Source organism: Bradyrhizobium sp. USDA 4341 (assembly GCF_054063755.1).
This window is the reverse complement of record NZ_JBSSGO010000002.1, coordinates 6,354,398-6,409,896: the sequence shown is the minus strand read 5'-3', so window position 1 is coordinate 6,409,896 and position 55,499 is coordinate 6,354,398. Positions and strand designations below refer to the sequence as shown.

The window sequence follows — 55,499 nt, the reverse complement described above, 5'->3', positions numbered from 1 at the left end:
AAGTGCCGGATCTGGGCCGGATTGACCACCACCAGCGGCAACTGGGCGCCGGCCAGCGCCGCGGCGACAATGGTCTCGAAGCCGCCTGTCGCTTCCACCGCTACCAGCGTCGGCGAGCAAGTCTGAAGACGGGCAACAAGTTCTTCCAGGCCTTTGCCGTCACGCGCCACGGCAAAGGCTTCCCCGCTCGGATGCAAATGCACATCCAGCCGGTCTTTCGATACATCAATGCCAACATAGATCGCGTCCATCTGCACCCATCCTTGCGCAACCGGGCTCGCCAGGCGGCCCTCGCGACTGTTCGGGTTCAATGGAACAACGGACGGGGCGCCGCGCTGAGGCACGGGCTTCAAAGCCCTGGGGTGAAGCGGTCTTCCGTCCGTTACCGCACCGGACACTCTATTCGATCCAGCGCCTCCTGACTTACAAGGGTGACGGGAAACTAGCTTCGCATCACTCGGCTTCGACACAGGCTTCCATGATCGCATCGATCTCGGCCCGCGACAGAGCGCCCATCTCGGCGATGAACACGATTCGCGTGCGCGGCACGCCGGGCGCCGGCACGCCGCCCGCGGCCAGTGTCGCGCGTCCGCCGGCGAGTTGAAACACCGTCAGCCGGCCGGGCTGCTCCACCGTCTCGAACAATCCTTTCGCCCGCGCCAGCTTCGGCGCCAGTCTACCGATCGCCTGCTGCAAGCGCGGCAACCGCACCGGCCGTTCCGAGGTCCAGCTCAGCGTTTCGAACCGGTCGGATGTCGGCCGGCGCGGCGCGGTCTCGCGCGGCGCCGGCAAATGATCGAGGTCCGCGGGAAACAGCAACGCGGCCGGCACCTCGCCATGCAGCGCATCGACGACCACGGCCGCCGGACGCACTGCCCGCACCGCATCGCGGATCGCGGCGCACGCGGCTGCATCGGCCAGATCGACCTTGCTCAGCGCCACCACATCCGCCGCCCGCAGCTGCGAGCGCAGCAGCGCATCGTTCACCATCGCCGTAGGCTGGGTCGCGTCGACCACGCACAGCACGGTCTCCAGCGGCGCTTCCTTCCAGATCACGGGATCCATCAGGTTGCGGACGATGTCGGCGGGATCGGCGATCCCGCTGGTCTCGATCACGATGAATTCGGGACGCGGATCACGCCGCAGCAAGGTTGCGAGCGTGCGCAGCAGATCGCCCTCCAGCGTGCAACATATGCAGCCATTGCTCAGGCTGACCACGCCGTCGCTGGCGCCGGCGATCAACTCCGCGTCGATGTTGATCGCGCCGAAATCATTGACCACGGCGGCGATGCGGCGGCCTTGCGCATGCGCCAGCAGATGGTTCACGACCGTGGTCTTGCCCGCCCCGAGAAAACCCGCGACCAGCAGGATCGGGACCGCCACATCAGCCCCCAGTGACGGGCCGGCGCACCGGCCGGCCGGGCCGTGCCGCGACATCGAGCACGCCATCATTGATCAGCGGCTGGCCGCTGACCACGAGATGCCGCACACCTTCCGCCGGGCGGTTCATCGCGGAGAAGGTCGCGCGATCGCTGATCGTCTCGAAGTCGAACACCACGACGTCAGCGTCCGCGCCCGCCTGCAGCCTGCCCTTGGCGCGCATCGCCGGCGTGCTCGCCGACAGGATCTCGGCCGGGATCAGCGCACATTTGCGGATACCCTCGAGCAGCGACACCTTCCTGCGCTCGCGCACCCATTCGCGGATGAAGCGGGTGAAGCAGCCGGCCGAACGCGGATGCGAGGTGGCATCGTCAGGCAGCGGCCAGGCGTCGCCGGTGTAGGGGCGGCCGTCCGACAGCGTCCACGGCATCGCGTCGGACGCGATCGCACCGCCCGGATACAGCACCGCCATGTCGAGCAGATCGCGATGATGCGCGTTGTTCTCGATATCGAGCACATGCCACAGCACCAGCGTCGAGGGTTCCGCCGCCTGCGCCGCCAGCAGCTCCTCACGGCTGCCGAAGCGGTGACCGTCGGTCACGCGCTGCACCGAGTCATAGCCGAGGCCGTTGCGCTCCTCGAATTTGGGATCGCTGAAGAAGGTCGCCGCCAGCACGGTCGAGCCGGTGCCGTACGGATAGGCCTCCACCGTGATCGGCAGGCCCTGCGCCTGCGCTTTCGCGATCAGCGCGACACAGCGCTCGATATCCGTCTTGCTCGACGAGTTGAAGTGACAGATGTGCATGTGCGCGCCGGTGGCGCCGGCATAGCCGATCAGGCGGATATAGGCCTCGGCCGCGCTCTCGGGATCGATGCGTGACATGTAGGCGACATGGGTGAAGGTCGGCACCGCATGATCAGCGGCGAGCTGGCACACCGCAGTCAATTCCTGCACGCCGGCGCCGGGCGCATAGGCGTTGAGAATGCCGATGCCGATGCCGCCCTCATTCAGTCCGTTGGCAAGGCGCGCGAGGATGCCGCCGACCTCGCCCTCGGTCGCCACGTTCTCGATCCAGCGGCGATCGCGCATCGCTGCGCCGAATGATTCCAGCGAGCTTTCCGCATTCGAGCCGGTCATCGCGCCGATCCGCGCGAACGCCCAGTTGGCCGCGGCGCCGTAGTTCAGCACCCGCCCCTTCTCGGCCTGGCGCTTGTACCAGGATGCCACCGGCAGCACGCCGGCCTCGAGGTCGAGCGATGTCGTCACCCCGTCGAAGGCTTGCATGCGATCGGCCGGAATGGTCTGGCCATGCGCGTGCAGGTCGATGAAGCCGGGCGCCACCACGAGGCCGGTGGCGTCGATCTGCCGCTCGGCGCCGCCAAGGCCGGTGCCGACCGCGGCGATCTTGCCGTCGACGACGGCGACGTCGCCGATCGCGTCCATCCCGCTGGCCGGATCCACCACCCGGCCGCCGCTGATCACCAAACCACCCATCTCGCCACTCCCCGCATTGTCCGAAACCGACCGGTCTCTTTTCGAGCACAGAGAAGCGCATCGCACTCATCGCAGCAACCCGGCAAGGGGTCGTGGCGACATGTTCTGGCGGAATATCCGCCGCGCCGTGATGGCGATTGCAGAGAGCCCCTCCCTACGTTCCGGTTGCACGCCGCAACGGCAGGCCCCGCCAGAGATCTGTGCCGGGCTTCATGCGGCTCGCCACGAGTTTGGGCGGCGTGCGGTCCTTGGCGATCGCCGCTTCGACCGCGCGCTTGAGCCTGACATCGTCGATCTGTGCCAGAAATCGCCGGATGACGGCATCCTGATCCACGCCCCAACCGGAGATCGCCGCGCACAGCTCCGCGGTCGTCCTGCGGAAGAAGTGGAAGGCGTCATCGGCCGCGCCGCCCAGCCGGTCGACCTCGCCGGCCACACCGAGCGCGTGCATCCGATCGTCGTCGTCGAGCGTCACCGCGAAGCGCAGGACGGCAAGCTGCCAGGCACGAAACAGCTTGCTCTCCGGTTCGGTCGCGTCCTCGCGCATCAGTCGAACACCCCGCGCGCCGATACTCCTTCGGCTGTCGAGGGAGGTCAGGCGCGGCGCGACTATCCTTGCGCGGGAATAGGTTTTCGAGGGGAGCACGCGCTCGATCACATAGGAATCGCATAGGCGGAGCGCGCACAGCCCCAATTCGCTCAAATCCCCTCGAATTGCAGCCGTGCCAGCCGCGCATAGAGGCCGTTGGCCGCCACCAGCTCGGCGTGGGTTCCCTGCTCGACGATCCTGCCCTGATCCATCACCAGAATGCGGTCGCAGGACAGCACGGTCGCCAGGCGATGCGCGATGACCAGCGTGGTGCGATGGCGCATCAATTCCTCCAGCGCGGTCTGCACCAGCGTCTCGCTCTCGGCGTCGAGCGCCGAGGTCGCCTCGTCGAGCAGCAGCAGCGGCGCATCGCGCAGGATCGCGCGCGCGATCGCGATGCGCTGGCGCTGGCCGCCGGACAGCGTCACGCCGCGCTCGCCGAGCTGGGCGTCGAAGCCGCCGGGCAGCCGGCGCAGGAATTCGGTGGCATGGGCGAGGTCGGCGGCCCGCTCCACCTCGGCGTCGGTGGCATCGGGCCGGCCGAACCGGATGTTGTCGCGGGCGCTGGCTGCGAACACCACGGAATCCTGCGGCACCAGTGCGATCCGCGCGCGCACGTCGGCCGGATCGGCCTGCCGGATCGGCACGCCGTCGAGCGAGATGGTGCCCAATTTCGGATCGTAGAAGCGCAACAGCAGGTGGAACAGCGTGCTCTTGCCGGCGCCGGACGGACCGACGATCGCGACCTTCTCGCCGGAGCGTACCTCCAGCGATACGCCGTCGACGGCCAGCGCGTTCGGCCTAGTCGGATAGGCGAAGCTGACATTGTCGAAGCCGACATCGCCGCGCGCCGGCTGCGGCAGCGCGCGCGGCGATGCGGGAGCTGCGATCTGCGGCCTGACGCGCAAAATCTCGAACAGCCGTTCGGCGGCGCCCGATGCGGCCGAGACCTCGCCCCAGACCTCGCTGAGCTGACCGAGGCCGCTCGCTGCGAAGGCCGTATAGAGAATGAACTGGCCGAGCCGGCCGGGGCTGATGGCGCCGATCAGCACGTCGTGCGAGCCGACCCAGAGGATCACGACGACGCTGGCGAACACGATGAAGATGACGATCAGCGTCAGCACCGCGCGCGCCTTGGTCGAGCTGCGCGCGGCGTCATAGGCCTGCTCGACCTCGCGGGCAAAGCGCGCCCTGGCGAGCCGTTCGCCGGTATAGGCCTGCACGGTGCGGATCGCATTGACCAGCTCGGAGGCATAGGCGCTGGCATCGGCCAGCGTGTCCTGGGCGTTGCGCGACAATCGCCGCACCCAGCGGCCGAACGCGACCAGCGGAATCACGATCATCGGAATAGCGAGCAGCACGAAGCCCGAGAGCCGCGGGCTCGTGATCACCATCATCGCGGCGGCGCCGAAGAACAGCATCAGATTGCGCAGCGCGATCGACACCGAGGCGCCGACCGCGGACTTGATCTGCGTGGTGTCGGCGGTGAGCCGCGACACCAGCTCGCCGCTTCGTGCGGAATCGAAGAACGAGGGCGACAGCGAAATCAGATGCGCGAACACGTCGCGCCGGAGATCGGCGACGATGCGTTCGCCGATCGTCATGACGAGGTAGTAGCGCGAGGCGCTGGCACAGGCGAGCACCGCGACGACGGCGATCATCACGCTGAAATAGCTGTTGATCATCGCGATGCCTTCGGGTGTGAAGCCGAGGTCGATCATCCGCCGCACCGCGACCGGCACGATCAGCGTGGTGATCGCCGCGATCGTCAGCGAGATCAGCGCGAGGATCGCCCGCCCCTTGTAGCGCGCCACATAGGGCGCGAGCGCAAGCAGCGGTCGCAAGCGGGCACGGCTCTTCGCCGGCTCCATGATCTGGCTCTCGATGAAGGCCTCCTCATCGAGCAACGCGTCGCGCGGCGCCTCGGGGGTGCCGCGAGAGGGCTCAAGCTGTTCGGCTACACTCATTATCTAGACCGGTTCTATCGCCCCCCACATAGGCCCGCCGACCCCCGGCTGGCAAATCCGGTAAAGTCCCAATCCGGTGATGGGCTTAAGCCCTTTCTTGGCTTGTTTTGGCGGGCACCATGGGTTATAGAGCCGCCCAAATCCCGTACCTAGATGTCTTGAGACGGGCGCTGGCGCGCCGAAGGAACTGTCATGAAAGCCGATATTCATCCGAATTATCATACGATTAAGGTCGTCATGACCGACGGCACCGAGTACCTGACCCGCTCCACCTGGGGCAAGGAAGGCGACACGCTGAACCTCGACATCGACCCCAAGTCGCACCCGGCCTGGACCGGCGGTACCCAACAGCTGATGGACCGCGGCGGCCGTGTGTCGCGCTTCCAGAAGAAGTTTTCGGGCTTCCTCAAGAAGGACTAAAGTCCGCTTCGGGATCGCCCTCGCGATCAAACGCAAAACGCCTCCGTTTCGGGGGCGTTTTTGTTTTGGGCTGCTCCGGATCGGCCGGACGGACGAGCGCGCAGCTCGCTCCATGCGTCGTCCCTGCGAAAGCCAGGACCCATAATCACAGCATTCGGTGATGGACGGGATCGTGGCCACAGCGCGCGCAACAACTAAGAATTGGGGTAATGGGTCCTAGCCTTCGCCAGGACGACACTGAGTATGTGGCACGGCCAGCATCCACAATCGTCGTCCCCGCGAAAGCAGGGACCCATAACCACAGGGTCGTGTTGTTGAAGAGGGCTGTGGCCCCGGCGTCGCGCAACAACGAGCATTCGGGGTAATGGGTCCTGGCTTTCGCCAGGACGACACCGAAGGTGTGGCGCGATCTACATCCACAATCGTCGTCCCTGCGAAAGTGTTTGGTCCCTGCTGATTGGTTGGATGGAATCGGTGTAGAACGAGGCGTGGCCTTTGTCAGGGAGCACCTCGTGTCATGGAACTGAACCTGCACGCGAACGCCACCACGACACCCAAGACGCGCGCCTACATCCAGCGCAGCAAGAAGTCGGTTGCCCAGTTGGCGGCTGAACTGGGGGTCAGCGAGACCACGATCTACCGCTGGCGCGGCCGCACCACGGTTGGAGACCGTTCGCACCGGCCGAACAACCTCACGACCAGCCTGTCGGCCGTCGAAGAGCGAGCGGTTTGCGAGTTGCGGACGTCGCTGCAGTTGCCGCTGGACGACATCGTCGAGGTGATGCAGCGATGCATCAATGCCAAGCTGTCCCGCAGCGCCATTCACCGCTGCCTGCAGCGCAATGGCATCAGCCGGCTTGCCAAGCCTGACAAGCCCAAGCCCGGTATCTTCGAGACCGCCAGCATCGGCTTTATCCATATCGACGTGAAGTATCTGCCGGCTCTGCAACGCCGCACCAGCTATGCTTTCGTCGCCATCGACCGCGCCACCCGCTACGTCTTTGTCGAGATCCATTCCAGGCGGGACGGAGCCACCGCGACCGGCTTCCTCAAACGCTTCCTGGCCGACTTCCCGCACGAGGTTCACACCATCCTGACCGACAACGGCGCCGAGTTCACCGACCGCTTTGCTGTCGACAAGAAGAACAAGCCGGTCGGGAAACCGTCCGGCGACCACCCCTTTGATCAGGTCTGCAAGCAGCGCGGCATCCAGCATCGCCTGACCAAGCCCTACCACCCGCAGACCAACGGTCTCGTTGAACGCTTCAACCGCCGTATCGCCGAAGCCATTGGCCGCGAACAAAAGCGCGGCAGTGCAAGGCGCACCTTCATCGACCATGCCGATCGGGACGCCTTCATCGCCAAGTTCGTCCACGACTACAACCGAACTCGCCTCAAATGCCTCGGCTACCTGGCCCCAATGCAGGCCCTCGCCAATCACACGGGACCAAACACGAAAGCAGGGACCCATAACCACAGGGTTGTGTTGTTGAAGAGGGCTGTGGCCCCAGCGTCGCGCAACAGCGAGCATTCGGGGTTGTGGGTCCCGGCTTTCGCCAGGACGACACTGAGTGTGTGGCACGGCCTGCATCCACAATCGTCGTCCCTGCGAAAGCAGGGACCCATAGCCACAGGGTTGTGTTGTTGAAGAGGGCTGTAGCCCCCACGTCGCGCAACAACTGCCAATTGTGGTTATGGGTCCCGGGTCAAGCCCGGGACGACACTGAGTTTGTTGCGCCACTTGTGAGCCACACATCCGCATTCTCGCGACATGAATCGCCCGAGTTCTGCACGCGAGGGGCTTACGTCGTCGGGCAACTCAGTGGCACGCGCGCGAGGCGGACACCGGCAGATGGATCGCCGTGACCCTAACGATCCTGAAACGCCAGCCGCGCGCCGAGCGCGACCAGGATGCTGCCGCCGATCCGCTGCATGATCCGCTGCGACCTCCTGGAGCGCTGCAGCTTCGTCATCACGGCGCTGGCGAAGAGCACGCAGACGATATCGACTGCCGAGAACGTCAGGTTGACGATGGTGCCGAGCAGGAACAGTTGGGCCCAGACCGGCAGGCTTGCCGACGCATCGACGAACTGCGGCAGGAATGCCAGGAAGAAGATCGCGGTTTTCGGATTGAGCACCTCGACGACGATGCTCTGCGCGAACGCGCGCTCCGCGGAAAGCGGCGCCAACTCGGGACGCTTTGCATTGTCGCGATCGCGAAACAGCGACAGCCCGAGCCAGACCAGATAGGCCGCACCGGCAAGCTTCATCGCTGTAAATAGCGGCGGCACCGCATGAAATAAAAGCGCGAGGCCGGCGGCCGCGGCGATGACATGGACGTAGCCGCCGAGATGCAGGCCGAGCGAGGCCATCAGCCCCGCACGCCGGCCGCCCGCCAGGGTGCGGGCCGCGGCGTACAGCATGGCTGGACCGGGAATCAGCGCGAAGGTCGTGGTCGTGACCGCAAAGGCAAGGTACAATTCCATCGAAGGCTTTCGTCAATTCGCCGGGATCATCGCCGCGACTTCGTGATCAACGGGATTGTCGCTGGCGCCTAGGCCCGCGATGACACCGGCGCGATCCTCGAGCTTGCGGTTCTGGCTCATCTTCTTCTTGGCGTCGATCCGTGTGATCGGCATCCGGAAGCCGACGATGCCGCGCAGCTGCGCCTTGATGAAATCATCGGGCGCATCGCTGACCTGCCAGACTTCCTTGCGCGTACTCTCGTGCAATCGGGTCAGTCGCGTTACAACATCGAGCAGCCGGTCCGCATCCTCGAAGAACTCGGCCGCGCCGTAAGCGTGGACGGCGAGGTAATTCCAGGTCGGCACCACCTTGCCGTGCTCGGCCTTGGTCACATACCAGGACGGCGTCACATAGGCGTCGGGCCCCATGAAGATCGCCATCGCCTCACCCACGGCGGGCAGCTTCCATTGCGGATTGGGCCGCGCGACGTGACCGTACAGCGTGCCGTAGTCGCCCTCGTTCTCATTGAGGATCAGCGGCAGCGGCGTTCCGATCAGCCCGTCCACGGTCGCGGTAACCAGTGTCGCGAGCTTTGAGGCCCGCATCGCGGCGTGGATCGGGCCAAGCTCATCCATCTTGAAATGCGGCGGCAGGTACATGGCAGGCCTCTTGGCAAACCTCATCGAATTGTTGCTCGCACAATAACGCCGAAGTGGCCTATGATAAGAGCCACTTTCGATCATCATGACTGGTCCACTATGCCCCGTCTGCGCGCCACCATCAGCATCCCCTCGCTGCGGGCGGTCGACCGCGCCGCCGGACAGGTCGGACGCCAGATCGCGCGGGCGCTGCGCGCCGCCATCGCCAATGGCGAACTGAAGGCCGGCGAATATCTGCCGTCGACACGCGCGCTGTCGGCCTCGCTTGGCGTCGCGCGCGGCACGGTGACGGAAGCCTTCGAACAATTGCAGGCCGAGGGCTATCTGGAATCGCAGGTCGGCGCCGGCACCCGTGTCGCGGCGACGCTCGCCGAGCAAGCACGGCCGGTCCGCCCACCGGCTGGCCGCAGCCCGAACAAGACTGCGCCGATCGAGTTGCCGCCGCGCGCGGTGCGACTTGCCAAGGTGGTGACGGCCTTCACGCCGATGCCCGAAGTCCCGTTCGCGATTGCGGTCCCCGGAGACGCCGTCGCGCCCGACGACAATTGGCGTCGCCTTGGCAACCGCGTGCGCGCATCGCGCGCGGCAGCGCCGGCAAGCTATGGCGATCCACGCGGCCTGATGGCGCTGCGGCAGGCGATCGCCGACTATGTGCGCAAATCCCGCGCGGTGCATTGCGAGCCCGAGCAGGTCGTGATCACGGCCGGCACGCAGCAGGGCCTCTATCTCGCCGGCCGCGTGCTGCTGTCGGCGGGCGATCGGGTGTGGACCGAGGATCCGGCCTATCCCGGCATAACCGCCGTGCTCGACGATCTCGATCTCGTCACCACGCGCGTTGCCGTCGATGCGCAAGGCATCGACGTCGATGCAGCAATTGCCGCGTGCCCGGATGCGCGCGCGGCTTTCGTGACGCCTTCGCATCAGTACCCGCTGGGCATGCCGATGAGCATGGCCCGCCGCAACGCCCTGGTGGCGTGGGCGCAGCGAAGCAATGCATGGATCGTCGAGGACGACTATGACAGCGAGCTGCGCTATGCCGGTCATCCCTTCCCGTCGATGCAAGGCCTCGCGCCGTCGCGCGTGATTTATCTCGGCACGCTGAGCAAGGTGCTGTTTCCTTCGCTGCGGCTCGGCTACGTCGTGGCGCCGCTGCCGCTGATCGACGCCTTCGCCGGCGCGCGGGCGCTGCTCGACCGGCATTCACCGACCACCGACCAGCATGTGCTGGCGGCCTACATGCGCGAGGGACTGTTCGAAGCGCATATCCGGCGCATTCGCGGCGTCTACGCCGCGCGGCGCGCGACACTGATCGCATCGCTTACGCGTCACATGCCTGATGACGTGACGCTGCAGCCGAGCGACCAGGGCATGCATCTGTTGCTATGGCTGCCGCAAGGCTTCGACGACGTGCAACTGGCGAAGGCAGCACTGGCCGACGGCATCGTCGTGCGGCCGATTTCACCGATGTACCAGGCAGCGGCACGGCCCGGGTTGATGCTCGGCTTCGGCGGCTTCGAACCGGAAGAACTGGAGGCGGCGGCGATGCGGCTGCGACGCGTGATCGATCAGCACACGTCACAGCGGCGGGCCAAGCCACGCCGCACTGAGGCTTCACACTGAGTGTTCGTATCTTACTGCTCGAACGCAGCCTTGAGCCGGTTGAGCTGCGGCACCAGCGGGTTGCCGATCGACGAACGATCCGGCGCCGGCGCATGGATCGTGGTGTCGAGGCGGCGGACGCGCGCCTGCAGATCCATCGAGCGGGCGATCAGCTGCTGCAATTGCTCCGGCAGCTTGGTCACCATGTCGACCGGGCCGGGATCGGCGGCCGACAGCTTCACCTTGGTCTTCTCGCGATTGGCCTGGGTCAGCGTCATTTCGCCTTCCTTGACCGCGCGATGCAGCAGCAGCCACGAGGCAAGCTGCATCAGCCGCGTGGTCAGGCGCATGCTCTCGGTGGCATAGGTCAGGCTGACGGAGCGTTCCAGCGCCTTGGCCTCGGCACGGCCGTCGCCGTCGAGATAGGCGGCGGTCTGCTCGACCAGATCCATGCCTTCCCGGAACAGCACGCCAAATGCCGCAGAATTGGTCAGCCGTTCACTGAACAGCACAAGCCCGGCTTCGTTCTGGGAACGATCCGCCATGGTTAACGCCCTCACACCATCGTAACGCCCGCTGGCATCTGACGCGCCAGCTTATGATGAACAAATCATTGCGCGGGCGCGCCGAAGAGTCCAGCCGCAACCGGATTTATGGTTTCCAACGGATAGGACGCACAAAAAAGAGCCGCCGTTTCCGGCGGCTTTTGAAGTTGATAACAGGGAGGCGTCAAACAGAGTGGACAGGAGCCACTCGGTGTCCAAACGAGGACAATGCAGTCATAATCGAGAAAGCTTAACCGATCGTAAATGAACGGATTTCTTCAGGCTTTGTTTGCCATGTCGGCCATTGACCTAGTTTGGGACAGGTCCGCGTTGATCCCCGTGAGTCGTCCCGGCGAACGCCGGGTCCCATAGCCCCCAATGCCCGCTTTGCGCGGCAGCTGTGGCCCAGCCGAACGCGACAAGAAACAGCTGTGGTTACGGATCCCGGATCGCGCTCGCTTTGCTCGCTTGTCCGGGACGACGCTTGTGTTGTCGCTGGCTACGACTTGAAGAACGCGTTCGCTGCGTCCTTCGACGCGCGCTTCTTCGTCATCGCTTCTTTCAGGCGATCGACTTCGGCAGTGAGCAGCGCGATGCGCTCGGTCAATTCCTCGACCGACAGCAGCGAGAGATCCTGTCCGATCTCGTGGGTGATCTTCTTCCGCGGCCGGTCCTCATCCTCAATCGGCATGTGTCCTCCCCGCGATGATGATCTGGCGCCGTGCGTCCAGAGCTGGTATGTCCTTGTGCAGGAGAATTTTGCAGTGACTTTCGTGTGCGCGCAACATCTGACGCGAATGCCCCGGCCCGACCGCAAGGAGTCTGACCGGACGGGATAGTGCGCCTGCGCGCCAGGCATGAGCCGACCCAAGCCCTTCCGATCATGCGGGAGGGCTTTTTGATTTTCGATTTGATTTCGTCGGAATTTTTCTTGGGGGTCGGCATCACCGAACGCGAAAGACCCTGACCCATGACCAAAATTCTCATCACCAGCGCGCTTCCTTATGTGAACGGCGTCAAGCATCTCGGCAATCTAATCGGCTCGCTGCTGCCCGCCGACGTCCACGCCCGCTTCCGGCGGCAGACCGGTGACGACGTGCTCTTCATCTGCGCGACCGACGAGCACGGCACGCCGGCCGAGCTCGGCGCCATCGAGGCCGGAGAAGATATCAGGGAGTTCTGCGACGCGCAGCACGCCATCCAGGCCGACATCTACCGGCGCTCGGTCTGTCCTTCGATCATTTCGGCCGCACCAGCTCGCCGCACAATCATGCGTTGACGCAGCACTTCTATCGCCGGCTGGACACAGCCGGGCTGATCGAGGCGCGCTCGTCGCGGCAGGTGTGGTCGCCGGCCGACCGGCGCTTCCTGCCCGACCGCTACATACTCGGCACCTGCCCGCATTGCGGCGATCGATCGGCGCGCGGCGATCAGTGCGACCAGTGCGGCACGCTGCTTGACCCGCCCGAGTTGATTGATCCGCGCTCGGCGCTATCAGGCGACCGCGCGCTCGAGATCCGCGAGAGCCGTCATTTGTTCCTGCGCCAGTCGCAACTGGTCGACAGCATCGGTGCATGGATCGACAGCCGCACCGGCTGGCCGCCCTTTGTGGTGTCGACCGCAAAGAGCTGGCTCAATGCCGAGCTGCGCGATCGCTGCATCACGCGCGACCTCGCCTGGGGCATCGCCGTCCCGCGCGAGGGTTTTGACGGCAAGGTGTTCTACGTCTGGTTCGATGCGCCGATCGGCTACATCGCGGCGACGCAGGAATGGGCCGCGGCAGCGCCCGGCCGCGACTGGCGGGAATGGTGGTGGCAGGCCAATGACATCAGCTACATCCAGTTTCTCGGCAAGGACAACATTCCGTTCCACACCGTGAGCTTTCCGGCGACGCTGATCGGCTCCGGCGAGCCGTGGAAGACCGCCGATGTGATCAAGGGATTCCACTGGCTCAACTACGAGGGCGGCAAGTTCTCGACCAGCAGGAAGCGCGGCATCTTCACCGATGCGGCGCTGGAGGAATTGCCGGCCGATCTCTGGCGCTGGTGGCTGATCGCCAACGCGCCCGAAAGTGCCGACACCGATTTCAGCGTCGCGAGATTCGTTGCCGACGTGAACAAGGATCTCGCCGACATCTCCGGTAATCTCGCCAACCGCATCATCAGCTTTGCGCATCGTGCCTTCGACTGCCGTATCCCGGATGGTGGTGCACCCGGTGAGGCCGAGCGGCAGCTCGCGGATGATCTGGAGCAGCGCATCGCAGCGCTCCACCGCCATCACACGGCGCTGGAGTTTCGCTCCGCGGCGGCTGTGACCCGCGCGATCTGGGATACCGCGAACGCTTACCTGCAACACACCGCGCCATGGACGGCGATCAAGTCCGATCCGGCGCGCGCAGCGATCATCACCCGCACAGGCCTCAATCTTGTCGCGCTCTGCGCCGTGCTGGCGTGGAGCATCGTGCCTGATCTCGCGGAGCGCGTGCTCGGCGCACTCGGTCGCAACGATGCCGTGCCGCGCTGGCCCAATGGCCCACTGATCCCGCTGCTGGATCAAGGCGCGGGCACGCCTGTCGCAAGGCTTGGCCCGCTGGTCGAGAAAATCAGCCCCGAAAAAGCCGACCATCTGACGAGGCGGTTCGGGACTTAATGGCGTTTCGCTTCGTTGGAAAAGGCGGTATGCCACAAGCCAATCCTCTTCACTGACCAGGGACCAACCATGCCAAACCTGCCCGCGCAAATGACCGTCGTTGCCATCAGCAAGCCAGGTGGCCCGGAGGTGCTGGTGCCGGAGACCCGCGCGCTGCCGGTGCCGGGTCCCGGTGAAATCCTGGTCAAGGTCGCGGCCGCCGGCGTCAATCGCCCTGACGTCGCGCAGCGCTCCGGCTCCTATCCGCCGCCGCCCGGCGCGAGCGACCTGCCCGGCCTCGAGATCGCAGGCGAAGTGGTCGCGCTCGGCGAAGGCGCAAAGCATGAGATCGGCGACAAGGTGATGTCGCTCGTCGCCGGCGGCGGCTACGCGCAATATTGCATCGCGCAGGACGCGCAGGCGATGACCGTACCGCCCTCGTTGTCGATGCAGGAAGCAGGCGCGATTCCGGAAACGCTGATGACGGTGTGGCACAACGTGTTCGAGCGCGGCGCGCTGCAAGCCGGTGAGACGCTGCTGATCCATGGCGGCTCGTCGGGCATCGGCACGATGGCGATCCAGCTTGCCAAGGCCTTCGGCGCCAAGGTGATCGTCACCGTCGGCTCGCAGGACAAGGCCGACGCCTGCCTCAAGCTCGGCGCCGATCACGCGGTCAACTACAAGACCGAGGATTTCGTCGAGGCGGTGAAGAAGGCCACCGGCGGCAACGGCGCCGATGTCATCCTCGACATGGTGGGCGGCGACTATATCGACCGGAACTATGACGCCGCCGCCGTCGAGGGCCGCATCGTCCAGATCGCGTTCCTGTCGGGAACACCGAAGGCCACAGCCAATTTTGCCAAGCTGATGATCAAGCGGCTGCACCACACCGGCTCGACCCTACGTCCCCGTAGTAATGCGGACAAGGCGGCAATGGTTGCGGCGATCGAGGCCAAGGTGCTGCCGCTGTTGCGCGAAGGCCGCGTCAAACCGCTAATGGACAGCACATTCCCGCTGGAAAAGGCCGCCGATGCGCATCGGCGCATGGAGACCAGCGAACATATTGGCAAAATTGTGTTGGTGGTTTAACTCTCGCAGCGGAAGCAGGGGCGGAAACCCTTTGATTCCCTTCGCTTTCGTGTCATTTATCGCGCCACCTCCGGGCCGGTCGCCGGGCCCGGGCAGTTTGTCGATCGCGGAGTACTGACATTGCGTCTGATCAGGTGCCTTGCGCTGCTGGCGCTGGGCCTCATGATGTTTGCCGCTGCGCCTGACGCGTATGCGATCGACGCGGTCAGCGTGCGCAGCGATGCGCCGGCGATCGACCTCACCGCGGTTCTCGACCATCAGCGCAGCGAAACCGACCGCATCCAGGTTTCCACTGCGCCTGGAACCGACGGCATCGTGCGCCGCATCGAAGTTCGCGCCCGCGAAGGCGGCCAGAACTGGGTGGTGTTCGCGCTCGCCAACAACACCGACGACCAGCTCGACCGCCTGATCGTCGCGCCGCACTACCGCATCGTGTCATCAGGCCTGTTGTGGCCCGACCTCGGCCTGTCGCGCATCGCCACCATCACGCCGTCGGTCGGCGATCGTCCGGAGCGGCAGGAAAGCCCGACCGCCGACGTGTTTCGCATCACGCTCGATCCCGGCGCCGTCGTCACCTATGTCGCGGAACTGCGCACCGACAAGCTGCCGCAGCTCTATCTGTGGGAACCCGACGCCTACAAGGACAAGGTCAACTCGTTCACGTTGTACCAGGGCATCGTAATCGGCATCTCGGGCCTGCTCGCGCTCGTGCTCACGATTTTGTTTGTGGTCAAGGGCAGCATCATGTTCCCGGCCGCCGCGGCGCTGGCCTGGGCGGTGCTGGTCTATATCGGCGTCGACTTCGGCTTCTGGGGCAAGGTGCTCGACATGTCGAACAACGCCGAGCGCGTCTGGCGCGCGGCGGGCGAGGCAATCCTCGCGGCGACGCTGCTCGTGTTCCTGTTCGCGTATCTGAATTTGAGTCGCTGGCACGTCCGCTACTCGCACATCACGATCGGCTGGCTCGTCTTCCTCGGCTCGCTGGTGGCGCTGGCGCTGTTCGATCCCGCGGTCGCCTCCGGCATCGCGCGCATGTCGCTGGTCATGATCGCCTTCGCCGGCTTCGCGCTGATCGTCTACCTCTCCACCCACGGCTTCGACCGCGCGGTGCTGCTGATCCCGACCTGGTTCCTGCTGGTGGTCTGGGTGGTCGCGGCCGGCATGACGGTCGCGGGTTCCGTCACCAACGACATCGTCGGTCCGGCGCTGCTCGGCGGCCTGGTGCTGATCGTGATGCTGATCGGCTTCACGGTGATGCAGCACGCCTTCGCGGGCGGCGGCGCCACCACTGGCGTCGTCTCCGATGTCGAGCGCCGCGCCTTGGCGCTGACCGGCTCCGGCGATCTGATCTGGGACTGGGATGTCTCCGCCGACAAGGTGTTCACCAGCCCGGAGACCGAGGCGCTGCTCGGCCTGAAACGCGGCACGCTGGAAGGCCCGGCGGCGAAATGGCTCGAAGTGCTGCACCCGCTCGACCAGGACCGCTTCCGCGCCGCGCTCGACAGCGTGCTCGACCAGCGTCGCGGCCGCCTGGTGCAGGACTTCCGGCTGCGCACGCCCGACGGCCATTTCATGTGGTTCGCGCTGAAGGCGCGGCCCGTGGTCGGCTCCGACGGCGAGGTCTCGCGCGTGGTCGGCACCCTCACCGACGTCACCGAGTTCAAGAACTCCGAAGAGCGGATGTTGCACGACTCCGTGCATGACAATCTGACCGGGCTGCCGAACCGCCGGCTGTTCATGGACCGCCTCGGCGCGGTGGCGAACCTCGCCAAGACGATGCCGAACCTGCGGCCGACCTTGATGGTGATCGACCTCGACCGCTTCAAGCAGGTCAACGATTCCGTCGGGATCGCGGTCGGCGACTCGATCCTGCTGACGCTGGCGCGCCGTCTGACCCGCATCCTCAAGCCGCAGGACACGCTGGCGCGCATGGCCGGCGATCAGTTCGGCCTGATCCTGCTGTCCGAGCAGGACCCTGCGCGGATCACCAATTTCGCCGAGACCATCCGCAAGACCATCCGTGCGCCGATCGCGTTCAACGACCGCGAGATCTTCCTGACCGCCTCGATCGGCCTTGCGCTGTCCGACCCGGCGGCGCCGCTGACCGACGAGATCATCAAGGACGCCGAGCTTGCGATGTATCATTCGAAGCGGATCGGCGGCGACCGCATCGACGTCTACAAGCCGGCGATGCGGGCGCGGAAGACCGATCGCCTGACCTTGGAGAGCGACCTGCGCCGCGCCATCGAGCGCCAGGAGCTCACGATCCTGTACCAGCCGATCGTGCGGCTGGAGGATCGCGCGATCGCGGGCTTCGAGGCGCTGGTGCGCTGGGACCATCCCAAGCTCGGCCGGATGTCGCCGTCGGAGTTCATCAACGTCGCCGAGGAGACCGGCCTGATCGTCGATCTCGGCATGTTCGTGATGGACCAGACCGCGCGCCAGCTCGCAGTGTGGCAGCGCGCGATGCGCGCGCGCGAGCCGATCTTCGCGTCGGTCAACGTGTCGTCGCGGCAATTGCTGCGCCACGACTTGATCCACGACATCAGAACCGTACTGTCGCGCTCCTCGGTGGCGCGGGGCACGCTGAAGCTGGAGCTGACGGAATCGCTTGTCATGGAGAACCCGGAGCACGCCGCCCAGATGCTGGCGCGGATCCGCGAGCTCGGCACCGGGCTGTCGCTCGACGATTTCGGTACCGGACATTCCTCGCTGTCTTATCTGCAGCGCTTCCCGTTCGACACCATCAAGATCGACCAGTCCTTCGTCCGCACCACCAGCCGCGGCACCCGCCCGGTGATCCTGAAATCGATCATCGCGCTGGCGCACGATCTCGGCATGGAAGTGGTCGCGGAGGGCGCCGAGACGGATTCGGACGCCGTCGAGCTCTACCAGCTCGGCTGCGAATACGCGCAGGGCTTTGCCTTCGGCGAGCCGATGGACGCCGACGCCGCCACGCGCCTCCTCACCGAGGAACGGCTGGAAGCCGCGAGCTAAAGCGCTATCAAGTAAGTTAGCATCGGTCCTGCCGCGGACTCACTGTACCTCTCCCGCTTGCGGGGGAGGTCGCATCGCATCGAAGATGCGTTGCGGGTGGGGGCTCTCTCCGCGATGCGACTCGTGGAGAGATCCCCCACCCCAGCCCTCCCCCGCAAGCGGGAGAGGGAGCGCACCTTCTTCGCGGTTACTGTCCGACCTCTCAGGATTGCGCCTTAGCGCGGCTTCGGCATTCGCTTGAACCTGACGCTCCTGCCGTCGGCCTGACGCGTGGCGATGTAGCCGGCGTCGAGGCAGGCTTCGCGCTGCGGCATCTTCTCCTGCGGGCTGCGCAGGGTTTCCCACCACGACGCCCGGTGCGCGGCGCGCGGCAGCGCCGCATCGATGATCGCCTCGATCTCGTCGAAGGTCAGCACGAATTCGGGCAAATGCTGCTTCTTCAGATAGTCGCGCAGCGCGTCGTAGTCGTTCACAACATCCTCGATGACAAAAAGCCAGGGTCCGGCAACCACCCGTTAACCCATTCGGCGGCCGCTGTCGCCATTTAAGGCGACAACAAGATTTCCCGTTGCATGACGGCGCTTTGGAGCGGGACATGCCATTTCGACGGGGAAACGACGCAAGGCGGCGCTGGCGGCTATCGGCCAAGCTGCTGATCGCAGCGTCCGTTGCGACCGTCCTCGGCTTTTCCGCGATCTGCGCCGGCGTGATGTTCGACATGCGCCGCGGCGAGGAACAGCTGGCCCGCCGGACCCTGGAGAATTTGGCGTCAGGCATCGAGGCCGACATCAGCCGTAACGTCGAGCTCTACGACCTGTCGCTGCGCGCGGTCGCCAGCAATCTGGAAATGCCGGAGATCCGCGGCGTCAGCAAGGAATTGCGCCAGCTGATCCTGTTCGATCACGCCGCGACCGCAAAGCATTTCGGCGCGATCCAGGTGTTCGACACCAAGGGCAATCTGACCATCGACGCGGCGAGCCTCGATCCGCAGCCGGAGAACCGCAGCGACGAGGAGTATTTCGCCATCCAGCGCGACCATCCCGACACCGGGCTGTATGTCAGCCGGCCGATGCTGCATCGCGGCGCCTACGCCATCGTGCTGAGCCGGCGCATCACCGGCGAGGACGGCCGCTTTCTCGGCGTCGTGGTCGGCTCGATCCGCTTCAGCTACTTCCACGATCTGTTCGGGCGGCTGAACCTCACGCCGGGCGACACCATCACCGTGCTGCGCAACGACCGCACCATCATCATGCGGACGCCGTTCGATCTCGACGTGATCGGCAAGAACCTCGCCGAGCAGCTGGACTGGAGATCCGAGAACCTGAAGGTGGGCGGCGCGTTCTCCGGCAAGGGCCCGGTCGACGACACGCCGCGGCTCTATGTCAGGCGCAGCAGCAGCGGGCCGCTTTACGTCGTGGTCGGCAAGCCGCTCGAAGCCGTCTTCAATCTGTGGCGCACCGAGGCGGTCAGGATCGGCGCGATCATGGCCTTTCTGGTGCTGTTCGTGCTCAGCGCGACGCTGGTGCTCGCCCGCGAGATCGTGCGCCGCGCCGACGCCGAGGACAAGCTCGAGGAACTCGCGACCACCGACGCCCTCACCGGCCTGAAGAACCGGCGCAAGTTCGACGCCGAGATCGACCGCGAATGGCGCCGTGCCGGCCGGTACGGCCAGCCGGTCGCGCTGTTGATGATCGATGCCGATCACTTCAAGGCCTATAACGACACCTATGGGCATCAGGCCGGCGATCAGGTGCTGGTGGGAATCGCGATCTGCATTTCGGATGCGGTGCGCCGCGCCGGCGATTGCCCGGCACGCTTCGGCGGCGAGGAATTCGCCGTGCTGCTGCCCAACACGACCGCGCTCGAGGCCTTCAACCTGGCCGAGACCATCCGCGGCAAGGTCCAGCAATGGTGCGAGGGTGAGCTGATCACGACGGTGAGCATCGGCGTCGCCAGCATGCGGCCGCTCGCAGGCCAGCAATGGTCCGACCTAATCGAAGCCGCCGACAAGGCGCTCTACGCCGCCAAGGCCAACGGCCGCAACCAGTCGGTGCTCGCCGCCGTGCCGAAGATCGCGCTGGTGGCGTAGGGGCGGAGTGGGCCGCGGCAAGACACCGGGCTGCACACACAGTCAAGTTAGTCGCGCAATCTCTCCACATCGTCGTCCCGGCCTAGTGCGCAATTGCGCACTGGGGCCGGGACCCATAACCACAGGCCTTCGTTGTTGAAGCGAGCTGCGGCCCGAGCACTATGCAACAACGAGCATCGGTGGTTATGGGTCCCGGGTCGCGCTGCGCTTGCCCGGGACGACACTGAACTTGTTGCAGCGCTGGAGACCCATACATCGGCATTCTGAACGCCGCAGCGGCGCTGCCGACGCCAACTCAACCGCGATGCTTCTTCTTTGGCTTCTTGCCGAACTTCGGCTTCGCCGCCGACACGTCTGGCCAGTGTCCGGCCTGGCCGGTTTTGTTCCGATGCTGCTTTTTCTTTCCGAACCTTGGCTCATCGCCAGATTTCGGCTTCGCGCCTTTGCCGTCCCGGTCGAACCGGAATGCAGCTCTCGGTTCCTGCCTTGGCGCGTGGTCTTCACGCGAACGGCTCGCGCCTTCGCTCGAAAACGCTCGCGCCTCGCGATCCGGCTTGCCGCGTCGCTTTGCTGCTACGTCGTCACGCGGCTCGTCGCGGCGCGGTGCGCTGTGGCCGCCGTCATCCTTGTCACGCCAAGAATCGTGCCTGGGCTTGCGCGCTGGCTTGTCCGAGGGCGCCTGCCGATGCGGAGCGTCCGCCAGCGGCTCGATGCGGATGGTGTCTTCCTTGTCCGGACGCTTGATCTTGACGGCGAAGGAATCCGCGACCCGCGCGGCGATCTCGAACTCGGTGGTCGTATCCAGGATCTTGATGGCGCCGATGTCGTGCTTATCGATGCCGCCGCGACGACAGATCATCGGCAACAGCCAGCGGGCTTCGGCATTCTTTCTGCGTCCGATCGAGGCGCGGAACCAGACGCTGGCCTCCTCCATGCCGTGACGCGGGGAGGCCTTGCCGGCCTTCGATCGCGGCCCGGCAGGACGATCATCGCGGCGCGAGGTGCGCTCGCCGCGGCGCTCGTCGCGATCGCGGCTCCGGCCCTCGCCGGGATCGAGAATGTCTTCGGGCGCAGGCAGCCGCGCACGATAAAACCGGGCAAGCGCCGCGGCGATCGCCTCGGGCGACCGCTCGGCAAGCAAGGCTTGTGCGAGCACCTGATCGTCGGAGCTCATCTCCTCGGAGAACACCGCATCCTGCAGCAGGCGGTCATGGTCGAGCTTGCGGATCTCGTCCGCCTGCGGCGCAGAACCCCAGACCACATCGATGCCGGCGAGATCCAGCAGCAGCTCGGCGCGGCGCCGCCGTGCCGGCGCGGCACCAGCAGGATGCTGACACCCTTGCGGCCAGCGCGGCCGGTGCGGCCCGAGCGATGCTGCATGACCTCCGGGTCTTTCGGCAGATCGGCATGAATGACGAGGTCGAGGCTCGGCAGGTCGATGCCGCGCGCCGCCACGTCGGTCGCGACACAGACCCTGGACCGTCCGTCACGCAACGCCTGCAGCGCCTGGGTGCGCTCGTTCTGGGTCATTTCGCCTGACAGCGAGGCCACGGAGAACCCGCGCTCCAGCAGCGCCGCCTGCAAATGCCTGACGGCTTCTCGCGTGTTGCAAAACACCAGCGCGCTCGGCGCCTCATGGAAGCGCAGCACGTTGACGACCGCGTGCTCGACATCGTCGGCGGCCACCCGGATGGCACGGTACTCGATATCGGCGTGGCCGCCCTCGTCGCCCGCGACCTCGATCCGGAACGCCTGTTGCTGATACTGCTTGGCCAGCGCGACGATGCCGCGCGGAAACGTCGCCGAGAACAGCAAAGTGCGGCGCGTGTCCGGCGTGGTCTCGAGGATGAATTCCATGTCCTCGCGGAAGCCGAGATTGAGCATCTCATCCGCCTCGTCGAGAACGACGACCCGCAATCCCGAAATGTCGAGGCGGCCGCGCCGCAAATGGTCGCACAACCGGCCGGGCGTGCCGACCACGATGTGGGCGCCTGCGGCAAGCTCGCGCTGCTCGCGGCGCGGGTCCATGCCGCCGACGCAGGAGACGACGCGACCGCCCGCATGCTCATAGAGCCATGCGAGCTCGCGCTGAACCTGCAAGGCGAGCTCGCGCGTCGGCGCGACGATCAGCGCCAGCGGTGCGGCGGCCGGCTCGAACCGCTCGGCGCCGTCGAGCAGATCCTTTGCCATGGCCAATCCGTAGGCAACGGTCTTGCCCGAACCGGTTTGGGCCGAAACGAGAAGATCACGGTCGACGGCGTCGTCCGCGAGCACGGCGAGCTGGACAGGGGTCGGCTGTTCGTAGTTGCGCTCAGCCAAGGCGCGGGCGAGCGGCGAACTTGTGGTCGGGAAGGGCACGGGATGGAAAACCTTGATTGGTCCGGGTGCAGAACGTCGAGCAGGACGACCTGAGGCTGCGTACCCGGCAGGCGGCACAGCCGCATGACGATTTGGGTTGCTTTACGCCAAGAACAACCAAACCGCCATGCCCCCAAGGCCCCCCAAGCCGGAAAAGGTGCCGGATCAGGCCGGCTGTCCGAGCGGGGCCTGGCTGCCGGCGATCCTGTCCACCAATCCGGACAGCCGCGATGGCGGCGGGCTGGCTGCGGCAATCAGGCCGCCCGCCCCGCGCAACGCGCCCGGCATCAGCTCGCAGGCCAGCAGCCGATCGCGCTCATATGGACCGGGCATGCGGAGCGCGGCGGTCTTCTCGGCCGAGAAGCCGAAGCGGCGGTAATAGGCGGCGTCGCCGACGAGGATGACGGCGCGGTGACCGAGCCGATGCGCCCGCTGCAAGGCCTGCCGCATCAGCGCGGCGCCAATGCCGAGACATCGCGCATCCTCCGCCACCGCGAGCGGGCCGAGCAGCAGGCAGGCGTGACCGGTGCCGGTCACGACCGGCCACAGCCTCAATGTGCCGACCAGCCGGCCGCCGCGCCGGGCGACCAGGGCAAGGCCGCGCGCCGGCTTGCGCCCTTCGCGCAGCCGCTCCGAGGTCTTGGCGAAGCGGCCCGGGCCGAACGCGGCATCGAGCAGGGCTTCGCGCGCCGCCACGTCGGAACGGCGCTCCTGGCGGATCGCGATCCGTTCGCGGCTCGGGGAACCAAGCAGCGGCATCACGCGACCCTCGCCAGATAGATGAAGACCTCGTCGAGGTCCCGGCACTTGAAGCGCTCGGCGAGCTCGCCCGGACGTCCCATCGCGACGACGCGGCCGTGGCTCATGATGACGACGAAGTCGCAGAGCTGCTCGACCTCGGTCATGTTGTGCGAGGACAGCAGGATGGTGGCGCCGCGGCGCTTTTGATAGGCCCGCAGCCGGCTGCGCACCCACTCGGCACGGTCAGGATCGAGCGATGCGGTCGGCTCGTCGAGCAGCAGCACGTCCGGGTCGTTGATCAGCGCCTTGGCGACGGCGACGCGGGTCTTCTGCCCGGCCGAGAGCCGCCCGGTGACGCGGTCGAGCACGTCGCCGAGCTCGAAATCCTCGATCAATTCCTCGATCCGCGCCTTGAGATTGGCGACGCCATAGAGCCGGCCGAACACCGTCAGGTTCTGCCGCACGGTGAGCCGTCCCGGCAACGCGACATAGGGGCTTTCGAAATTCATCCGACTGAGCACCTTGTGACGCTCGGTCGCCATGTCGTGGCCGAGCACCATGGCGCGGCCGAAGCTTGGCACCACCAGGCCCATGATCATGGCGATGGTGGTGGTCTTGCCGGCGCCGTTGCCGCCGAGCAGGCCGACGGTCCAGCCCTTCGGCACGTTGAAGTTCACGTCGTCGACGGCCCAATGGGTGCGGTACTTCTTGCAGAGGTCCTCGACCGCGATGGCTGGCACCTCATCGATACCGAGGCTGTCAGGCGCATTGTCCTGCGCGGGCGTGGCGTTTGGCGACACCGGTGTCAGATGTCTGCGGGGCAAAAAGCGTTCGATGCGGCTCATGGATGTCTCCCCTTACTCGCCCATGGTGAGCAGGCCGCCCTTGTGGCGGGCGCTCTGCAACAGGGCAACGAATGTGGCGAAGCCCAAGCCGAGATAGACGGCATTGAGCGCGAGGCATTCGATCATCAGGTCGGTGCGGAAGGTGCCGTCGAGCAGCACGGCGCGCATGCCCTCGAACACATAGGTCGGCGTCAGCGACCAGGCGACCGGGTGCAGCCAGGCCGGCAGCGCCTCGACCGGGTAGTAGACGCAGCACAGCGGCAGCAGCACGATCATGATCGAGTAGGCTAGGCTTTCGGCGCCGAGGCCCTGGCGGATCACGAGGCCGGCGACGACGAGCCCGATCGCCCAGCTGGTCAGCACGAGGTTGAAGAAGAACGCGATCAACCCCGGCCCCATCGCATAGACGTTGAAGCCGAACAGCAGCAACGTCAGCAATGTCACCGGCAACGTGCCGATCACCAGCCGGATCAGACTCATCAGCATCAGCGAGGCCGCGAGCTCGAAAGGCTGCAACGGGCTCATCATCAGGTTGGCGAGATTGCGCGACCAGATCTCCTCCAGGAAGGTGAAGGTGAAGCCGAGCTGGCCGCGAAACAGCACGTCCCAGAGCAAGACGGCGCCGAGCAGCAGGCCGGCGGTCGAGGCCATCGCCGACTTGCTCTGATAGAGGTAGGTGTAGAGGAATCCCCACACCAGCATCTGCATCGCCGGCCAGTAGATGATCTCGAGCAGCCGCAGCCATGACGAGCGCAGGATGTAGTAGTAGCGCGCCGTCATGGCGGCGATGCGGTTCAATGACTGTGTCATGGCATCCACCCGTGCGGCTGGCATTAGTCGATCTCGCGGCGGATCGGGCGGCGCTTGCCGACCTTGGGCGGAAACGCCAGCAGCGCGTTGGCCTGCACCCGGACCGGATGCTCGAGGCAGGCTGCGAGCAGATCCTCGAGATGCGCGACCGAACCATGCAGCCGCGACATTGGCGTATCCTGGCCGAGCACGACCCGCGCCTCGACGAGGTCGACGCCGCGCTGCACGATCTCGAACTGCGCCAGATGCAGATTGCAGTCGAACATCCAGCGATAGGTCGCATCCAGGATGCTGCCGGCCGGCACCTTGCGGCCGTCGCGATTGACGAAGGCGTCGTTGAGCCGGCCATCGATGCTGGCGATCTGCGACCAGTTGATATCAGACGGCGCAGGATTGGCCGGCTGGGTGATGTAGTCGCCCTGCACGTAGCGGATGAACGGCATCGCCTCGTTAAGCAAATTGGTGATCACGGCGATACCGGACTGGCCGGCAGCCTGCGGCGCCATCGTGACGGGGTCGAGCACGTCGAGATGCACGGTGTCCTCACAGACGTGATACTGGCCGTCGGGCATCTCGAGTGCGATCCGCGTCGCCTCCTCGGAGGAATACTCGTCGAGCACGGGCACGCCGAGCTGGCGCGACCATTCCGCACGGGCAGTGCGCGAGGAGTATTCCGAATGCGTCACCGCGAGATTGAGCGAGGAGCGGAACTCGTCGACATGCGGCATCAGCGCGTCGAGGCTCGACGGATAGAGCGAGAGGATCTTCGGCCCGAGATAGCGCAGATGCTGGGCGACGCGCGCCGGCGGGATCAGGTTCGAGATGAAGGCGGTCGGATAGTCGCCGCCGATCGAATCGAACCACCACGGCACGGTGTAGACATGGGCGAGCAAATCCTCGGCGCGGTAGTTGCCGCCGCTCTGCATCGCGAACTGGCGGACGCCCTGGATGGTGTCGGTGATGACGGCGTCATAATCGACGCGGATCAGCAACGTCTGGCCGGACGAGCCGGATGAGCGCGTCGGAAACAGGGTTTCCGGCTTGTACTTCTTGTTGACGCACTGCTCCGGGAAGGCCGCGACCAGCTCGGGCTTGGTGATGACCGGGATCTTCTGGATGTCGTCATAGTCGCGCAGGTGCTCCGGCTTGAAGCCGGCCGCATCATACTTGGCGCGGTAGACCGGAATGTCGCGGTAGGCGAGCTCGACCAGCTCCTTGATCCGGGCGAACTGCCGCGCGCGGATTTCCGATACCGGCAGATAGGGATGCCGCATGCATTCGCCGAGATAGTTCGCGGTGGCCGCGACCAGCTCGGGTGCTGCCTCGTTGGAAGGCTGAAAGTCCGGGCGGGTGTGCTCGGTCTCCCAGAACTGGCGCTGCGGCGCGCCGGCCGCATCGGCGGGAACGAGGGACGCGGCGGCTTGATCATGCTCCGGCACCAGAGCAAGGCCGTCATCGGAAACGCTGATCGCAAGGGAAGACGTCATCTTCAGCTCCATGATTGACGGGAGGACCGCCCGTTCATGGCGCTATCAATGGCTCGCGGCGCTGGCTCCCGCCGTGACGCGCGTCACACGCGGTCGCACCCGCGATCACCGCAGCTACGTAGGGCGGGTTAGGCGAAGCCGTAACCCGCCATCGCTCCAGCGCATCGCGTTGCGGCGGGTTACGCGGAGCCTGTCATCGGGCCGCCCTGCGGGCGGACCCGTTGGCTAACCGCCTTACAGGACTGATTGCTTCAGTCGGCTACTTGCCCCAGGTCGCCTTCCTGATTCGCCCCTTGCCGCCGCATTTCTTGCAGGGCTCGGGATAGATCTTCCGTCCCGGCTCGCCCGGCTGCTTCACCTCTGGAAAGCCGGTCCCGTTGCACGCGTCACACTTTTCTTCATCGGAAACAAGGTGCTTCACCATCTACCGCCTTGGATTGAAGAATCCGGAAGCCCGCGGGCGCGGACTTCTGCCACCCGTTGGTTTACGAACGGCGGCGGGTTATGGTTTCAGGCGCATGGCTGCTCTGCGCAGCAACGCAATTGAGAGATCGGGGGAACGACAACGGCACGATCGCCGTTGTCAGCTTCTCGTTGACGCGACCTCACTTCGCCTTGAGCGCCTTGTCGTGGCTCTCGAGTGCGGATGCCATCAGCTTCGGCAATTGCGCGGCATAGACCTCGATGAAGGTGGCATCGCCACAGGCCTCAGGATCGCGCGCGGCCTGCTCGGCGACGCGCGCGGCCTTGGCCTCGCATTTCGCGAACACGTGCCAGAACCAATCCGGGCTCTTGCCGAGCGCCGGCTTGTGCTTCTTGATGACGGCGGCGCCGACTGCGCTCATCGCGTTGACGACGCCGGCGCCCAGCGTGCTGATGGCCCGCGCGTTCAGGATATCCTCGCGCGATTGCGCGGTGGTATTGGTCGCGGTCGCTCGTCCTTTGGCCGGCATGCTCAAGCTCCTTGTCGATCCCTGCTCCGTCCTGTGCGGCAGGCGAAGCATCGGCCGGGGAAGTTGAGGAAGGCTCAAGGGGCATGGTTGAAAACCGCTATGGATTTCATTCCGGTTTTATGCGCTTCCGAGCGATCGGGCCTGGAGGGATTTTTGAGTTCCCGTCAGGCGCGCGATCCGTCAGGAGCCATTACCCTTTCGCGGCGGCTACAAGAGCAATGTCGCGCTCTATCCGGCTACTGCGGCCCCTGCGCGGCGCGCGCCGCGAACATCGCCAGCAGCCGCCCCCAATCGCCTTCGGTATCGAACACGCGGCGCATCTCGGCGGCGCGGGCGCCGTAACGGTCGAGCTTGCGATGCTCCAGCTCGACGCGGGTGGCGTCCTTGCCGTCGGCGATGAAGCGCACCTCGATCTCGGTCTTCAGGTTTGGATCGTACTGCCAGTCCGCCGTGATGTCCCACGACAGCACGAGGCGCGACGGCGGCTCCCAGAGCAGCACGCTGCCCCAGTCGCAGGTGCTGCCGTCGTCGCCGCGCTCGTACCAGCGGCCGCCGACGCGCGGCTCGATGATCGCATCGACCGCGTTGGTCTTGCCGATCTTGTAATGCGCGAGCGGCCACCACGTACCCATCTGCGCGGTGAAGACGCGCCAGGCCACCGCTGGCGGCGCCTCGACATTCATCACCTTGCGGACGCTGTAGGGATCGCAATTGTCGGAGGTCGCTTGCGTCGTCATCGGGATCTCCTCTGTTTTGCGGCTTCGCGTTCGGCCGCTTGCTTGAACGAAGTGAGTGTCTTGTCCCAAAATCCGTCGAGCCAGCCGCGCAGGCTCTCGAGCCCGCGGGTGTCGATGGCGTAGAGCCGCCGCGTGCCTTTGATCCGCACCACGGCGAGGCCCGCGTCCTTCAGCACCCGAAGATGCTGCGAGACCGCCGGGCGGCTGACCTTGAGGCCGTCGGCGATCTCCTGCACCGATCGATTGCCCTCGCGCAGCCGCTTGAACACCAGGCGGCGGGTCGGGTCTCCCAGCGCGTCGAGCGCGCGTTCTGCGCTGATCATGATCGTATCGTCCGTTGTCGAAATTATCGTAAGTCTATGCTTACGGTAAGTCAAGGCTAACGGATCGCTGCAAATGAAACGGCGCGGCTCCGATCGAAGCCGCGCCGTTCAAGGAGTTTTGGCGGTAGTGTGTGGGGGCGCCTACGCCCCCGTGACGCGCCAGATCACGTTGCCGACATCGTCGGCCACCAGCAAGGAGCCGGCCTGGACCGACGCGCTGCCGGAAGCGGACCGCGATTTCATGCAGTCGATCGCCAGGCGGCGCTGAAGCGCCTGCGGCCATCGCCAGCCCGTGGGCGAGACGATACGCAAGACGGGAGCAACCGGGCGTACGCCTAGTGGGGCCGGATCGCACTTTACAGCCAGACTGGAAAGTCCATCCAGTCTTGGCCAGCTTATCTTCCCCAGTTCGTCAAACTAGCTCCTCGGTCAAGGGTGCGTTCACGCGGCGCGACGCCGTTTCAGGCCTTGAGAGGAGTCCCATGAGAGCACTACCAGCATTGGCGATGGGCGCAGTTCTGATTGGACATGCCCTCGCCGCCAACGCAACGGCGGTCGCCCCTGTCGACCCACTCTGGAGCACCGAGCGGATCGAACGGTTGCCTGCCGAAGTTCAACATGCTGTCCAGGCGAGATGCGCCGCGGGACCCGAGGCCGGTCACTATTTCGCGACCTTCGCCAACAGTGCCACCGTCATCCACCTCGACTATTCAGCCCTGCAATGCCGCAACCAACCAAGGCTCTGCACCGCGTCCGGATGTCTTCACCAGACCTTCGCGAAGGTGCGCGGCAGATACGTCCTGACCCGGTCAGACTACGAGTGACCGATCGACGCCCATTGAGTCCCGCAGACTCGACTTGTAGGCTGCCAGCCCTGCGCCGACAGCGCGGGCAGCTTGCATCGCTAAGACGTCTTGGGGAGACGAGATGAGCTTTCGGGTTCTGGCCGGGATCGCCGCTGCCGTCGCGGCGACATGCACGGCGATTCCGCTGCTGCTCGCGGGAAACGGCGCAGGCCCATTGTCGCCGGCCACGCTTGCCGAGATCGCCCGCGTCGAAGCGGAGATCGAACGGATCGAAGGCGATACGTTGACTCGTCTGACAGCCGTTCCCGACAATCAGGTGCAGCAGATCGAGTTGCTCGGCAAGTTGCTGCTCTTCGACAAGCAGCTGTCGGTGAATCGCAACGAAGCCTGTGCCTTCTGCCATACGCCGGAGACCGGATTCACTGGACCGATCTCGGAGATCAACCGGACCACGGGCTCTTATCCCGGCTCGGTCCGCACCCGCTTCAGCGAACGCAAGCCACAGACCCACACCTACGCGCCGCTGGCACCGGTCCTGCACTACAACGAAGGTCAGGGTGATCTGGTCGGCGGCAATTTCTGGGACATGCGCGCGACCGGACGGCGCCTCGGTAATCCCGCCGCCGAGCAGGCCGAAGGCCCGCCGACCAATCCGGTCGAGATGGGCCTGCCCGACATCGCCTGCGCGGTGTATCGCGCCTCGCAGCGCCCCTATCGCGGCTTGTTCGAGGCCATTTGGGGCGCACAGGCGTTCGCGATCGACTGGCCGGCCGACGTTGAGACAGTCTGCGACACGCCCGGACCACCATCCGCCAACGATCCGCTTCCGGTGCATCTCGGCAATCTGGATCGCGGCCGCGCGGCAAGCACCTTCGACCAGATGGCGCAGTCGATCGCAGGCTACGAAGCGTCGCATGAGGTCACGGCGTTTTCCTCGAAATACGATGCGGTGCAGGCCGGAAAAGCTACCTTCACTCCGCTGGAGCAGCAGGGATACGAGGTCTTCCGCGGCAAGGGCCGGTGCAACGAATGTCATCGCGACGGCGGCCCCGGAGAAGATCCACTGTTTACCGACTTCACCGCCAGCAACATCGGGACGCCGGCGAACCCGGAGCTGCCATATTACGCGGAAAACACGCCTGATGATCGCGGCTATGTCGCGAACAAGGATGGCGCTGCGTTCGTCGATGGCGGGGTCGGCGCCTTTCTGGCGAGCGGCCATCCGCTCAGTCAGCCCTCCGCAGTCGACGCGCGCTGGAAACCGCTGGCGCCGCAGACCCGCGGCCGATTCCAAGTGCCGACACTGCGCAACGTCGACAAGCGGCCGTCGCCCGATTTCGTCAAGGCCTACGGCCATAACGGCTACTTCAAGAGCCTGAAAGAGATCGTCCATTTCTACAACACGCGCGACGTGCTGCCGCGTTGCGCCGTGCACGATCCGCGCGAAGGCACCGGCTGCTGGCCTGTGCCGGAGACCACCGACAACATGAACACCAGCAAGACCGGCCATCTCGGCCTCACCGACCAGGAGGAAAATGCGCTGGTCGCGTTCATGCAGGCGCTGACGGACGGGTACACGCAGCCGAAGAACTAGCTCGCTTGCCACTACGCCCCCGTGACGCGCCAGATCACGTTGCCGACATCGTCGGCCACCAGCAGCGAGCCGTCGGGGCCGAGCGCGACGCCGACCGGGCGGCCGTACGACACCTTCTCGTCGGGCGCGAGGAAGCCTGACAGGATGTCGCGCGCCGGCCCCGAGGGACGGCCGTTCGTAAACGGCACGAACACCACCTTGTAGCCAGACAGCGTCGAGCGATTCCACGAGCCGTGCTGGCCGATCGCCATGCCATCGGGGAAACCGGGCAGCGTGCCCTGGGGCATCCAGCACAGGCCGAGCGAGGCGGTGTGGCCACCGAGCGCGTAGTCCGGCTGGATCGCCTTGGCGACCATCGCCGGATCCTGCGGCACGCGATCGTCCACCGTCTTGCCCCAGTAGCAATAGGGCCAGCCATAGAAGCCGCCGTCGCGCACCGAGGTCAGATAGTCCGGCGGCGTCTCGTCGCCGATGCCGTCGCGCTCATTGACGACGGTCCACAACACATTGGTGGTCGGCTCCCATGCGAGCCCGACCGGGTTGCGCAGGCCGCCGGCGAAGATGCGGCTGGTGCCGGCGGCGAGATCGAGCTCGTAGATCGCGGCACGGCCTTCCTCGACCCTCATGCCGTTCTCGGCGATGTTGCTGAGCGAGCCGACGCCGGCGTAGAGCTTCTTGCCGTCGCCGCTCGGCAGCAGGCTGCGCGTCCAGTGCCCGTCGGGCTTGAAGGTGACGAGCTTGCGTCCCTCCGCCGTGATGCGATCGGCGCCCGCGGTGTAGGGAAACGCGACCACGCCGTCGGTGTTGCCGACATAGAAGGTGTCGCCGATCAGCGCCATGCCGAACGGCTGGCGCAACCCTTCCATGAAGGCACCGCGGCTTTCGGCGACGCCGTCGCCATCGCGGTCGCGCAGCAGCGTGATGCGGTTGGCGCTGACGCCGAGTGCGGCGGCGCGGCGCATCGTCGCCTGCATCGCATAGTGGAAGACGCTGCGCGGTGTGCCTGCGATTTGCGTCGCCTCCGCGATCAGGACGTCGCCGTTCGGCAGCACGTTGATCCAGCGCGGATGATCGAGCCCGGCGGCAAAGGCGTTAACCTTGAGCCCTGGCGCAGCGGTCGGAAGCTGGCCCTTATCCCAACCCCGTGCGGTCGGCATCTTCAGCGTCGGGATCGCGCCCTGCGACTTCGCCGCCGGAATTTGCGGCGCGCTGCCCCAGGCCGGTGCGGGCTCGGCGCCCTGCATCCGCCGCCACGCCACGGCGCCGGCCCCGATCGCCGCGACGACGCGGGCAAAAACTCCAGACGTGCTCATGAACTTCCCCTGTTAGATTTGCGCCTTGCCCGCCGGCCTCGGGCCGCAGCAGCATTCGCATAATGCCGGCCCTGATGACAGTAGTTATACGATCTTCGCATCCGCCATCGAATCGACGAGACTGGCCGTACGCTCCCTTGTCAGAGCGTTTTCCTCCCTGAGACCTTGCCCGCCCCGGTCGGCGGGCTTCCTTTTACGAAGCGCCCGGTTCTTTCAAAGCGCCGCGTGCGCGGTTCGGGCCGCGAGCCGTTATAGCTGGAAAAGCATAGCGGGCCAACGCCGGGTGCATTTGACCGGGCAGAGCGACGGCGCCGGCCGTTCAGGGTGCAAACCTCTCTCACCAAAACATGATCACGAGGCGCGTGTGCACGCCACGGAGTTGATCGGAAAACCGGGAACGCTGCTCCACCAACGACCGCTTGGCTGGTCAGAACACAGCAAGGAGCAAGCGAATGCAACGGAAGATCAAGATCCTCGCCCTGGCCGCTTCTGCGCTGATCGCAACCACCGCCGGCGCGTTCGCGCAGGGCTTCTACGACGATCCGCATCGAAACGCTGACTATGCCTGGGATTACAACGGCCCGAACTTCGATCGCGTCCGGCCGCACGTGACGTACTATCCGGCGCAGCCCGGCTGGTACGGGCCTCATCGCTACCATCATGGCAGCAACCATCCGACGCCGAGTTCGACCCAGGGCGACGTCGGCCCTGAAGGGAACAACAACGGCACGCTGACCGGCGTTTATCGTCGGTGGTACCCCACGCAAATTTGAAGGCCCATCGCTCGGCTTGAGCGACGGGCCTTCTTGCCGTATCTCGCTCGCCTCACTCGGCCGCCTGGACGTGCACCGCTGCCCGAGCCTCCAGCGCACGGACCAGCGGAATGACGCGGCGGCCGAAATATTCGACCTCTTCCTGGAAGTGCAGGAAGCCGAGCAGCACGAGATCGACGCCGACCTGCTTCAGCGCGACGATGCGCTCGGCGATCTGCTCGGGCGTGCCGATCAGATTGGTCTTGAAGCCGTCATTGTACTGGACGAGGTCCTCGAAGCTCGATTTCGCCCAATTGCCCTGGCCTTCCGGCGAGGCCTTGCCGGCATTCTTCACCTCATGCGCGAAGGCACTGACCGCCTCCGGATCGGCCTTGACGATGATCTCGTCGAGCACGGCGCGCGCCTCGGCCTCGCTGTCGCGCGCGATCGCAAACGCGTTGACGCCGATCTTGACGGAATGATTGTTGGCGCGTGCCTTGGCGCGGATGTCCTCGACCTGCCTCCTGATCTCCTCGACCGAATTGCCGTTGGTGAAGTACCAGTCCGATACCCGCGCAGCCATGTCGCGCGCCGCACGCGAGCTGCCGCCCTGGAAGATCTCGGGCAACGGCTGCGTCGGCTTCGGCTTCAGCGTGTAATCCGAGAAGCGGTAGAAGTCGCCGCGGAACGTGAAATTGTCCTGCATCCAGATCCCGCGCAGCGCGCGGATGAATTCTTCCGAGCGGCGGTAGCGCTCGTCGTGGTCGAGCCAGGGCTCGCCGATCGCGGTGAACTCGCCGCGGAACCAGCCGCTGACGATGTTGACGGCGACACGGCCTTCGGTGAGCTGACTGATGGTTGCGATCTGCTTGGCCGCCACCGCCGGATTCCATGGCCCCGGCAGCAGCGCTGCGATCACCTTCAATTTCTTCGTCGCTGCGAGCAGCGCGTGGCTGAAGGCCACCGGCTCATGCTGGAACTCGGCGCCGTAGCCGGCGGTGAAGCGGATCTGGCTCAGCGCATAGTCGAAGCCGCTGTCCTCCGCGATCTGCGCCAGCCGGCGGTTGTAGTCGATGTCCCATCCGGTCCGCTGCTCGATCTTGCTGATGACGAGCCCGCCGGAAACGTTGGGCACCCAATAGGCGAACTTGATCGGATCATTGCTGGCGGTCATTCGGGTTACCTCACGGAGTTGGCATGTGGTGAAAGGACGTTGCGCGAGCAACACGATGCATCCAAGCTGCACGGGGTCAGCGAGCTGCAACGCGGCTGGTTGAAGCCGGCGTCAGGCTTGAGTTTTCACAGGATTGGAGCGGTCAGAATTCCGCGGCGCGCCGCAGCTTCGTCAGCAGCAGACGATGCGACACGGCTCTCTCAGCGCGACGCGGATATTCATTTCATCGAAGAGGCTATTGCAGGTCATCAACATTCCTCTCGCAAGCACTATCGAGACGCCGCCAATAGTCTCAGACAAACCGCGAGGGAGCGAGTCCAGCCCAAACTCTTTTTCATCGAGTCCGGGAAAGCCGCATTCTGTTGTTTGCAAGAAATGCGTCGTTTGTTGCTTTGTGGCGGATTTGGTCCCACGACGAACGGCGAAATAAGCAGCCCGGAACCGTTAGGCTCCACGCGCGGTCCGCTACGGCAAGGCGGCTCACTTCACGATCGCTCCATAGACGACGTCCAGGGCGTTCTCGCAGCAATACTTGCGGAGTTCACCGGATACGCCGTTCCGATCATGACGACGAGGTGATCCTGCGGACCGCGGAAGAACTGCGTGCTGTAGGCGCCGTTCAAGCGCGCCACGGTTAGTCCTTCCGGCCTATCTCGGGTTTGTCGCGCAGAACGGCGTTTAGAAGCGAGCTGTGAACTTCGATCTTTCCGTTGTAGCTGATGAAGCCGAGTTTGCGGAACTTGTTCATGAAGAAGCTAACCCTTGAACGGGTCGCACCAATCATTTCGGCGAGCGTTTCCTGGCTGATTTCGACGTCAATGGGTTGCGCGCTGGTTTCCTTGCCGAAGTTTGCCAGCAGGAGCAGCAGGCGCGCCAAGCGTTTCTCGCTCGAATTGAAAAGTTGGTCGATCAGGTCTTCTTCCATTCGGCTATTGCGCGCGAGCAGATAGGTCATGAACAATTGAGAGAACATCGGCTTGGCTTCGAGCGTTGCAATCATCGCCGTCTTCGATATTCGTGTGATGACGCAGTCCTCCATTGCCGTGGTCGTGGCAATCCGCAATGGATGACCGTTGAGGCAGCCCTCACCAAAGAATTGTCCCGGCTCCAGGATCCCGACCACGGCTTCCTTACCTTGGTCAGAGACGACTGTGAGTTTGACCTTACCTTCTTGAATGTAGAATACCGCGTCCGCGACATCTCCCTGTGCGAACACGTTCTGGCCTTTTCCAAAGCTAGAAATCGATTTTCCGGCCCCGACCTTGGCCAAGAAGCTTTTGGGATCAAACAAGTCCTTCGAGGGCTTAGCCAAAACGGCACTCTCGTTCGCTGGGCGTTAGCATTCTGTCATGCTAGCAAGGTTCTGCAGGATGATCATCCACGGAAAGGCGCGCGGCCTGAAATTGGCGTCAAAGCGACGCGCCTGACCACCTTTGCAAGAGTCCCCTGCGATTGCGCGAGATGCGGACACGTCGAGAGGTCGCGCGTCTTTGCGCGGATTTCACCCTGCGCGGGTTGCCTGATTAGCTGCGGCGCTCCGCGGCCTTGCCGCTGCCGAGCGATTCGGCACAGGCCCTTGCGACTGCCGAGTTCGGCTCAGTGCTTCCCGGCATCGTGGCCCAACCGCCTTTTTCGACAAACCTGCCCTGGTCGAACGAGTAGGTCGCCTTCTTCATTTCGGCCAGGTTCGCCGAGGCATCGGCGGCTTGCCGGAACCTGTCAACGCAGATGGGTGTGAGAGCTGCGACGACGGCCGTTGCAGCACGGTTGCTCGCGAGGGTCTCGGCCGACCCGCCCGTCACCCAGCCACCCCAGCTGAACCCCACGATCGCCAGAGCAATTGCTCCGCCTGCAGCACCCCATAGCGCGGGCCGCATGGCAGCTTTTGTTTCCTTGGAGATTTCCATGATCTTCATCCTGACCTAGAGGTTTAGGACTGTTCGTGGAACTAAGACACGTCGAATGATCGGCGTCTGTACCAAATCGCTCATTCACGCGCGAGCAGACCCCGGTCCCCGTCGAGATTCCCCCCGCCCAGAGCGGTGTGCCCAAATAGTCGGTTCCGTGTTCCTTTGGACAGACAGGGGGAGCCGTCGCGGGTCTATTCAGCACATTGCGCGACTTGGAATATGTTGCCGATCAGCCCGGCCCTCGCGGCCGGGCTTTTGGCTTGAGGCCGCCGTCTATTCCGATCAAGCGGCGGAATGACACCGGCGTCCAGGCAGAGCGAGAGAACCTTCCTGCGGCGTTTTGCAAGCGCAGTGATGCCCGGTTCGCGTGAAGTCGTAGGCACCCGGCGCTCTCATCACTGATAGCAGCCGGAAATCCGGGCGTTCGAGGCACCATGCCAAGCCGCAGCGCCCGTGACTGAGCAATATTGCTCACACGAAACATGACGGTCGGCGCCGCCAGCGTCCTTCACCCCACCCGGCCGCTCACGACGCCAATCAAGGGTCCATCGCTCAGTCCGACAGTCCGAGAGATGGGCCTGATGCCTTGCTCAATCAGATCTCACACTGCGGTGACGGCTCTCACCTCACCATCGCGCCGTAGACGATGTCCTGCACGTTCTCGCGATAATATTTGCGCAGCTCGCCGGGAGCCGCGGTTCCGACCACCACGACGAGGCGCTCCTTCGGATCGCAGAAGAACTGCGTGCCGTAGGCGCCGTTCCAGGTGAACTCGCCGGGATTGCCCGGCACCGACGACAGGCCCTCGCTGGTCCGCACCGCGACCGCCAGCCCGAAGCCGAAGCCGCCGCGATGCGGCTCGACCGCGGCGACGTTGTTCTTGATCTCGGGCCCGAGATGGTTCGACGTCATGAGGCGCACCGTATTGGGGCTGAGGACGCGCTTGCCGTCGAGCTCGCCGCCATTGAGCAGCATCTGTCCGAAGCGGACATAGTCGCCGACGGTCGCGAACGAGCAGGCGCCACCGCAATCGAACTTGGTCGGCGCGTCGAGCAGCTTGATCGCTTGCGGCTTGCCGGTGAGCGGGTCGTTGGGGAACGGATGCGCCAGACGCGCGCGCTGGGCGTCGGTCGGCTGGAACGTCGCTTCCTTCATGCCGAGCGGCTTCCAGACATTGGCCGAAAGGTAGTCGCCGAGCCGCTGGCCGGAAACCTTCTCGACGACGGCGCCGAGCACGTCGATCGAGAAGCCGTATTCGAACTCGGTGCCGGGCTGATGCACCAGAGGCAGCTTGGTGATGCGGTCGATGAAGGCCGCCGTGTCGCCTTCGACCGCCGGCGCCGTGCCGTCGGGATAGAGCCGCGCCAGCGCGCTCGAGCTGTCGGGCCGGCCGCCATACATCAGGCCCGAGGTGTGGCGATAGAGATCGTGGATGAAGATCGGCCGGGCCTGAGGCTCCATCGTCAGCGAACCGTCGGCCTGCTGCACGCCCACCTTCATGTCGGCAAACGCCGGATAGAACTCGGCGACCTTGGCCTGCAGCGGCAACCGGCCCTGCTCCATCAGCGTCAGCCCCGCGACCGCCGCCATCGGCTTGGTCATCGAGGCCAGCGCGAACACGGCATCGATCGGCATCGGCGTGCCCTTGACCGGGTCGAGCTGGCCATAGGCCTTGTAGTGCACGAGCCTGCCGTCGCGCGCGATCGCCACCACCGCACCAGGTACGCGCTTGGCCGCGATCTCGCGCGCGAAGAAATCGTCGAGTCGCGCCAGTCCCTGATCCGAGAAACCGGCCTGGTGCGCGGACGCTTCCGCCAGCGGCGGCGCGGCATGGGCGATGTTGACGGCAAGACATGTGGCGGCGGCAGCCGCGGCAATGGCGATCGTTCTCATAGTTTCCTCACCGGACCGCGGGCGATTGTTATGAATTCGCTGCCCGCTCCGGCAGGATTAGATCACGCCGGCAGAGGCGACAAGGCGTCGCGGCGCGCGGCGGTGTCGCCGGGGCGCATGTCCGCGCCAGCGAACAACGGCTCGACCTCGTGCTCGAACGTCTTGAGCGCAGCGCCGATCGCCTGGTGCATGTCGAGATATTTGTAGGAGCCGAGCCGGCCGCCGAAGATGATATTCGGATGCGATGCCGTCATGGCGTGATAGGACGCGAGCATGGCGCGGTCGGCTGCCGTGTTGATCGGATAATGCTGCTCGGCGATGACGGCGACGAGGAAGCCCGCGCTCACCACGACAACGTCGAAGCATTCAAGCTGCATGCAGCAGTCGGTGCAGGACATCCACGAGATCACGATGTCGATCGCGGGCGCCGCCGGCGCCAATCTGTTGCCCGCCGAGCCGGTGCCGGCAGGCGTCTGGACGCCGAAACAGGCGGCCTGATCGCACCGCCATTTCCGTGGCCGCCTCGCGCCGGCTGCGCTACCGTGGGCTCGTCACCTTCGACCGGGTCCAGCATGAACCGCCGCGCGTTTGTCTCGGGACTGGCCATCGCCGCAGCGCTTGCGGGCTTTGCCCCGGCGCCGGCCGCCGCCGACGGCAAGCGGGTGGCGCTGGTGATCGGCAACGGCGCCTACAAAAGCGTGCCGGCGCGTCCAATCCGCCGAATGATGCCGGAGATATCGCCGCGGCCCTGAAGCGCCTCGGCTTCGCCGTCACCCTGATCACCAACGGAAGCTTCGACGAGATGCGGCGTGGCCTGATCGCGTTCGCCCGCAATGCCGCCGGGGCCGACATGGCCGCGGTGTATTTTGCCGGCCACGGCATGGAGATCAACGGCGACAACTGGCTGATCCCGGTCGACGCCGAGCTGAAGCGCGATACCGATGCCGCCAACGAAGCGATCAGCCTGCGGAGCGTGATGCTGCAGGTCTCCAGCACCGGAAGTCTCGGCCTCGTCATCCTCGATGCCTGCCGCAACAATCCGTTCGCGGCGAAGATGAGCCGCTCGCTCGCGACCCGCGCCACCGCAAGCAATGGGCTCGGCCGCATCGAGCCGGTCGGCAACGTGCTGGTCGCCTACGCCGCGCGCGACGGCACCACCGCGCTCGACGGCGACGGCCGCAACAGCCCGTTCGCCGCGGCGCTGTTGCGCAACATCGAGGCGCCGGGCGTCGAGGTCACCTTCATGTTCCGCAACGTCCGCGACGACGTGATGGAGGCGACGCGCAACGAGCAGCAGCCCTTCGTCTACGGCTCGCTGTCGCGCAAGGCGATCTACCTGGCAGCGCCGCCGGCCTCGACAGCCGCCGCGACGCAGGCGAACGCGACACCGGCCGCCGCGGCTCCCGCTCTGTCGGCACCGTCAGCGACATCAGCCGGCGCGATCGATCCCGCGCTGGTCGGCACCTGGGAAATCATGGTGGCGGGCAGCCGCGGCCAGTCGCGCTGGATCTGGCAGATCATGGCCGACGGCACCTACAAATTTCACGCCGAGCCCTTCCGCTCCGCGCAATCGCATGAAGGCACCGTCACCTTCGCCAACGGCCGCTGGACACTGCACGCGTTGAGAGGACTGCGGAACTACAGCGACGGCGGCTCCTACGCGATCCACGACAGCATCGCCGCGATCACCGGCAAGCTCGGCACCGGCTACTGGAAACGCAGCATGGAGTGAGGCGGCGCAATGCAAGGGTGCAGCCGCAGGCTTCGCAGGCCTCACAAGTCCAGTTGACCGGTCGCCGGATAGACTACCGTACCATCGCCTTGCACGACGGCACCTTCAGTGAGGCGGGCGGGCTCCTGGCGCCCCTCCCCAATAATGTGGACGACGGTCTCGCCCGACGCAATGAGATAGTCGGCGACGATGCGGCGGTGGCAGCGCCACCACACCGCTTCCGAGCACATGATCGCGCAGCGTTGCCGGTGGCCCTCGTCGCGCAAATGCTGCAGGCTCGCGTGAAACTGCGACGACAGCGCATAGTCGGCGTAGTTGTGGAAGCTCTCGTTGCTCCAAAATCCGTTAACTGAAGGCGGCACGCTTCGCGCCTTGCCGCGCAGCCCGCCGAGATCGGCCAGATGCTCGTACGAAATGCCCGCGGCCACCAGTGACGTGGGCAGCGTGTCCTTGTTGAACTGCGGATTGGTCCGCGACCGCGGCACCGTTCTGATGTCGACGACACGGTCGATCCTGGCCGCGGTGAGGAGGACGACGAAGTCCTCGAGACTGCGGTTGGAATGGCCGATCGTGAAGAACGGAAGCGCCGCGCCTTGGCTAGGCATGATGGAGCGCGCTGCCCTTGTGCGCCGCGACGTGATCGGTCTTGTCGCTCTTGATCTCGTATTGCGGATCGGCCTCAGAGGCGCGGTGCATGTGCCCCTTGTAGTCGAAATCGCTGGTGTGGACCGCGATGATGGTGCCCGAGACGTGGCCAGCCTCCGAATTCCACCTGACGTGATCGCCGACCTTGAATCGCCTAGTCATGTCGCAACGTCCTTCAGGCGCGGGAGCGCCCTGACGATACGGCGCCAAATTGTGGCACCGGAATCAAGATGCTCGCCGCTGCAAACCGGTTGGCCGCCCGCCAGGTTCCTGCCTTGCGTTCCAGATCGTCCGAATGCGTTGCTGGGGCCGGTCAGAATTGCTGCGAAGGGAATGGTGCCCAGGGGCGGGATCGAACCACCGACACTGCGATTTTCAGTCGCATGCTCTACCAACTGAGCTACCTGGGCAAACCCGCGGGGCCGAAAAGGCCGCAGCGAGCGGGCGGTTTATAGAGAGGTCGGGGCGCTGTGTCCACCCGGCTTCGCGAAACGCTTCGCCGGGCGCCGCCCGCCTGGCGTTGTTTCCCCAACTTGTTGGAAACTCTTGGCTATTCGGGGTCCTCCACATCGTCCTCGCGGCCGGGAACGACATAGCGGCCGCTGAGCCAGCGGTTGAGATCGACGTCGCGGCAGCGCGACGAGCAGAACGGGAGAAAGGCCTGCTGGGCGGGCTTGCCGCAGATCGGGCAGGTGCGCGCGGTGGCGGGGGGTGTTCGGGCTTGGTCAGTCATGGCTGGGACGGAGTTTACATCATCTGCCGCATGTTCCGCTGCGCTTCCTCGCTGCTTGACGAGTCAAGGCGCCGCGTCGAACGCCGGCGGTCGCCGGCTACTGTGCATGGGGTTGTTTTCGATATTTTGGCGGCGCGCCCCTGGGAACGGCTATCGCATCCGGCTATCGACTGCCGTCGCCGCGCGAAACTGGTTACCTCACACCGCGACGGCGTTGAGCCAGCCGTGGCGGATCGGAAAACCCTCGCCGCCGAGCAGGGTCACGGTCTCGTAGAGCGGCAGGCCGACGACGTTGGTGTAGGAGCCGACCATCTTGACCACGAAGGATCCGGCGATGCCCTGCACGGCATAGCCGCCGGCTTTGCCGCGCCATTCGCCGGAGCCGATATAGGCCTGGATGTCGTCGTCGCTGAGCCGCTTGAAGCGCACGCGCGTCTCGACCAGGCGCTGGCGGAACGCCTCGCGCGGCGTCACCACGCAGATCGCGGTGTAGACGCGGTGGTTGCGGCCCGACAGCAGGCGCAGGCACTGCGCGGCCTCGTCAACCAGATTGGCTTTCGGCAGAATGCGGCGGCCGACCGCCACCACGGTGTCGGCGGAAATGATGAAGGAGCCGCGCAGATCGTCGTCGAGCTGCACCGACTTCAGCGCCGCGTCCGCCTTCGCACGCGCCAGGCGGTTGGCGCAGGCGCGCGGCAACTCGCCCCGCCGCGGGGTCTCGTCGACATCGGCCGGACGCAGCGCGTCGGGCTCGATGCCGGCCTGGTTGAGCAGGGCCAGCCGCCGCGGCGAACCGGAAGCAAGAACGAATTTGGGACGGCCTAGCATGCGGGCTTTTGGGCTGAATCGGGGGGGACGGACGCGGGCGGAACCTATCGGATGGGGCATGGATGCACAACCTTGGAACCGGCCGCGAATCGCGCTTCCCCGTGGGCGACAAGGCCCCATAAGCACAGCTGTTTGTCAGTCTGGCGACAAGCGGCGGACCTTGCGAATCGGAACACCCGGGTCCCTGCGCTGAGCCTCACAGGTTCGCGACGCCGGCCTTGGTGAAGCGGCGGCGGATCCGCAGCAACAGGCCGTCGCAGACCTCGCGATAGGCCGCGAGCTTCTGCTCGCGATTGCCGCTGGTGCCGGTCGGATCAGGGGTCGGCCAGTATTCGACAGCGGCGGCGAGCGTCCGGGTCAGGTCCAGCGCCTTGTGGTGCGCCTCGGGCGACAACGTGATGATGAGGTCGAAGTTCAGCCCCTCCCAGTCCTCGAGCTCCTCGAAGGTCTGCGGCTTGTGGCCGGAGATGTCCTGGCCGAACTCGGCCATCACGGCGACCGCGAACGGATCGAGCTCGCCCTTCTTCACGCCGGCGGAGCGGACATAGACACCTTGCGGGAACATCTGCTGCAGCAGGCTTTCGGCCATCGGCGAGCGCACGGCGTTGTGCCCGCATGCGAACAGCACGGCCTGCGGGGAGCGCGCGCGCGGCGCTTCCATGCGATCAGGCTTTTTTCGACCGGGGTACGCCCCCGTCGTCTGGCGAAGGGAGGACGGTCGGGATCATGCGCCTCTCATTCTGGCGGGTGATCTGATCCGAAAACCGGTGCCCACTTTTCGGGATCATGCGCCTTCACCCTTCCAGTGCAGCACAGTGATCAGCGTGAACAGCCGCCGCGCGGTCTCGAAATCGACGCGCACCTTGCCCTTGAGCCGCTCCTGCAGCGTGCGCGAGCCTTCGTCATGGATGCCGCGGCGGCCCATGTCGATCGCCTCGATCTTGTCCGGTGTCGCAGTACGGATCGCCTGATAATAGCTGTCGCAGATCATGAAGTAGTCCTTCACGACGCGGCGGAACGGCGTCAGCGACAATAGATGCGCCACCACGGGCGCGCCGTCCTCTTTCCTGATGTCGAACATCAGCCGGTTGCCGGTGATCGCGATATGCAGGGTATAGGGCCCCGGCCCGGCTGCGCCTTCGGGCGCGAACAGGTTCTGCTCGACCAGGTCGTAGATGGCGATTGCCCGCTCATGCTCGATGTCGGGCCCGGAACGGCCGATCGATTCCTCGTCGAGCGTCACCGCGACGATGCGATTGTTGGAATCCTCGTCGTCTGGTGGCTTGTTCATGAGAGGTTGAGGCGCAATCCGACGGAACGTGAATGGGCATCGAGACCCTCGGCCTGGCCGAGCGTCATCGCGGCGGGCCCGAGCGCACGAAGCTGGTCCGGCCCGCACCGCAGGATCGAGGTTCGCTTCATGAAGTCAAGCACCCCGAGGCCCGAGGAGAACCGCGCCGAGCGCGCGGTCGGCAGCACATGGTTTGAGCCGCCGACATAGTCGCCGATCGCCTCCGGTGTATGGGGCCCGAGGAAGATCGCCCCGGCGTTGCGGACCTTTTTCGACAGGCCCTCGGCGTCCGCGGTCATGATCTCCAGATGCTCGGCCGCGATCGCATTGGCGAGCTCGACCGCGTCGTCGAGCTTTGCCACCAGGATCACGGCGCCAAAATCATCCCACGAGGCGCGCGCAATCGCCGCACGCGGCAGCGTCGCAAGCTGCGCCTCGACCGCACGCTCGACATCGGCCGCGAGCCGTGGGCTGTCGGTGATCAGGATCGACTGCGCGCTGACGTCATGCTCGGCCTGCGCCAAGAGATCCGCCGCGATCCAGTCCGCATTTCCGGTGTCGTCGGCAATGACAAGCACCTCGGAGGGGCCGGCGATCATGTCGATGCCGACCTTGCCGAACACCAGCCGCTTGGCCGCGGCGACATAGGCGTTGCCGGGGCCGACGATCTTGGCGACCGGCGCGATCGTCGCGGTGCCGTAGGCCAGCGCCGCCACCGCCTGTGCGCCGCCAACGCGGTAGATTTCCGAGACGCCGCCGAGATGGGCGGCCGCGAGCACCAGCGGGTTGAGCTTGCCGTCCGGCGCCGGCACCACCATCACCACCCGCGGCACGCCGGCGACCTGGGCCGGCACCGCATTCATCAGCACCGAGGAGGGATAGGCCGCGGTGCCGCCGGGCACGTAAAGCCCGACCGCATCGACCGCGCTCCAGCGCCAGCCGAGCTCGACGCCGGCGGCATCGGTGAAGCGCTCGTCCTTGGGCAGCTGGCGGCGGTGAAAGGTCTCGATCCGGTCGCGCGCGAATGTCAGCGCCTCGACGGTCTTGGCGTCGCACGCCGCGACCGCGGCGTCGATCTCGGCGGCGGTGATGCGCAGGCCGGCGGCGTCGATGTCGAGCCGATCGAACTTCTTGGTCGCCTCGAGCAGCGCCGCATCGCCGCGGGCGGCCACGTCATCGACAATGGCGCGGGTGGCGCGCTCGACGTCGGCCGATACCTCGCGCTTGGCCGCCAGGAATTCGCGGAAGCGTTGCTCGAAATCGGCGCTCTGTCGGTCCAGGCGAACGGGCATGGCGGCTTTCTGAAGAGGAATTCGGGTCCCTGCTCAATGGCGCGGCGGATAATGGCCGTCAACCCTTGGCAGGCACCCACCGTCGTCCCGGCGAAAGCCGGGACCCATAACCACCGATGCGGGTTATGGTCGCGATGGGGCTCCAGCTCCCGCAGCAACCGACATTCGGGGTAATGGGTCCCGGCCCCCGTGCGCAATTGCGCACTAGGCCGGGACGACGGCATAGTTACCCCGGCCCCACCCCGAGATCGTCGGGCCCGAGATCGGTCAATTCGCACTCCAGGCACTCGACATCGAGCCGCAGCGCCGCCCCCTGGCCGAACATCAGCAGCGCGCTGCCGCCCGGCGGGTCAGAGGCGTGGAATTCGATCCCGAGCAGTTCCAGGGTGGCCTCCGGGGCCTCCAGGTCGATATTGCGCGACTTGCATGCCAGCACCCGGTCGAACCTGAGCGCGGCGATCAGTCGGCGCGACGACGTGGCACCGGCCAGGGTCTGCTCCCAGTCCAGCCGGTTCAGGCCGACCACGAGACGTTTCTCGTCCTGGCGCCAGACGATGTCGGCGGGCTGGACGTGGGCGTCCTGCACATGGGCGGAGATCACCGCGAGGTCATCGGCATCGAGGGCAATCAGTTTCAGGGGAGCAGGCGGCGACATGACGATACTTATAGCGCCTTGGCGTCCCGGAGATACCACCAGACCTGAGGAAATCCGCCGGGGGAACCTGGCTCGCCGGTTCCGTCAGAGGCTATTGATGTCCTCGCTCTCCAGCACCGGCCTCGGGTAGCCGTCGCGGGCCACCTTGAGCATGGCGCGGCCGAGCTGTTCCGATGTCGTCATATAGCTCGGGGCAACGCGCACCAGGAACGACAGCAACGGCGAGGTCGCGACATAGATCGCCTGCACCCAGCCGGTCTTCGAGCGCACCCCGTGCAGCGGCTGGATGCCGGCGGGACGGAACATGTAGGCGGCCTTGAACGGCAGCTTGAGCAGGTCGTTCTCGGTCTTGCCCTTCACCCGCGCCCACATCAGCGGACCCTGTTCGGTGGAATCGGTGCTGCGCCCGGTGACATAGGTGAACACCATGCCGGGATTAAGCCGCGCCAGCGTCGTCGCCGCAGCCAGCGTGATGTCGTAGGTCAGATGGCGGTAGCGCGCCTCGTCCATGCCGATCGAGGAGACGCCGAGGCAGAAGAAACAGGCGTCATAGCCGGTGAGCTGCGGCTCGATCGCGCTGTAATCGACGAAATTGTCGCAGGTCAGCTCGACGAGCTTTGGATCGCGCTGCCCAGTCGGGCTGCGCCCGACTGCCAGCACGCGCTCGACGCCGGGATCGCGCAGGCACTCGCGCAGCACGCCCTGCCCGACCATGCCGGTCGCGCCGAACAGGATGACTTTCATGCGATGTGCTCCTTTTCGGCGGCTGCGATCCAACGGCAAGGGCCGTGTCAGAGGACGATATATGAGCGCGTGATCTTTCGTGAGGTGAGCACGACGGACAGGCTCCCTCCCCCCTTGCGGGGGAGGGTCGGGGAGAGGGGTAAGCCCCGGGCGAGATGGACGATGGGAGCCACGTCATCGCAATCTCGATTGCAAGTTATCGAAGGACATCCGAGAGAGCGCGCCGTGTGTACCCCTCTCCCTAACCCTCCCCCGCAAGGGGGGAGGGAACCCTTCCGCCGGTGGCTCCCTCACTTGGACGTCAGCGAGGCTGCGCGATGCTGAGACGCGCAGCGACCTCAGCCCTTGATGAACGCCAGCAGATCCGCGTTGATCGTCTCCGCCTCCGTCGTCGGCATGCCGTGCGGAAAACCCTTGTAGGTCTTCAGCGTGCCGTTCTTCAGAAGCTTGGCCGAGAGCGGAGCGGAATCGGCATAGGGCACGATCTGGTCGTCGTCGCCATGCATCACCAGCACCGGCACGGTGATCTTCTTCAGATCCTCGGTGAAGTCGGTCTGCGAGAACGCGACGATGCCGTCGTAATGCGCCTTGGCGCCGCCCATCATGCCCTGCCGCCACCAGTTCTGGATCACGGCTTCCGACGGCTTCGCGCCGGGCCGGTTGTAGCCGTAGAACGGCCCGGCCGGGAGATCGCGGTAGAACTGCGAGCGGTTGGCCGCGAGCTGCGCCTGCAGGCCGTCGAACACCGATTTCGGCAGGCCGCCGGGGTTGGCCGCGGTCTGCACCATCAGGGGCGGCACCGCGCTGAGGATCGCGGCCTTCGCCACCCGGCTCTCGCCGTGGCGGGCGATGTAATGCACCACCTCGCCACCGCCGGTGGAATGGCCGACATGGACGGCGTTCTTCAGGTCGAGATGCGCGGTGACGGCCGCGAGGTCGTCGGCGTAGTGATCCATGTCATGGCCGTCGGCGACCTGGGCGGAGCGGCCGTGGCCGCGGCGGTCATGGGCGATCACGCGAAAGCCCTGACCCACGAAGAACAACATCTGGGTGTCCCAATCGTCCGACGACAGCGGCCAGCCGTGGCTGAACACGATCGGCTGGCCCGAACCCCAATCCTTGTAGAAGATCTCGACGCCGTCTTTGGTGGTGATGGTGGGCATTTGATTGCTCCTCCTGTTGCGTTGCGTCGTTCCGGGGCGAGGTGCAGCGTCGAACCCGGAATCTCGATCGATTGACTCTGGATTCCGGGTTCTCGCTAACGCGTGCCCCGGAATGACGTGGCATGAACAGATGTGTCAGATCAGGCGAATGTGACCGGCCGGAACCGGCGCCACGCGCCGATGATCACCACGGCAAAGAACACCAGCACGATGCCCTGCACCACTGCAAATACCGGCCCGGACGGCGGGTTCGGCGGCACGGCCGGCGCCAGCGCCTGCAGCGCAGGCACCTTGAGGAAGCTCTGGATGACCAGCACGAAGACGTTGAGATAGAGCGAGACCATCGCGGTCACGATATAGATCGGGCGCCAGGCGCCCTTGAGCTGCATCGCATACAGCGCGATGCAGGCGATCGCGAGCAGCACCAGCGAGAGGCCGCCGATGATGTGCGACGGCAGCAGCTTCTCGGTCACCAGAGGCGGAATCACGAAGCCGGTGGCGTTGGTCAGGATCGTGAGGATGAGGAAGATCGCGGTCAGTCCGGGCCTCGCGCGCGAACCGAGCAGGCCGAACATCACGATCACACCGGCGACGATTGCAATCAGGCTGATAATGACGTGCACAAGCACCAACGTCGTCATGTGGAGCACTCCCCGCTGAGACCCGCGCGCGAGGTTACGATGCGTGCGGGAAAAATGCTACATGGTTCGATGGCAGGACGGCCGACATCTCATGAAAATCCGCCGGCGCCGGCGATTGTTTAAAAAATTCGCACCGATGTCACATGCCGCGACACGTGCGCCTCGTGAGACATCGAATCAATAATAGCGCGGGATCGGCCCGTTATGCGGCGTCTTGCGCTTCGACAGGTCGAACAGCACCTCGTCGACATAGCACCAGCCCCAGCCTTCCGGCGGATCGTAGCCCTCGATCACGGGATGGCCGGTGGCGTGGAAATGCGCCGTCGCATGCCGGTTCGGCGAGTCGTCGCAGCAGCCGACATGGCCGCAGGTGCGGCAGATCCGCAAATGCAGCCAGCGGCTGCCGCTCTTCAGGCATTCCTCGCAGCCAAGCGCACTCGGCGTGACATCCTGAATGCCGGCGATATGGGTGCAGCCTTTTGTCATTTGCGACCTCTTTGGATTTGTCTCAAGCATGCTGTTTGGCCCGTCATCCCGGCGCAAAGGCTTCGCCTTTGTCGCTGGAGGTGCGAACGTAGTGAGCCTCGAAGGATGCACGGCCCAGCTGGTGGCCGATTCCGTATCGACATCCCTACAGCGACGGACTGCCGTCGTCCGCAAGATAGCCGTGCAGGGCCGCGACGACCTGCGCACCCTCGCCGATCGCGCCGCCGACGCGCTTGACCGAACCGGAGCGGACGTCGCCGACCGCGAACACGCCGGGCACCGTGGTCTCGAGCAGCGGCACGGCGGGCGCGCCGTCGCCGTTCTGCACGCCGGTCATCACGAAGCCGCCGCGATCGACCTGCACGCCGCAGCCCTCGAGCCAGCCGGTCGCCGGATCGGCGCCGACGAACAGGAAGAGATTGCGGATATCCATGGTGAACTCGTCCGGCGCGAGCCGGCTGCGCCAGCGCACGCGCTCCAGCGTCTCCGCGCCTTCGAGCCCGGTCACCTCGGTGTTGAACATCAACTCGATGTTCGGCGTTGCCTCGATGCGCTCGATCAAATAGCGCGACATGCTGGCCCCGAGCCCGCCGCCGCGGATCATCATGTTGACCCTGCGCGCATGCGCCGACAGGAACACCGCCGCCTGGCCTGCGGAATTGCCGCCGCCAACCAGCACGACGTCCTGCTGGGCGCACAGCCGCGCCTCGATCGGCGAGGCCCAGTACCAGACGCCGCGGCCCTCATAATTCTCGAGATTGTCGATCGCCGGCCGCCGATAGCGCGCGCCGCTCGCGACCACCACCGATTTGGCGCGCAGCGTGTGCCCGCAGCCGGTAGCGAGCGTGAACGCGCCCGACGCCTTCGAGCAGTCGAGCGATTTGATCGAGACCGGGATCAGCATCTCGGCGCCGAATTTCTGCGCCTGATTGAAGGCGCGCCCCGCCAGCGCCTGGCCGGAAATGCCGGTCGGGAAGCCCAGATAGTTTTCGATCCGCGCGCTGGCGCCGGCCTGGCCGCCGAAGGCGCGGGAATCGAACACCGCGACCGACAGCCCCTCGGAGGCCGCATAGACCGCGGTGGCGAGCCCAGCCGGGCCGCTGCCGACCACGGCGACGTCGTAGAGCTTCTCATGTGCGCTGTTGCCGATCATGCCGAGCGCCATCGCAAGCGCGGTCTCGGACGGATTGCGCAGCACCGTGCCGTTCGGACAGACCACCAGCGGCAGCTCGGCGCGCGTCGGCGAATAGCGCGCGACGAGGTCGGCGGCATCCTTGTCGGTCTCGGGATCGAGGACGTGATGCGGCTGGCCGTTGCGCGCCAGGAAATTTTGCAGCGGCGCCATGTTGCCGACCGACGCGGAGCCGATCAGCACCGGTCCGCCGGCGCCGCCCTGGATCAGGCTGACGCGGCGCAGGATCAGCGCGCGCATGATGCGCTCGCCGAGATCAGCCTCGGCGACCAGCAGCGCGCGCAGCCGCTCGGGCGGCAGCAACAGCGTCTCGACGGGGCCCTCGGCATGGCCGTCAACCAACGCGGCGCGGCCGGAGAGCTGGCCGATCTCGGCAAGGAATTGCCCCGGCCCCTGGTCGATGATCGGCGTGACACGGCCGAGGCCATCGCGCTGGGAGATCGACACGCAGCCCGACAGCACCACGAACATGCCGGGCCCCGGCTTGCCGGTCTCGAACAGCGCCTCGCCGTCCTTGTACGACCGCGGCTCGCCGAAACGGCGCATCCGCTCGATCTCATGCGCCGTCAGGGTCGGAAAGGTCTGCTCATGGCGCGGAAAGGCGGTGGCGGTGGCGTTCAGCCGATTGATCGTCGTCTCATCCATGGCCATCTCGGCGACTCGCTTCTTGTTGCAACAAATGCCAACCGGCCGGAGTTTCGATTCTCACTAGAACCAGAACCCAGGCCCTGGCTTGTCGTTTTGCCGGATTTTCTGCACGAACTGATGTCCATCTCGCAGAAATCGCTCTAGCGGCCCGGCTCGCTTCCGCCGCCGTCGTCTTGTGAGCCGTCTTCTAGTGGGGCGTCATCTAACGAGGCTTGGGCCGGTTCGGAAGCCACATCCTCGCGACCGCGCGCCTTTGATTTTCGCCGCTTCAGATTTTCGCGCAGCGCCAGCTTGAGACGATCCTGTCGTGAATCCTTCACGCGGGCTCCGGCCTGCCCGCCGCCCTTGTCGTGCTCACCTGTCATTGCAAAACTCTCGAACCGCCGTCGCCTTCCGCGAGGCCGAACATAGCCAATGGCCGCCGCCCGCGCACCCTGCCCGGTCGGCCAGTTGCGCCAGGCAGCATGATTCGGCGGTCGAGCGGTTCCGGCTTCCCGGCAGGATCGGAACCCAATCGGACCGGAAATCGGCCGGATTGGGCAGAATCACCGGCGAAGAATGTCAGTTTCTGCCGATTTCATCGGCAACAGGGGCGCTGTTTCGCTTGCGCCAACGGGAGGCCTGTGGCAAGAACCGCCCGCTTGGACGGGCCCTTGGGGCCGATTCAATTTTTCCCGGGCACGCTGCCGTAGCTCAGTGGTAGAGCACTCCATTGGTAATGGAGAGGTCGACAGTTCAATCCTGTCTGGCAGCACCATTCTCCCAGCGTTCGCTGCAGTCATTGCGGGCACCGCCGCGTTCACCGCATCAATGCGCGAGCAGCAGACCCGCCCCGCCGATCATCAGCACGACGTAGAACGCGAACACACTGCCGACCCATTTCCAATCGATCTGTCCGTGCTCGGGGCTGAGGCTTTCGATGATGCCGTGCATGATGGTTTCCTTGAGAAGTCGCATGCGCGGCGTATAGCCTGCACCTCGATCACGTCATGTGACTCACTTCACACTTCAAAGTCGCGGAACGGACCCAAGAGTGACTGGCCCAGAACTGAAGAAACTGCGCGAACATCTCGGCGAGGCACTTGGCCGCAATCTGACGGCGGCGGACATGGCGAAGCTGTGCGGATTGCCGGCGGCCGGCGGCGCCGAAAAACTCCGCAAATGGGAGGTCACCGGCCCGACCCCGAAGGTCGCCGCGCTGCTGCGCGTGCTGGCGATGGCGAGCGAGCACTATCCGATCCTGGAGAAGTTCGACGTGTTCGATCGCCACGACGTTCCGGTCAAGGATCGCGCCGCGCGCCGCCAGGCGTTCCGCGAGCAGATGCGCGACGACGTGCGCAAGCGATTGGACTAGCAGACGGCTTGGTTAACGGAAGCAGCGCGTCGCGCGCGGTGCGTTAAGCCTTCCGTCATTCCCGCTTAAGCGTTCGTTAGGCACAACAAAACGTTTCACCGCAAGGCCTGCGACTTAACGCTCCAAGTCGCCTTTGGTGACAACATTTTATTCAAATGCGGTCTAACGCATCGCCATGGATGGCGCCATTCGCGCCGCGCCTCATGACTTGTCCGGAGACTGCCCTATGAAGAAGTTCCTGCTCGCAACCGCAGCTGTTGCCCTCGCGGCCTTTGGCGCGACCGCCCAGGCCGCCGACCTCGGCTCCCGTGGCTATTACCAGAAGGCGCCTGCGCCTGTTTACGCCGCGCCGCTCTACAACTGGACCGGCTTCTATCTCGGCGGCCATCTCGGCGGCGTGTTCTCGCAGAACAACACGTTCAACGGCCTCGCGCTGTCCGACTCCAGCGCCCGCTTCATGGGCGGCGTCCAGGGCGGCTACGACTGGCAGCTGTCGCCGATGTGGGTGATCGGCCTCGAAGGCCAGTATTCCTGGGTCGGCGGCCACCAGCTCAACGCGATCTTCCCGGGCGGCTACGTCTACAACAACAACCAGCGCGGCATCGCCTCGATCACCGGCCGGGTCGGCTACACCTGGGGTCCGGGCCTGATCTATGTGAAGGGCGGCTATGCCTATTCCGACAACAACGAAACGGTGACGCTGGGCGGCGCGCAGGTACCCTTCGCGCTCACCGACAACCACAGCAACGGCTGGACCATCGGCGGCGGTGCCGAATACATGTTCGCGCCGAACTGGTCGGCCAAGGTCGAGTACCAGTACTACGACTTCGGCGACAGCCGCTTCACCGCACCGGGCGCGCTGGTGCCGGTCGGCAGCTTCCACAATGACGAGCACACGGTGAAGGCGGGCCTCAACTACCGCTTCAACCTCGGCAACCTCGGCGGCCCTGCCTACGGCCGCTACTGAGGTTACCGACCACCGCAACCGAGAGTGGAAAGGCCGGCTCGCGCCGGCCTTTTTGCGTCCGATCGCGCGCATCGATTCCGCACAGCGAACCAACGCAGCGCCGACGCGCGGCAGCCCTGAAAAATCCCGCAGATCGCCGCAATTTTCCCGATTTTGTTAACCCGCCGCATTGATACTCCCGCGCCGGGGAAACATCCAAGAGTAGTGGCCAAGGGTAAGGCCAGGGGGTACGGGGCAATGGCGTTTCGGTTCAAGCTCGGCAAACCAAATCTCAAGCGTATCCATCTGCCGCAGATGGGTGTCAGGGGCAGCCTGTTCGCGGCATTCGCCGTGATCGCAGGCATGGCGCTGGTGATCAGCGCAGGCGCCGGCATCGTGCTGCATCAGCTCGGCGGCACCATGAGCGATCTCTCTGGCCGCGACATTCCGCGGCTCGCCGCAAGCCTGCAACTTTCCGCACAGAGCGCCTCGCTCGCAGCCCAGGGGCCCGGCCTGCTCGCCGTGCAAAGCGAGGATGCGCTCAACGATCGCACCAAGAAGGTGCAGGAGGTCGCGCAGCAAACCAATGCCAAGCTTGGCGAGATCATCGAACTCGGCGCCGACAAGTCCGTCGTCAGCGCGCTGCAGGAGAACGTCAAAAACACCGACGAGGCCACCAAGAGCCTGATCTCCGCCGCGCACGAGCGGCTCGACGTCGGCGCGCTGCGCGACAAGCAGTACAACGCGCTGCGCAAGGCGCAAGGCGCCTTCGTCTCTGCCGCCGGTCCGGCGATGCTCGACGCGCAGACCCGGCTCAACGCCATCCTCGCCGCAGCCGACGTCTCCGCTGACGCTGCCACCGAGGCGGCGCGCACCGTCGGCCAGATCAGCAACGTGCTCGCCGCCGGCAATCTGATGGCCGCCGACATGACCGCGGCGCTGTCGGCCAATTCCAGCGAGACGCTCGACGCGATCGAGGCGGAGTTCAAGAAGGGCCGCGAACGCGTCAAGTCGAACCTCGAGGACCTGCCGAGCAATCCGGCGATCGTTGCCGTGCGCGACACCGCGGAGAAGCTGCTCGTGCTCGGCGAAGGCAAGACCGGCGTGTTCAAGATCCGCCAGAAGGAGCTCGACTCGATCGATTACGGCCAGACCATCCTGGAAGAGACCCGCAAGCTCAATGTCGGACTCGGCATCAGTGTTCAGCAGCTGGTCGAGGCCGTCCAGAAGGAAACCGACTCGTCGACCTTCCAGGCGCGGCAGCAGATCTCGCTCGCGACCACGGTAATGATCGGATTGGGCGCGCTGACGCTGGTCGGCTCGTTCCTGTTCGTCTGGCTCTATGTCGGGCGCAACATCCTGCGCCGCATCCGCGGCCTGCAACGCTCGATGCAGCTGTTGTCCGACGGCGACCTCGACACCGAGATCCCGCAGAGCCGCCAGCGCGACGAGATCGCCGTCATGGCCGACTCGCTGCAGGTGTTCCGCGAGAGCATGCTCGAGAGCCGCGAGCTCACCGAAAACCAGAACAAGGACCGCTCCGCGAAGGCCGAGCGCGCCTCGCGCATGGAGAAGCAGATCGCAACGTTCGAATCGACGGTCCGCAATGCACTCGGCAGCCTGCAGAGCGCGGCGAACTCGATGCAGTCGACCGCGCAGAGCATGTCGGCGACCGCCGACCAGTCGAGCGCATTGGTCAACGCGGTCGCCTCGGCCGCCGAGGAGACCTCGGTCAACGTGCAGACGGTGTCGGCCGGCACCGAGGAGCTGTCGTCGTCGATCTCCGAGATCGGCCGCCAGGTCGTCACCTCGGCGGAGATCGCCCGCAAGGCGGTCGAGGAGGCCAGCGCCACCGACACCACCATGCAGGGCCTTGCCGACAATGCCGCGCGCATCAGCGTCGTGGTCGACCTGATCCAGACCATCGCCTCGCAGACCAATCTGCTGGCGCTCAACGCCACCATCGAGGCGGCGCGCGCCGGCGAGGCTGGGCGCGGCTTTGCCGTCGTCGCTTCCGAGGTGAAGAACCTGGCGAGCCAGACCGCCAAGGCGACCGAGGAAATCCGCCAGCAGATCGTCAGCATGCAGGAGGTGACGACGACGGCGGTCACCGCGATCCGCAACATCTCGAGCACGATCGGCGAGATCAACGACGTCACCACCGCGATCGCCGCCGCGGTCGAGGAGCAGGGCGCGGCGACCCGCGAGATCGCCCGCAACATCCAGCACGCGGCCGGCGGCACCAGCGAGGTGTCGAGCAACATCGTCGGCGTCTCGACCGCCTCGGCCGAGGCCGGCGCCGCGGCCGGCGAGGTGCTGAGTGCCTCCGACGCACTGCGCCGCGAGGCCGACGTGCTGCGCTCGGAAATCGACGGCTTCCTGTCGAACATAAGAGCGGCGTAGGTATAGACCCCGAATTACGCGTCGCTCCATCCGGGCTACGCATGCTCTGACCTCCCCTTGAAAAGGGGAGATCGCTTTGCTCGTTAGAGCAAAGCGGGTGGGGATCCGCTCTCTCGGCTTGCAGCGTCGCCTGTGGCTGACCCCCATCCCAACCTTCCCCCTTTCAGGGGGAAGGAGAAGAGAGAGATGTAGCCCGGATGGATGGAGCGCAGCGCAATCCGGGCTACGGAATTTTCAGCTCTGGGCCACCCCATTCTCCGGACGACTATCTGATTTTTCGGCTGGCGCGGCGGCCCGGGTCCCGCTAAGTCGGTAGCATGCATACGAAGACCGACAGCCTTCCCTCCTCGGCGGAGGCATTGCGATACCCCTGGGAGAACCACCCCGGCCACGACCAGGTCGTGGAGGTGGCCCCCGGCGTGCTGTGGGCGCGGCTGAAGCTGCCGTTCCGCCTCAACCATGTGAACATCTATCTGCTCGCCGACGGCGACGGCTGGACCATGGTGGATGCCGGCTTCGGCAATGAGGAATCGATCGCGGCCTGGACCACGCTGTTCGAGGGACCGCTGAAGCACGTCAAGGTCAGGCGGCTGATCGTGACGCATTCGCATCCTGATCATGTCGGTCTCGCCGGCTGGATCACCGAGCGCTTCGACTGCCCGCTGTACATGTCGCAGGTGGAATACCTACAATCGGTCTATCACCAGAACCGCGGCACCGAGGAACGGCGCAACGCGCAGCGGCTGTTCTTCCGCCGCCACGGCATGGACGAGGACCTGACCGAGAAGCTCCTCGGCCGCGGCCAGGATTACCTGAAGCGCGTGTCGGTGCTGCCGCCGTCCTATCACCGCCTCACCCATGGCGACGAGGTCGTGATCGGCACGCGGCGCTTCAAGGTGATCACCGGCGGCGGACATGCGCTCGACCAGGTGATGCTGTATTGCGCCGCCGACAAGCTGTTCCTGTCCGCTGACCAGGTGCTGAGCAAGATTTCGCCCAATGTCAGCGTCTGGGCGGTCGAGCCCGAGCAGAACTCGCTCGGCGAATACCTGGCCTCGCTGGCAAGCCTGACCACCACTTTGCCCTATGACGTGATGGTGCTGCCCGGCCATGGCGTGCCGTTCTAC

At 65.5% G+C, this 55,499-nt stretch carries 56 protein-coding genes, 2 tRNA genes and 2 pseudogenes (2 of these 60 running past the window's edge); 19 read left to right on the top strand and 41 right to left on the bottom strand.

From position 1 onward, the window contains the following. The 5 genes from ACVIGB_RS36435 to ACVIGB_RS36415 form a co-directional block, all read right to left on the bottom strand. Positions 1-251, bottom strand: partial view of an IS110 family transposase gene (locus ACVIGB_RS36435; RefSeq protein WP_456718658.1) — the beginning only. The gene continues 682 nt to the left of window position 1, outside the view; the window shows 251 of its 933 coding nt (coding positions 1-251); its start codon is at positions 249-251; its stop codon lies off the left edge, out of view. Positions 252-453: 202 nt separating this feature from the next. Beyond that, positions 454-1,383, bottom strand: a complete 930-nt coding sequence (locus ACVIGB_RS36430; RefSeq protein WP_456719053.1) for a CobW family GTP-binding protein — start codon at positions 1,381-1,383, stop codon at positions 454-456. A 1-nt stretch (position 1,384) separates the two neighbouring features. Further along, positions 1,385-2,875, bottom strand: coding sequence for an amidohydrolase family protein (locus ACVIGB_RS36425; protein ID WP_456719054.1), 1,491 nt, complete (start codon positions 2,873-2,875; stop codon positions 1,385-1,387). Between the two features lie 154 nt (positions 2,876-3,029). Further along, positions 3,030-3,533 carry a hypothetical protein gene (locus ACVIGB_RS36420; protein ID WP_456719055.1) on the bottom strand — a complete coding sequence of 168 codons (504 nt, stop codon included), beginning with the start codon at positions 3,531-3,533 and terminating at the stop codon, positions 3,030-3,032. A gap of 41 nt (positions 3,534-3,574) precedes the next feature. Next, positions 3,575-5,431 (bottom strand): ABC transporter ATP-binding protein/permease, encoded by a 1,857-nt coding sequence (locus ACVIGB_RS36415; protein WP_456719056.1) that lies wholly within the window; start codon positions 5,429-5,431, stop codon positions 3,575-3,577. A gap of 192 nt (positions 5,432-5,623) precedes the next feature. On the opposite strand from ACVIGB_RS36415, the gene rpmE reads away from it, so the two are divergent. Beyond that, complete coding sequence (gene rpmE, locus ACVIGB_RS36410) at positions 5,624-5,851, top strand: 50S ribosomal protein L31 (protein WP_016845230.1); 228 nt, start codon at positions 5,624-5,626, stop codon at positions 5,849-5,851. 517 nt (positions 5,852-6,368) lie between these two features. Further along, positions 6,369-7,499: an IS481 family transposase gene (locus ACVIGB_RS36405; protein WP_456749266.1), complete on the top strand. Its 1,131-nt coding sequence runs from the start codon at positions 6,369-6,371 to the stop codon at positions 7,497-7,499. A gap of 220 nt (positions 7,500-7,719) precedes the next feature. On the opposite strand, the gene ACVIGB_RS36400 is transcribed toward ACVIGB_RS36405, so the two are convergent. Both ACVIGB_RS36400 and ACVIGB_RS36395 read right to left on the bottom strand, forming a co-directional pair. Continuing rightward, a complete protein-coding gene (locus ACVIGB_RS36400) occupies positions 7,720-8,337 on the bottom strand; it encodes a LysE family translocator (RefSeq protein ID WP_456719058.1) in 618 nt (205 codons plus the stop codon). Positions 8,338-8,349: 12 nt separating this feature from the next. Next, complete coding sequence (locus ACVIGB_RS36395) at positions 8,350-8,976, bottom strand: FMN-binding negative transcriptional regulator (RefSeq protein WP_456719059.1); 627 nt, start codon at positions 8,974-8,976, stop codon at positions 8,350-8,352. Between the two features lie 99 nt (positions 8,977-9,075). On the opposite strand from ACVIGB_RS36395, the gene pdxR reads away from it, so the two are divergent. Beyond that, a complete protein-coding gene (pdxR, locus tag ACVIGB_RS36390) occupies positions 9,076-10,596 on the top strand; it encodes a MocR-like pyridoxine biosynthesis transcription factor PdxR (RefSeq protein ID WP_456749265.1) in 1,521 nt (506 codons plus the stop codon). Between the two features lie 11 nt (positions 10,597-10,607). Here the strand turns inward: pdxR and rcdA are convergent, their stop codons facing one another. Together rcdA and ACVIGB_RS36380 are read right to left on the bottom strand one after the other, a co-directional pair. Beyond that, on the bottom strand, positions 10,608-11,120 hold the full coding sequence (gene rcdA, locus ACVIGB_RS36385) for a protease adaptor protein RcdA (RefSeq protein WP_092123179.1): 513 nt from the start codon (positions 11,118-11,120) through the stop codon (positions 10,608-10,610). Positions 11,121-11,619: 499 nt separating this feature from the next. Then, positions 11,620-11,811, bottom strand: a complete 192-nt coding sequence (locus tag ACVIGB_RS36380) for a DUF1192 domain-containing protein (RefSeq protein ID WP_106323181.1) — start codon at positions 11,809-11,811, stop codon at positions 11,620-11,622. A 279-nt stretch (positions 11,812-12,090) separates the two neighbouring features. Here ACVIGB_RS36380 and metG point away from each other — a divergent pair. From metG to ACVIGB_RS36365, 3 genes and pseudogenes are all read left to right on the top strand, one after another. Further along, a pseudogene (metG, locus tag ACVIGB_RS36375) lies at positions 12,091-13,769 on the top strand (methionine--tRNA ligase). Between the two features lie 69 nt (positions 13,770-13,838). Continuing rightward, entirely contained in the window at positions 13,839-14,837 is a 999-nt protein-coding gene (locus ACVIGB_RS36370) for an NAD(P)H-quinone oxidoreductase (protein ID WP_456719061.1), read from the top strand. 120 nt (positions 14,838-14,957) lie between these two features. After that, positions 14,958-17,834: an EAL domain-containing protein gene (locus ACVIGB_RS36365; protein ID WP_171947977.1), complete on the top strand. Its 2,877-nt coding sequence runs from the start codon at positions 14,958-14,960 to the stop codon at positions 17,832-17,834. Positions 17,835-18,049: 215 nt separating this feature from the next. Here the strand turns inward: ACVIGB_RS36365 and ACVIGB_RS36360 are convergent, their stop codons facing one another. Then, a complete protein-coding gene (locus tag ACVIGB_RS36360; protein ID WP_092123173.1) occupies positions 18,050-18,307 on the bottom strand; it encodes a DUF7662 domain-containing protein in 258 nt (85 codons plus the stop codon). Between the two features lie 122 nt (positions 18,308-18,429). On the opposite strand from ACVIGB_RS36360, the gene ACVIGB_RS36355 reads away from it, so the two are divergent. After that, positions 18,430-19,923: a sensor domain-containing diguanylate cyclase gene (locus ACVIGB_RS36355; RefSeq protein ID WP_456719062.1), complete on the top strand. Its 1,494-nt coding sequence runs from the start codon at positions 18,430-18,432 to the stop codon at positions 19,921-19,923. A 295-nt stretch (positions 19,924-20,218) separates the two neighbouring features. Here ACVIGB_RS36355 and ACVIGB_RS36350 read toward each other — a convergent pair. From ACVIGB_RS36350 to ACVIGB_RS36310, 9 genes and pseudogenes are all read right to left on the bottom strand, one after another. Further along, positions 20,219-22,281, bottom strand: a pseudogene (locus ACVIGB_RS36350) (DEAD/DEAH box helicase). Between the two features lie 165 nt (positions 22,282-22,446). Continuing rightward, the gene (locus ACVIGB_RS36345) at positions 22,447-23,040 is read right to left on the bottom strand and encodes a GNAT family N-acetyltransferase (RefSeq protein WP_456719064.1); all 594 of its coding nucleotides are present in this window, start codon (positions 23,038-23,040) and stop codon (positions 22,447-22,449) included. After that, entirely contained in the window at positions 23,040-23,867 is an 828-nt protein-coding gene (locus ACVIGB_RS36340) for an ABC transporter ATP-binding protein (protein ID WP_456719065.1), read from the bottom strand. Before ACVIGB_RS36340 ends, ACVIGB_RS36345 begins: the two co-directional genes overlap by 1 nt. A 12-nt stretch (positions 23,868-23,879) precedes the next feature. Next, on the bottom strand, positions 23,880-24,677 hold the full coding sequence (locus ACVIGB_RS36335) for an ABC transporter permease (protein ID WP_244549762.1): 798 nt from the start codon (positions 24,675-24,677) through the stop codon (positions 23,880-23,882). Between the two features lie 23 nt (positions 24,678-24,700). Beyond that, positions 24,701-26,164, bottom strand: a complete 1,464-nt coding sequence (locus ACVIGB_RS36330) for a phenylacetate--CoA ligase family protein (RefSeq protein ID WP_456719066.1) — start codon at positions 26,162-26,164, stop codon at positions 24,701-24,703. Between the two features lie 259 nt (positions 26,165-26,423). Then, on the bottom strand, positions 26,424-26,585 hold the full coding sequence (locus ACVIGB_RS36325) for a hypothetical protein (RefSeq protein ID WP_456719067.1): 162 nt from the start codon (positions 26,583-26,585) through the stop codon (positions 26,424-26,426). Between the two features lie 184 nt (positions 26,586-26,769). After that, entirely contained in the window at positions 26,770-27,117 is a 348-nt protein-coding gene (locus ACVIGB_RS36320) for a hypothetical protein (RefSeq protein WP_456719068.1), read from the bottom strand. Between the two features lie 236 nt (positions 27,118-27,353). Next, complete coding sequence (locus tag ACVIGB_RS36315; RefSeq protein ID WP_456719069.1) at positions 27,354-27,854, bottom strand: SRPBCC family protein; 501 nt, start codon at positions 27,852-27,854, stop codon at positions 27,354-27,356. Beyond that, on the bottom strand, positions 27,851-28,180 hold the full coding sequence (locus tag ACVIGB_RS36310) for an ArsR/SmtB family transcription factor (protein WP_456724988.1): 330 nt from the start codon (positions 28,178-28,180) through the stop codon (positions 27,851-27,853). Before ACVIGB_RS36310 ends, ACVIGB_RS36315 begins: the two co-directional genes overlap by 4 nt. 479 nt (positions 28,181-28,659) lie before the next feature. On the opposite strand from ACVIGB_RS36310, the gene ACVIGB_RS36305 reads away from it, so the two are divergent. Both ACVIGB_RS36305 and ACVIGB_RS36300 read left to right on the top strand, forming a co-directional pair. Further along, on the top strand, positions 28,660-29,001 hold the full coding sequence (locus ACVIGB_RS36305; protein WP_143046810.1) for a hypothetical protein: 342 nt from the start codon (positions 28,660-28,662) through the stop codon (positions 28,999-29,001). 103 nt (positions 29,002-29,104) lie between these two features. Continuing rightward, positions 29,105-30,577 carry a cytochrome-c peroxidase gene (locus tag ACVIGB_RS36300; RefSeq protein ID WP_456719070.1) on the top strand — a complete coding sequence of 491 codons (1,473 nt, stop codon included), beginning with the start codon at positions 29,105-29,107 and terminating at the stop codon, positions 30,575-30,577. A gap of 11 nt (positions 30,578-30,588) precedes the next feature. On the opposite strand, the gene ACVIGB_RS36295 is transcribed toward ACVIGB_RS36300, so the two are convergent. Then, a complete protein-coding gene (locus ACVIGB_RS36295; RefSeq protein ID WP_456719071.1) occupies positions 30,589-31,890 on the bottom strand; it encodes a PQQ-dependent sugar dehydrogenase in 1,302 nt (433 codons plus the stop codon). 452 nt (positions 31,891-32,342) lie between these two features. Here ACVIGB_RS36295 and ACVIGB_RS36290 point away from each other — a divergent pair, with 452 nt between their 5' ends. Beyond that, entirely contained in the window at positions 32,343-32,663 is a 321-nt protein-coding gene (locus ACVIGB_RS36290) for a hypothetical protein (RefSeq protein ID WP_456719072.1), read from the top strand. 52 nt (positions 32,664-32,715) lie between these two features. Here ACVIGB_RS36290 and sfnG read toward each other — a convergent pair whose 3' ends face one another. Beyond that, positions 32,716-33,816: a dimethylsulfone monooxygenase SfnG gene (gene sfnG, locus ACVIGB_RS36285; protein WP_456719073.1), complete on the bottom strand. Its 1,101-nt coding sequence runs from the start codon at positions 33,814-33,816 to the stop codon at positions 32,716-32,718. A gap of 39 nt (positions 33,817-33,855) precedes the next feature. Here sfnG and ACVIGB_RS36280 point away from each other — a divergent pair, with 39 nt between their 5' ends. After that, positions 33,856-34,395 carry a hypothetical protein gene (locus ACVIGB_RS36280; RefSeq protein WP_456719074.1) on the top strand — a complete coding sequence of 180 codons (540 nt, stop codon included), beginning with the start codon at positions 33,856-33,858 and terminating at the stop codon, positions 34,393-34,395. Positions 34,396-34,450: 55 nt separating this feature from the next. On the opposite strand, the gene ACVIGB_RS36275 is transcribed toward ACVIGB_RS36280, so the two are convergent. From ACVIGB_RS36275 to ACVIGB_RS36260, 4 genes are all read right to left on the bottom strand, one after another. Continuing rightward, the gene (locus ACVIGB_RS36275; protein ID WP_092123144.1) at positions 34,451-35,128 is read right to left on the bottom strand and encodes a Crp/Fnr family transcriptional regulator; all 678 of its coding nucleotides are present in this window, start codon (positions 35,126-35,128) and stop codon (positions 34,451-34,453) included. A gap of 211 nt (positions 35,129-35,339) precedes the next feature. Next, positions 35,340-35,723, bottom strand: a complete 384-nt coding sequence (locus tag ACVIGB_RS36270) for a hypothetical protein (RefSeq protein WP_092126587.1) — start codon at positions 35,721-35,723, stop codon at positions 35,340-35,342. A 624-nt stretch (positions 35,724-36,347) separates the two neighbouring features. After that, positions 36,348-37,619, bottom strand: coding sequence for a serine hydrolase domain-containing protein (locus ACVIGB_RS36265; protein ID WP_456719075.1), 1,272 nt, complete (start codon positions 37,617-37,619; stop codon positions 36,348-36,350). A 62-nt stretch (positions 37,620-37,681) separates the two neighbouring features. Further along, positions 37,682-37,996 carry a UDP-galactopyranose mutase gene (locus ACVIGB_RS36260; RefSeq protein ID WP_456719076.1) on the bottom strand — a complete coding sequence of 105 codons (315 nt, stop codon included), beginning with the start codon at positions 37,994-37,996 and terminating at the stop codon, positions 37,682-37,684. Between ACVIGB_RS36260 and ACVIGB_RS36255 the strand changes: the two genes are divergently transcribed. The 3 genes from ACVIGB_RS36255 to ACVIGB_RS36245 all read left to right on the top strand — a co-directional run bounded on the left by ACVIGB_RS36255 (position 37,995) and on the right by ACVIGB_RS36245 (position 39,351). After that, complete coding sequence (locus tag ACVIGB_RS36255) at positions 37,995-38,117, top strand: hypothetical protein (RefSeq protein WP_456719077.1); 123 nt, start codon at positions 37,995-37,997, stop codon at positions 38,115-38,117. The two genes, ACVIGB_RS36260 and ACVIGB_RS36255, sit on opposite strands and share 2 nt — an antisense overlap. Before the next feature lie 74 nt (positions 38,118-38,191). Beyond that, a complete protein-coding gene (locus ACVIGB_RS36250) occupies positions 38,192-38,371 on the top strand; it encodes a twin-arginine translocation signal domain-containing protein (protein WP_456725311.1) in 180 nt (59 codons plus the stop codon). Then, positions 38,356-39,351 (top strand): caspase family protein, encoded by a 996-nt coding sequence (locus ACVIGB_RS36245; protein ID WP_456749391.1) that lies wholly within the window; start codon positions 38,356-38,358, stop codon positions 39,349-39,351. Before ACVIGB_RS36250 ends, ACVIGB_RS36245 begins: the two co-directional genes overlap by 16 nt. Positions 39,352-39,392: 41 nt before the next feature. Here the strand turns inward: ACVIGB_RS36245 and ACVIGB_RS36240 are convergent, their stop codons facing one another. From ACVIGB_RS36240 to ACVIGB_RS36170, 15 genes are all read right to left on the bottom strand, one after another. Next, positions 39,393-39,956, bottom strand: coding sequence for a DUF488 domain-containing protein (locus ACVIGB_RS36240; RefSeq protein WP_456719078.1), 564 nt, complete (start codon positions 39,954-39,956; stop codon positions 39,393-39,395). Then, positions 39,949-40,158: a DUF2945 domain-containing protein gene (locus ACVIGB_RS36235; RefSeq protein WP_456719079.1), complete on the bottom strand. Its 210-nt coding sequence runs from the start codon at positions 40,156-40,158 to the stop codon at positions 39,949-39,951. The genes ACVIGB_RS36240 and ACVIGB_RS36235 overlap by 8 nt, the downstream gene beginning before the upstream one ends. Before the next feature lie 172 nt (positions 40,159-40,330). Further along, positions 40,331-40,406 (bottom strand) — tRNA-Phe (locus tag ACVIGB_RS36230). A 140-nt stretch (positions 40,407-40,546) separates the two neighbouring features. Beyond that, positions 40,547-40,729, bottom strand: a complete 183-nt coding sequence (gene yacG / locus ACVIGB_RS36225) for a DNA gyrase inhibitor YacG (RefSeq protein WP_092123134.1) — start codon at positions 40,727-40,729, stop codon at positions 40,547-40,549. Between the two features lie 198 nt (positions 40,730-40,927). Next, positions 40,928-41,557 (bottom strand): Maf-like protein, encoded by a 630-nt coding sequence (locus ACVIGB_RS36220; protein ID WP_092123132.1) that lies wholly within the window; start codon positions 41,555-41,557, stop codon positions 40,928-40,930. Positions 41,558-41,753: 196 nt separating this feature from the next. Further along, positions 41,754-42,218, bottom strand: a complete 465-nt coding sequence (locus ACVIGB_RS36215; RefSeq protein ID WP_092123130.1) for an arsenate-mycothiol transferase ArsC — start codon at positions 42,216-42,218, stop codon at positions 41,754-41,756. Between the two features lie 123 nt (positions 42,219-42,341). Next, positions 42,342-42,848, bottom strand: coding sequence for a UPF0262 family protein (locus ACVIGB_RS36210; protein ID WP_092123128.1), 507 nt, complete (start codon positions 42,846-42,848; stop codon positions 42,342-42,344). Next, entirely contained in the window at positions 42,845-44,140 is a 1,296-nt protein-coding gene (hisD, locus tag ACVIGB_RS36205; protein ID WP_456719080.1) for a histidinol dehydrogenase, read from the bottom strand. The genes ACVIGB_RS36210 and hisD overlap by 4 nt, the downstream gene beginning before the upstream one ends. Positions 44,141-44,366: 226 nt before the next feature. Continuing rightward, positions 44,367-44,795: a DUF2948 family protein gene (locus ACVIGB_RS36200; protein WP_229172235.1), complete on the bottom strand. Its 429-nt coding sequence runs from the start codon at positions 44,793-44,795 to the stop codon at positions 44,367-44,369. 84 nt (positions 44,796-44,879) lie between these two features. Beyond that, complete coding sequence (locus ACVIGB_RS36195; protein ID WP_456719081.1) at positions 44,880-45,539, bottom strand: epimerase; 660 nt, start codon at positions 45,537-45,539, stop codon at positions 44,880-44,882. Positions 45,540-45,877: 338 nt separating this feature from the next. Further along, positions 45,878-46,702, bottom strand: coding sequence for an alpha/beta fold hydrolase (locus tag ACVIGB_RS36190; protein WP_456719082.1), 825 nt, complete (start codon positions 46,700-46,702; stop codon positions 45,878-45,880). Between the two features lie 140 nt (positions 46,703-46,842). After that, positions 46,843-47,343 (bottom strand): hypothetical protein, encoded by a 501-nt coding sequence (locus tag ACVIGB_RS36185; RefSeq protein WP_456719083.1) that lies wholly within the window; start codon positions 47,341-47,343, stop codon positions 46,843-46,845. Between the two features lie 177 nt (positions 47,344-47,520). After that, positions 47,521-47,829, bottom strand: coding sequence for a UBP-type zinc finger domain-containing protein (locus ACVIGB_RS36180; RefSeq protein ID WP_057018148.1), 309 nt, complete (start codon positions 47,827-47,829; stop codon positions 47,521-47,523). 145 nt (positions 47,830-47,974) lie between these two features. Further along, a complete protein-coding gene (locus tag ACVIGB_RS36175; RefSeq protein ID WP_456719084.1) occupies positions 47,975-49,672 on the bottom strand; it encodes an FAD-dependent oxidoreductase in 1,698 nt (565 codons plus the stop codon). Positions 49,673-49,809: 137 nt separating this feature from the next. Then, on the bottom strand, positions 49,810-50,034 hold the full coding sequence (locus ACVIGB_RS36170) for a hypothetical protein (RefSeq protein WP_456719085.1): 225 nt from the start codon (positions 50,032-50,034) through the stop codon (positions 49,810-49,812). 317 nt (positions 50,035-50,351) lie between these two features. Between ACVIGB_RS36170 and ACVIGB_RS36165 the strand changes: the two genes are divergently transcribed. Beyond that, positions 50,352-50,426, top strand: a tRNA-Thr gene (locus ACVIGB_RS36165). A 50-nt stretch (positions 50,427-50,476) separates the two neighbouring features. Here ACVIGB_RS36165 and ACVIGB_RS36160 read toward each other — a convergent pair. Next, entirely contained in the window at positions 50,477-50,602 is a 126-nt protein-coding gene (locus tag ACVIGB_RS36160) for a hypothetical protein (RefSeq protein WP_275948971.1), read from the bottom strand. A gap of 100 nt (positions 50,603-50,702) precedes the next feature. Between ACVIGB_RS36160 and ACVIGB_RS36155 the strand changes: the two genes are divergently transcribed. The 4 genes from ACVIGB_RS36155 to ACVIGB_RS36140 form a co-directional block, all read left to right on the top strand. Beyond that, positions 50,703-51,023: a hypothetical protein gene (locus ACVIGB_RS36155; protein WP_456719086.1), complete on the top strand. Its 321-nt coding sequence runs from the start codon at positions 50,703-50,705 to the stop codon at positions 51,021-51,023. A 226-nt stretch (positions 51,024-51,249) separates the two neighbouring features. Then, entirely contained in the window at positions 51,250-51,990 is a 741-nt protein-coding gene (locus ACVIGB_RS36150; protein WP_456719087.1) for an outer membrane protein, read from the top strand. Between the two features lie 237 nt (positions 51,991-52,227). Continuing rightward, complete coding sequence (locus tag ACVIGB_RS36145) at positions 52,228-54,372, top strand: methyl-accepting chemotaxis protein (protein ID WP_456719088.1); 2,145 nt, start codon at positions 52,228-52,230, stop codon at positions 54,370-54,372. Between the two features lie 317 nt (positions 54,373-54,689). Continuing rightward, on the top strand, positions 54,690-55,499 hold the 5' portion of the coding sequence (locus ACVIGB_RS36140; protein ID WP_456719089.1) for an MBL fold metallo-hydrolase. The gene runs 255 nt beyond the window's last position; 810 of the gene's 1,065 nt are visible here — the first part of the coding sequence; its start codon is at positions 54,690-54,692; its stop codon lies off the right edge, out of view.

Excerpts from the sequence above, each read along its gene's own strand:
- ACVIGB_RS36395 (WP_456719059.1), bottom strand. The coding sequence starts at position 8,976 with ATGTACCTGCCGCCGCATTTCAAGATGGATGAGCTTGGCCCGATCCAC.
- ACVIGB_RS36160 (WP_275948971.1), bottom strand. The coding sequence starts at position 50,602 with ATGCACGGCATCATCGAAAGCCTCAGCCCCGAGCACGGACAGATCGAT.
- rcdA (WP_092123179.1), bottom strand. The coding sequence starts at position 11,120 with ATGGCGGATCGTTCCCAGAACGAAGCCGGGCTTGTGCTGTTCAGTGAA.
- yacG (WP_092123134.1), bottom strand. The coding sequence starts at position 40,729 with ATGACTGACCAAGCCCGAACACCCCCCGCCACCGCGCGCACCTGCCCG.
- ACVIGB_RS36260 (WP_456719076.1), bottom strand. The coding sequence starts at position 37,996 with ATGCAGCTTGAATGCTTCGACGTTGTCGTGGTGAGCGCGGGCTTCCTC.
- sfnG (WP_456719073.1), bottom strand. The coding sequence starts at position 33,816 with ATGACCGCCAGCAATGATCCGATCAAGTTCGCCTATTGGGTGCCCAAC.
- rpmE (WP_016845230.1), top strand. The coding sequence starts at position 5,624 with ATGAAAGCCGATATTCATCCGAATTATCATACGATTAAGGTCGTCATG.
- ACVIGB_RS36380 (WP_106323181.1), bottom strand. The coding sequence starts at position 11,811 with ATGCCGATTGAGGATGAGGACCGGCCGCGGAAGAAGATCACCCACGAG.
- ACVIGB_RS36185 (WP_456719083.1), bottom strand. The coding sequence starts at position 47,343 with ATGACGACGTTGGTGCTTGTGCACGTCATTATCAGCCTGATTGCAATC.
- ACVIGB_RS36250 (WP_456725311.1), top strand. The coding sequence starts at position 38,192 with ATGAACCGCCGCGCGTTTGTCTCGGGACTGGCCATCGCCGCAGCGCTT.
- ACVIGB_RS36190 (WP_456719082.1), bottom strand. The coding sequence starts at position 46,702 with ATGCCCACCATCACCACCAAAGACGGCGTCGAGATCTTCTACAAGGAT.
- ACVIGB_RS36340 (WP_456719065.1), bottom strand. The coding sequence starts at position 23,867 with ATGAGCCGCATCGAACGCTTTTTGCCCCGCAGACATCTGACACCGGTG.
- ACVIGB_RS36255 (WP_456719077.1), top strand. The coding sequence starts at position 37,995 with ATGCAGCAGTCGGTGCAGGACATCCACGAGATCACGATGTCGATCGCG.
- ACVIGB_RS36210 (WP_092123128.1), bottom strand. The coding sequence starts at position 42,848 with ATGAACAAGCCACCAGACGACGAGGATTCCAACAATCGCATCGTCGCG.
- ACVIGB_RS36315 (WP_456719069.1), bottom strand. The coding sequence starts at position 27,854 with ATGACGACGCAAGCGACCTCCGACAATTGCGATCCCTACAGCGTCCGC.
- ACVIGB_RS36330 (WP_456719066.1), bottom strand. The coding sequence starts at position 26,164 with ATGACGTCTTCCCTTGCGATCAGCGTTTCCGATGACGGCCTTGCTCTG.
- ACVIGB_RS36345 (WP_456719064.1), bottom strand. The coding sequence starts at position 23,040 with ATGCCGCTGCTTGGTTCCCCGAGCCGCGAACGGATCGCGATCCGCCAG.
- ACVIGB_RS36335 (WP_244549762.1), bottom strand. The coding sequence starts at position 24,677 with ATGACACAGTCATTGAACCGCATCGCCGCCATGACGGCGCGCTACTAC.
- ACVIGB_RS36175 (WP_456719084.1), bottom strand. The coding sequence starts at position 49,672 with ATGGCCATGGATGAGACGACGATCAATCGGCTGAACGCCACCGCCACC.
- ACVIGB_RS36415 (WP_456719056.1), bottom strand. The coding sequence starts at position 5,431 with ATGAGTGTAGCCGAACAGCTTGAGCCCTCTCGCGGCACCCCCGAGGCG.
- ACVIGB_RS36265 (WP_456719075.1), bottom strand. The coding sequence starts at position 37,619 with ATGAGAACGATCGCCATTGCCGCGGCTGCCGCCGCCACATGTCTTGCC.
- ACVIGB_RS36295 (WP_456719071.1), bottom strand. The coding sequence starts at position 31,890 with ATGAGCACGTCTGGAGTTTTTGCCCGCGTCGTCGCGGCGATCGGGGCC.
- ACVIGB_RS36235 (WP_456719079.1), bottom strand. The coding sequence starts at position 40,158 with ATGACTAGGCGATTCAAGGTCGGCGATCACGTCAGGTGGAATTCGGAG.
- ACVIGB_RS36180 (WP_057018148.1), bottom strand. The coding sequence starts at position 47,829 with ATGACAAAAGGCTGCACCCATATCGCCGGCATTCAGGATGTCACGCCG.
- ACVIGB_RS36355 (WP_456719062.1), top strand. The coding sequence starts at position 18,430 with ATGCCATTTCGACGGGGAAACGACGCAAGGCGGCGCTGGCGGCTATCG.
- ACVIGB_RS36215 (WP_092123130.1), bottom strand. The coding sequence starts at position 42,218 with ATGGAAGCGCCGCGCGCGCGCTCCCCGCAGGCCGTGCTGTTCGCATGC.
- ACVIGB_RS36405 (WP_456749266.1), top strand. The coding sequence starts at position 6,369 with ATGGAACTGAACCTGCACGCGAACGCCACCACGACACCCAAGACGCGC.
- ACVIGB_RS36300 (WP_456719070.1), top strand. The coding sequence starts at position 29,105 with ATGAGCTTTCGGGTTCTGGCCGGGATCGCCGCTGCCGTCGCGGCGACA.
- ACVIGB_RS36400 (WP_456719058.1), bottom strand. The coding sequence starts at position 8,337 with ATGGAATTGTACCTTGCCTTTGCGGTCACGACCACGACCTTCGCGCTG.
- ACVIGB_RS36220 (WP_092123132.1), bottom strand. The coding sequence starts at position 41,557 with ATGCTAGGCCGTCCCAAATTCGTTCTTGCTTCCGGTTCGCCGCGGCGG.
- ACVIGB_RS36320 (WP_456719068.1), bottom strand. The coding sequence starts at position 27,117 with ATGCCGGCCAAAGGACGAGCGACCGCGACCAATACCACCGCGCAATCG.
- ACVIGB_RS36200 (WP_229172235.1), bottom strand. The coding sequence starts at position 44,795 with ATGTCGCCGCCTGCTCCCCTGAAACTGATTGCCCTCGATGCCGATGAC.
- pdxR (WP_456749265.1), top strand. The coding sequence starts at position 9,076 with ATGCCCCGTCTGCGCGCCACCATCAGCATCCCCTCGCTGCGGGCGGTC.
- ACVIGB_RS36150 (WP_456719087.1), top strand. The coding sequence starts at position 51,250 with ATGAAGAAGTTCCTGCTCGCAACCGCAGCTGTTGCCCTCGCGGCCTTT.
- ACVIGB_RS36270 (WP_092126587.1), bottom strand. The coding sequence starts at position 35,723 with ATGGAAATCTCCAAGGAAACAAAAGCTGCCATGCGGCCCGCGCTATGG.
- ACVIGB_RS36170 (WP_456719085.1), bottom strand. The coding sequence starts at position 50,034 with ATGACAGGTGAGCACGACAAGGGCGGCGGGCAGGCCGGAGCCCGCGTG.
- hisD (WP_456719080.1), bottom strand. The coding sequence starts at position 44,140 with ATGCCCGTTCGCCTGGACCGACAGAGCGCCGATTTCGAGCAACGCTTC.
- ACVIGB_RS36145 (WP_456719088.1), top strand. The coding sequence starts at position 52,228 with ATGGCGTTTCGGTTCAAGCTCGGCAAACCAAATCTCAAGCGTATCCAT.
- ACVIGB_RS36305 (WP_143046810.1), top strand. The coding sequence starts at position 28,660 with ATGAGAGCACTACCAGCATTGGCGATGGGCGCAGTTCTGATTGGACAT.
- ACVIGB_RS36370 (WP_456719061.1), top strand. The coding sequence starts at position 13,839 with ATGCCAAACCTGCCCGCGCAAATGACCGTCGTTGCCATCAGCAAGCCA.
- ACVIGB_RS36290 (WP_456719072.1), top strand. The coding sequence starts at position 32,343 with ATGCAACGGAAGATCAAGATCCTCGCCCTGGCCGCTTCTGCGCTGATC.
- ACVIGB_RS36240 (WP_456719078.1), bottom strand. The coding sequence starts at position 39,956 with ATGCCTAGCCAAGGCGCGGCGCTTCCGTTCTTCACGATCGGCCATTCC.
- ACVIGB_RS36425 (WP_456719054.1), bottom strand. The coding sequence starts at position 2,875 with ATGGGTGGTTTGGTGATCAGCGGCGGCCGGGTGGTGGATCCGGCCAGC.
- ACVIGB_RS36195 (WP_456719081.1), bottom strand. The coding sequence starts at position 45,539 with ATGAAAGTCATCCTGTTCGGCGCGACCGGCATGGTCGGGCAGGGCGTG.